Here is a 57671-nt window from a genome sequence, read left to right on the forward strand (position 1 = left end):
CCAGGTTTGTTTATGGGTGGTGCGGGTGGAAGGGTTACGGCGGTCATAGCGTGGGGGAAACGCCCGGTCCCATTCCGAACCCGGAAGCTAAGACCCACAGCGCCGATGGTACTGCATCCGGGAGGATGTGGGAGAGTAGGTCACCGCCGGACAATATTTCGGTAGAGAGAGTAAGGCCCCGCCATTGGCGGGGCCTTACTTGTTTAACACCGGACTTGTTTATCCCGGCGTCCTTGTTCGGTCCGCTTCAGGCCGGTTTCGCCGCTTTCGGGCCCTGGTTCTCTTTGCGCCGAGATGGCAGAAACGGCACGTTCCGGCCCCGGGAAGAGCACTTACTGCCATCTCGCGAGATCCCAGAGAGAGGGCGGCAACCGATGGTAGCCCGCCCCGATGGGACGTTACCGGTCCCGCGAGGTTCAAGAGGTGGGCAGTCTCACCTTATCCAGGCACGCCTGTGGGCATGGGGCGACGCCGACAAGACCAGCCTGCACTAGAATTGGCTTGTGCCCGTTTTGGGCCCCACTGACTTTAGAACTTTATATATCCATAGTGACGAGCGACTGCAGTAAATTCCGTTGGTCGGCTCACGACGAGAGGAACTCACCAGCATGTCAGAGCAAGATAACAGGGATCAGCGCGGCAGCGAGGGCAACAACGCCGCCCGCAACAGCAGCTCGTCAGGCCAGCGCGACGACCGCGGACGCCCGGCCACGAACGACCGCAACGCCCCCAAGCGCCACGAAGACCGTAAGCCCTCCTTCGGAGGCCGGCCGGCACGCGACGGCGAGCGGAAGTCCTTCGGCGACCGCGGCGCATCATCAGAGCGCAAGCCTTACTCGAAGGACCGTAAGCCGTCCTTCGGCGACCGGCCTGCCCGCGGCGACGACGATCGCCGTCCCGCACGCGACGGTGAGCGCAAGTCCTTCGGCGACCGCGGAGATCGCAAGCCGTCCTTCGGCGGCGATGACCGCCGTCCCGCACGCGACAGCGACCGCAAGCCATCCTTCGGCGACCGTTCCGAGCGCAACGACCGTGCCAGCCGCGGCAGCGACGATCGTCGTCCTCCCCGTGATGGTGAGCGGAAGTCCTTCGGTGACCGCGGAGATCGCAAGCCCTCCTTCGGCGGTGACGATCGTCGTCCTCCTCGTGATGGTGAGCGCAAGTCCTTCGGTGATCGTCCCGCCCGTGATGGTGAGCGCAAGTCCTTCGGTGACCGCGGAGATCGCAAGCCCTCCTTCGGTGATCGTGGCGATCGTAAGCCTTCGTTCGGTGATCGTCCCGCCCGTGATGGTGAGCGCAAGTCCTTCGGTGACCGCGGAGATCGCAAGCCCTCCTTCGGTGATCGTGGCGATCGTAAGCCTTCGTTCGGTGATCGTCCCGCCCGTGATGGTGAGCGCAAGTCCTTCGGTGACCGCGGAGATCGCAAGCCCTCCTTCGGTGATCGTGGCGATCGTAAGCCTTCGTTCGGTGATCGTCCCGCCCGTGATGGTGAGCGCAAGTCCTTCGGTGACCGCGGAGATCGCAAGCCCTCCTTCGGTGATCGTGGCGATCGTAAGCCGTCCTTCGGTGATCGTCCCGCCCGTGATGGTGAGCGCAAGTCCTTCGGAGATCGTGGCGATCGTAAGCCGTCCTTCGGTGGCGATGATCGTCGTCCTCCCCGCGACAATGACCGCAAGCCGTCCTTCGGCGATCGTGGCGACCGTAAGCCGTCCTTCGGCGATCGTCCGTCCCGTGGTGGCGATGACCGTCGTCCGGCGCGCGATAACGACCGCAAGCCGTCCTTCTCCAACGACCGTCCGGCCCGTGGCGAGGATGCACCGGTTGTTGAGCGCAAGCACAATGCCCGCGACCTGCGCAGCGCCAACCGCCCGGACCGTGAGCGTTCACCGGAAATCGATGACGACGTCACAGGCCAGGAGCTGGACAAGGTTACCCGCGCCCAGCTGCGCGTCCTGGAAGAGGTCAGCGGTGAGTGGGTCTCCAAGCACCTGGTCATGGCAGGCCGCCTGATCGACATCAACCCCGAGCTGGCCTTCCAGCACGCCCTGGCAGCAAGCCGCCGCGGCGGACGCATGGCAGCAGTGCGCGAAGCAGTGGCACTGACCGCCTACGCCTCCGAAAACTTCGCCGAGGCGCTGCGTGAATTCCGCACCTACCGCCGGATCAGCGGATCCAACGACTACCTGGCCATGATGGCCGACTGCGAACGCGGTCTGGGCCGCCCGGACCGTGCCCTGGACATCTCCCGTTCGGATGAAGCCAAGGAACTGGATGCCGCCGGACAGGTGGACATGGCCATTGTTACCTCCGGTGCCCGCATGGACATGGAGCAGTTCGACGCCGCCGTGACCGCGCTGGAAATCCCGCAGTTGGACAAGAACCGTGCGTTCTCCTTCAGCCCGCGCCTCTTCCGCGCCTACGCTGATGCCCTCGAGGCAGCCGGCCGCAACGAAGAAGCTGCACAGTGGAACGACCGCGCGCTGCTGGCTGAAAAGGCCCTGGGCGTCGGCGAGTTTGCTGAGCCGGACATTTTCGACCTGGGTGACGACGACGACGAAAAGCCGGAGCGTCCCCGCCGGGGCCGCGAAGACCGCGACGATCGTCCGGTTGCCGAGCGCTCCGAAACGCCGTTTGCCGCTCCCGTTGAGAAGGCAGTTGCCGATGACGAGCTGGAACTGAGCGACGACATCGACACCCTGCCCTCGGACGAGCAGGAAGGCGTCATCGGCGTCCTCGAAACCGAAGAGGACGACAACGACACCGCCGCTGCACAGCACGACGACGGCAACGACAACGCCGAGTTCTCCGCCGACGCGCCTGCCGGCGACGCTGACGAGGAACGCGCGTAGCACCATGGCCAACACACCGCTGATTGCCGGGTACGACGCAGTCCTGTCCGATCTGGACGGCGTCGTGTACGCCGGCCCGCACGCCATTGCAGGAGCCGTTGAGGCCCTGCAGCGCCTTGAAGGCGCCGGCGTGCAGCTGGCTTACGTCACCAACAACGCGTCGCGCTCCTCCGAAACGGTGGCAGCGCATCTGCGCGAGCTGGGGGCCCCGGCAACAGCGGAAACCGTGTTTGGCTCGGCCCAGGCCGGTGCTGAACTGCTGGCCGGCCAGGTGCCGGCCGGCGCCACGGTCCTGGTGATTGGCAGCGCCTGGCTGACCGAGCAGGTCCTGGAACAGGGGCTGGTACCGGTGCGCTCCGCCGATGACCGGCCCGACGCCGTGATCCAGGGTTTCGATCCCGGGCTCGGCTGGAAACACCTGGCCGAGGCGGCCTTCGCCGTGGAACGCGGTGCCAAATGGGTTGCCACGAACACCGACATGTCCATTCCACAGGCCCGGGGGATCGCCCCGGGAAACGGAACGCTGGTGGCCGCCGTTGCGGCGGCCACCGGCAGGACACCGTTGGTGGCGGGAAAGCCCGAGGCCCCGCTGTTCCTGACGGCGGCGAGCCATTTGGGCGCCTCAACACCGCTCGTGGTCGGTGACCGCCTGGATACCGACATCCTCGGCGGCAACAACGCCGGTTTCGCGACGGCACTGGTGCTCACCGGCGTCGACAGTCCGCAGACAGCGCTGGCCGCCCGCACCCGGGAACGGCCGACGTACCTCGTGGAAAACCTCGACGCCTTCTATGCTCCCTATCCGGAAATCGAAGCCCGCGACGGCGTTTTCGCCTGCGGGACCGCCACTGCCCGCGTCTTGGGCAACACGGTGGAGATTTCCGGAGACCGCAGTGATCTGGACAGCTGGCGCGCTGCCTGTGCGGCCTGGTGGAACGCCCGGCCGGTCGCCGAAACGGCCTCCGCACCCGAGCTCAGCTGGACTGTCACCCCCGGCGGATAAGCTGGGTTTCAAACGTCAGACAAGGATGGGGCAGCCGCCAGATGGAGAACACCAGCGGAAACACCGGCGAGGAGTCCCCGGGCACCGAACGCCCCTGGCCCCACCTGCGGGCGCAGACGGCGGATCCGGCAGTAAACGCCGCTTTGGCGTCCCTGGGAACACTTGCCGATACGCCCATCCCTGAACAGCATGCCGTTTACACCGCACTGCACGACGGCCTGTTGGCTGAACTGAACGCCGAACCGCCGGAGGAGCGCTAGATCGTGGCAAGACTAGACCAGGAACTGGTGGCCAGGGGACTGGCGCGCTCCCGGACCCACGCGGCCAAGCTCATCGCGGCGGGCCGGGTGGCCAGAGCGGGTGCCGTGCTGGGCAAGGCTTCGGCCTCGGTCAGCGCAGAAGATCCCCTCTCAGTGCTCGACGACGGCGTCCCCGACTATGTCAGCCGTGCCGGCCATAAGCTGGCCGGCGCCCTTGACGCGTTTCCGCAGGTTCAGCCCGAAGGGCTGCGCTGCCTCGATGCCGGAGCCTCCACCGGCGGTTTCACGGACGTCCTGCTGCGGCGCGGTGCCGAGCGCGTGGTGGCTGTCGACGTCGGCCACGACCAATTGGTGGACGCCCTGCGCGTTGACCCGCGGGTCGATGTGCACGAAGGCTTGAACGTCCGGTATCTGGTGCCCGAGGCGATCGGGGGACCGGTGGACCTGACCGTCGCCGACCTCTCGTTCATTTCCCTCACCTTGGTGCTTGCTCCGCTGGCCGCAGCGACGCGCCCGGGCGGCAGTCTGCTGCTCATGGTCAAGCCGCAGTTTGAAGTGGGCCGTGAGAAGCTGGAGAAGGCTGGCGTCGTCATGGATCCGCAAAAGCACCGGCTGGCAGTGACCCGCGTGGTCTCTGCCGCCATGGCGGAGAACCTTCGGGTGGCCGGCCTGGCCCGCAGTCCGCTGCCGGGGCAGAACGGCAACGTGGAGTTTTTCCTGTGGCTGCAGGTCGCGGCCGCTGACCAACAGCCGGCCGCGCTGCCCGCCGATGCACAGGCTGAGGCCCGCCGTTTGGTGGAAGAGGCCTTTGACGGGTTTGATGGAGCCGGACCGGACTCGGTTACTGATCGGTTTGCGGGCGAGACACGCACCGGAGAAACTGACCGCAGGAAACTGACGACAGAAGACTGACGACGGAGCTCCAAAGCAGCTCCCCCGGGAGCGGAACAGGATATGACAGACATGAGCAGACGGATACTTGTGCTGGCCCACACCGGCCGGCAGGCTGCCATGACTGCCGCCCAGGAAGCCTGCACGCAGCTGCACGCCTCCGGCCTGATCCCGGTCATGCGGCGGCGGGATTTGGAAGACATCCAGGCCGTCTACGGTGTCCTCACCGCACCCACCGAAATCCTCGATGAAGACGTTGACCTGGCCGGCGTCGACCTGGGCATGGTCCTGGGCGGCGACGGCACTATCCTGCGGGCCGCCGAGCTGGTCCGCGGCACCGACGTCCCGCTGCTCGGCGTGAATCTGGGACACGTTGGATTCCTGGCCGAAAGTGAGCGCGAAGACCTGGCCCAGACCGTGCACTGGGTCGTGGAGCGGGCCTACACGGTCGAAGAACGCATGACGATCGACGTCAAAGTCTGGTTTGAAAACCGGATGATCGCCAACACCTGGGCGCTGAATGAAGCGGCCATCGAAAAGTCGGACCGGCAGCGGATGCTCGAAGTCGTGGTGGAAGTGGACGCCCGGCCGATCAGTTCCTTCGGCTGCGACGGCGTTGTCCTGGCCACACCCACCGGCTCCACTGCCTATTCCTTCTCCGCCGGAGGCCCCGTGGTCTGGCCCGAGGTCGAGGCACTCCTGATCACCCCGATCAGCGCACACGCCCTCTTCGCCCGCCCCCTCGTGGTCGCACCCACCTCCATCCTGGCGGTCGAAATCCTGACCCGGACGGATGCCGCCGGCGTGCTCTGGTGCGACGGCCGGCGCAGCGTCGAACTGCCGCCGGGCGCCCGCATCGAGGTGACGCGCTCCACCATCCCCGTCCGCCTGGCCCGAACGCATGCCACGCCGTTCTCCGAACGCCTGGTCCGCAAATTCCAGCTCCCCACCCAGGGCTGGCGCGGACCCGTCGGCACCCCGGGGGAACACTCAGCGAGTGTGGAACTCACCCGCCGGACGGCAGACAGCGGAGGGCTGGCCACATGATCGAAGAGATCCGCATCCGCGACCTCGGCGTCATCACTGACGCCACGCTGGAACTCGGCCCCGGATTCACGGTGGTTACGGGTGAGACGGGCGCCGGAAAGACAATGGTGATCACCGCCCTGGGCATGCTTCTGGGCGCCCGGACCGACGCCGGAGCGGTGCGCACCGGCGCCAAAGCGGCCCTCGCCGAAGCTCTGGTGCGCCTGCCGCCGGACAACCCCGCAGTGACTCGGGCCGAAGACGCCGGCGCGGAACTGGAAACGTACGACGGCGTCACCGAGCTGATGCTCGCCCGCACCGTCAACGCCGCCGGGCGCAGCCGTGCCCACGTGGGCGGACGATCCGCTCCGGTGGGCGTGCTGGCCGAGGTCGGCCAGCATCTGGTGGCGGTGCACGGACAGTCGGATCAGCTCCGGCTCAAGAGCACGGCCGCGCAGCGTGAAGCCCTGGACAAGTACGCCGGCCCTGCCCTTGCCTCCGTCCTGTCCTCCTACCAGACGGACTTCGCCCGCTGGCGGTCCGCCGTCACCGAACTCTCCACCCTGCGCGACCAGGCCCGGGAACGCCTGCGCGAAGCCGAGTACCTCACGGCCTCGCTGGAGGAAATCGATGCCCTCGAGCTGCTGCCGGGGGAGGACGAGATCCTCAAGACCGAAGCCACCCGGCTGAACAACTTCGAGGAACTGCGCACCGCGGCCGTGGGCGCGCACTCGGCATTGATTGCCGGAGACTTCTCCGACGGTTCCGACGCCACCTCGCTGGTGGACAGCGCCAAGCGGCAGCTGGAACTGGCCGGAGAACACGACCCCGCCCTGGCCGATTCCGCCAAGCGGCTGGCCGAAGTCGGCTACATCCTTGCGGACATTGCCACCGAACTGGCCAGCTACAGCGCCTCCCTGGACGGCGAAGGCCCGGAACGGCTCGCCGAAGTCGAGTCCCGGCGGGCTGAGATCTCCGCCCTGACCCGCAAGTTCGCCCCCTCCGTGGACGAGGTCCTGGAATGGGCGGAAACGAGCCGCGTCCGGCTGGCGGAGCTGGGGGATGACGGCACCCGCATCGAGGCACTCGAAACGGAAATCTCGGAGCTGCAGGCCACACTGACCGCGGCCGCAGCGGACCTGACCAAACTGCGGACCGAAGCGGCGGCGGAACTCGCCCGGCGGGTGAGCGACGAGCTGTCGGCACTGGCGATGGCCGATGCTCACCTGCTCATCGAGGTCACTCCCGTCGAGGAGCTCAGCGTGCACGGAGCGGACGCCATTTCGTTCCTCCTCCAGCCGCACCCCGGCGCGCCGGCCCGCCCGCTGGGCAAGGGCGCCTCCGGCGGCGAGCTGTCCCGGGTGATGCTGGCAATCGAGGTGGTGCTGGCCGCGGTGGACCCCGTGCCGACGTTCATCTTCGACGAAGTGGACTCCGGCGTCGGCGGAAAGGCCGCCGTCGAAATCGGCCGCCGCCTGGCCATGCTGGCCAAGCACGTCCAGGTGATAGTGGTCACCCACCTTCCGCAGGTGGCATCTTTTGCCGACCATCACATCCGGGTTATCAAGATGTCCGCAACGGGGGAAAATGGAACCGGCGTCACCGCCAGCGACGTCACCGTCCTGGACGACGCGGAGCGGATCAAGGAACTTGCCAGGATGCTCGCGGGCCAGGAAGACTCCGAGTCCGCCCGGGCACACGCCGTTGAACTCCTGGCCGCGGCGGGACACCCGCCGCATGAATAACCCCAACGCATTTAAACCAGAACTACAAAAGGTGATAGGCTCGAACTCCGTGGTGCAGCGATCAAATTCCAGGTTTCCCAAGTCGTCTTCTACGACAAAACACATCTTCGTCACCGGTGGCGTGGCGTCCTCACTCGGTAAGGGACTGACAGCGTCAAGTCTCGGCCATCTGTTGAGGTCGCGCGGCATAGCGGTGACCATGCAGAAGCTCGATCCCTATCTCAACGTGGATCCGGGCACGATGAACCCCTTCCAGCACGGCGAAGTCTTCGTTACCGACGACGGCGCCGAGACTGACCTCGACATCGGCCATTACGAGCGGTTCCTTGACGAGAGCCTCGACGGCTCCGCCAACGTCACCACCGGCCAGGTCTATTCCACGGTCATCGCCAAGGAACGCCGCGGCGAATACCTCGGCGACACCGTCCAGGTCATTCCGCACATCACCGACGAGATCAAGCGCCGGATGCGCCTGCCCTCCGAGGCGAAGAAGACCCCCGATGTCATCATCACCGAGATCGGCGGCACGGTTGGCGACATCGAGTCCCAGCCCTTCCTGGAAGCCGCACGCCAGGTGCGCCAGGACATTGGCCGCAACAACGTCTTCTTCCTGCACGTCTCGCTGGTTCCGTACATCGGCCCGTCCCAGGAACTGAAGACCAAGCCGACGCAGCACTCAGTGGCCGCCCTGCGGTCCATCGGCATCCAGCCCGACGCCATCGTCATCCGCTCGGACCGCCCGGTGCCGGATGCCATGCGCGCCAAGATCGGCCGCATGTGCGACGTCGATGTGGACGCCGTCGTGGGCTGCCCGGACGCCCCGAGCATTTACGACATCCCCAAGACGCTTCACTCCCAGGGCCTGGACGCGTACATCGTCCAGCACCTGGACCTGAAGTTCAAGGACGTCAACTGGACCAAGTGGGACAAGCTCCTCGAAGTTGTCCACAACCCCAAGCACCATGTCGACATTGCCCTGGTGGGCAAGTACGTGGACCTGCCCGACGCCTACCTTTCCGTCACGGAAGCACTGCGCGCCGGCGGTTTCGCCAACAAGACCAAGGTCAACATCCGCTGGGTGCCCTCGGACGAGTGCGCCACGCCGGAAGGTGCCGCAGCGGCACTGGCCGGCGCCGACGCCATCTGCGTTCCCGGCGGCTTCGGCATCCGCGGCCTGGAAGGCAAGCTTGGCGCCCTGACGTACGCCCGGGAAAACATGGTGCCCACCCTGGGCCTGTGCCTCGGACTGCAGTGCATGGTCATCGAGTACGCCCGCAACGTGGTGGGTCTGGAAGGTGCGTCCTCCTCGGAGTTCGAGCCGGACACCAAGTACCCGGTCATCGCCACCATGTCTGAGCAGAAGCAGATTGTCTCCGGCGAAGGCGACATGGGCGGCACCATGCGCCTGGGCCTGTGGGACGCCAAGCTCGAAGAGGGCTCCGTGGTGGCCAAGACGTACGGCAAGACGGCTGTGGCCGAACGCCACCGTCACCGCTACGAGGTCAACAACGAGTACCGCGACCAGATCGCCGAGGCGGGCCTGTCCTTCTCCGGCACCACGGTCGACGGCGGACTGGTGGAGTTCGTTGAGCTTCCGGCCGACGTACACCCGTACTACGTCTCCACGCAGGCGCACCCGGAGCTCAGCTCCCGCCCGACGCGCCCGCACCCGCTCTTCGCCGGTTTGGTGAAGGCCGCCCTGGCACGCCAGAACGGCAAGGGCTAACAACCCATGAGCGAGGCCAGAGGGTTCGCCGACGAACAGAGTCCCCGCCGCCTGTTGAGTTCCTCCGTGGAATACACCGGGCGGGTCTGGGACGTGGTCAGTGAGAAGTTCTCCCTGACCGACGACGGCGAACCCCTGGTCCGCGACTTCGTCCGCCACCCCGGGGCGGTCGCCATCCTGGCCCTGAACGACGCCGGCCAGGTGCTGCTGATCAACCAGTACCGGCATCCGGTGCGGATGACCCTCTGGGAAATCCCCGCCGGACTGCTGGACATCGACGGCGAGGACTTCCAGGTCGGCGCCGCCCGGGAGCTGGCCGAGGAGGCCGACATCCAGGCCGCCGAGTGGAACGTCCTCACCGACCTGTTCCTCTCGCCCGGCTCGTCCCGGGAGGCTCTGCGCATCTACCTCGCACGCGGTATTACCTGGATCCCCGAGGCCGACCGGCACGAACGCACCCATGAGGAAGCGGAAATCCGCACCATGTGGGTAGATCTCGACGACGCAGTGGCAGCCGCCCTTGAGGGCCGGATGCACAGCCCCTCGGCCGTGGCCGGAGTCCTGGCCGCAGCAGCGGCCCGCCCGTCCGGCTATGCCAACCTGCGCCCGGCGGACGCACCCTGGCCCGAACACCACTCCCAGCACTCCACTTGGCCGCAGGGCCCCGTTCTTTAGGACTGAAGACTGCTATGGCCGCCTCCGATCTACCCGCCGGCGGACACACTCCTGCGCCGGGGTCCCCGTCGCTGAACGACACCATCCGGTTCGATTACCGTCCGGGCAACGCCACCCTCCGGCTGGATTCCCCCGCCGAGCTGCTGCGCGCCGCGCTGGCGGAGGACAAGGCAGCCAGCAGGTCCACAGCCACGTCCACAGACAAGTCCACAGGCAAGGCAGAGGATTCCGCTCCGGCGTCCGGCGCCGATTCGGCAGCGACTTCCACGCCGGCGGAGCCCGCTGATCCCGAGGCGCCGGGAAACGCCAAAACCCCCAAGCCTCCGAAGGTTCCCGCACCCAAGGGCCCCTCCGCCGCCGATGAGCTGCGCGCCACCGCCGTCGGCCGTGCCATCGGCGGCTACCTGCAGCACATGGCAGTGGAACGGGGCCTGGCCGTCAACACGCTGGATGCCTACCGCCGCGACCTGCTGCGGTACGCCCGGTTCCTGACCTCCCGCGGCGTCGACGACGTCGGCCGCATCTCCCGGCACGATGTGACAGCCTTCGCCCAGTCGATCGTGGAGGGCTCAGACGGCGCCTCCGCGCTGAGCGTGCGCTCGGCAGCCCGCACCGTGGTTGCCGTCCGCGGGCTGCACAAGTTCTGGGCGCTGGAGGGCCTGGCCACCGCCGACCCGGCCGCCGACGTCCATCCGCCGCTGCCGGGCAAACGGCTGCCCAAGGCGATCAGCGTCAATGAGGTCACCCGGATCCTGGAGGCGATCTCCACTGAGACCCCCACCGGGCTGCGGGACCGGGCACTGCTGGAATTCCTCTACTCCACCGGGGCCCGCATCAGCGAGGCCGTCGGCCTGGACATCGATGACCTGTCCCTGGAACGGATCCCCGCCAACGGCCCCGACGTGGTGCGGCTCTTCGGCAAGGGCTCCAAGGAACGCCTGGTGCCGCTGGGCTCCTACGCCGCCCGCGCACTGGACGAGTACCTGGTCCGCGGCCGGCCGGCAGCCTCCGTGAAGGGCAAGGGAACGCCCGCACTGTTCCTGAACGCCCGCGGCGGCCGGCTCAGCCGGCAAAGCGCTTGGACCATCCTGAAAAACGCCGCGGAAAAGGCACAGATCGGCCGGGACGTGTCCCCGCACACGCTGCGGCACTCCTTCGCCACGCACCTGCTGGAGGGCGGGGCCGACGTCCGCGTGGTGCAGGAGCTGCTCGGCCACGCCTCGGTGACCACCACCCAGGTCTACACCCTGGTGACCGCCGAAACCCTGCGCGAGGTCTACGCCGCCGCGCATCCGCGGGCACTGTGACGCCGGGCGCCTTCGGGCCCGGCGAACCGGCCGGCGAACACGCGCCGCCTCGCGCCGTGCCCGTGGTCCTGTGCTTCCTGCTGCGTGAAACCCAGCAGCGCGGCGCGGAAGTCCTGATGGGGCTGAAGCAGACCGGCTTCGGAATTGGCCGGATCGTCACCCTCGGCGGGCATGTGGAGCCGGGGGAGACCCCGGAGCAGGCGGCCGTGCGCGAAGTCTTCGAGGAATCCGGGGTCACCGTGGCTGAAGCCGACCTGGAGCAGGCCGGAACCATCGAGTTCATCTTTCCGGCCCGCCCGGAGTGGGACATGTCCACGGTGGTCTACCGGGCGCGCACCTGGATGGGCGAGCCGGCGCCGTCGTCGGAAATCGTTCCGGTCTGGTACCCGGTAAACGAGGTGCCGTATCCGCAGATGTGGCCGGATTCGGCGCACTGGATGCCGGAGGTGCTCGCCGGGCGGGCCTTTGACGTTGTCGTCACCCTGGCCGACGACAACGAAAGCGTCGCCGGCATCGTCTTTTCCTGACGTTCCGTCCGGGCCGCGAGCCACCCGGACAGCGGGCCACCCGGACAGCAAAACGCCCGCCGCAGAATATCCTGCGGCGGGCGTCTTGCTGTTCGGAACCGGCTGCTTAGCCCAGGTGCCGTTCCTCCGGGCCGTCGTAGGCGCTGAGGGGGCGGATCAGGGAGTTGGCTTCCAGCTGCTCCATGATGTGCGCGGTCCAGCCGGTGATCCGGGCGGCCACGAACAGCGGAGTGAAGGTGGGCGTGTCAAAGCCCATCAGGTGGTAGGCCGGACCGGCGGGGTAGTCCAGGTTGGGCAGAATGTTCTTCCGCTCACCCATGGCCGACTCCAGCGCGGTGTAGAGCTCGCCCAGGTCCGGACGGTCGTAGTGCTTGACCATCTTGTCCAGGGAGGCCTTCATGGTCGGCACCCGCGAGTCGCCGTTCTTGTACACGCGGTGGCCGAAGCCCATGATCTTCTTCTTGTCCGCCAGTGCGGCGTCCAGCCACCCCGCGGCGTGCTCGGCGACGTCGCCCTCGCCGGCGCTTGAGGTGATCTCCGCAAACGTGTGCATGACCGCCTCATTGGCGCCGCCGTGGAGCGGCCCCTTGAGTGCGCCGATGGCGCCGGTCACCGCCGAGTGCAGGTCCGCGAGCGTGGAAGTGATCACGCGGGCCGTGAACGTGGAGGCGTTGAAGGAGTGCTCCGCGTACAGGATCATCGAGACGTTGAACGCCTCCACGACCTCGGGGGCTGCTTCCTCGCCGAACGTCATCCAGAGGAAGTTCGCGGAGTAGCCCAGATCATCGCGGGGCTCCACCACGTCCTCGCCGCGCCGGCGGCGCTGGTCGTAGGCGACGACGGCGGGCATGGCGGCGAACAGGCTGACCGACTTTTCCATGTTCGCCTGCCGGGAGGAGTCATCCGCCTGGGCATGCTCCGCACCCAGCACCGACGCTGCCGTGCGGCAGACATCCATCGGGTGGCAGGTCAGCGGCAGGGCGTCGATGACGGCCTTCAGCTCGGGGGAGAGCGCACGCTGGTTCCGCTCGCCGTCGGTGAACTCCGCCAGCTCGTCGGCGGTGGGCAGCTCGCCGTTCCACAGCAGGTAGGCCACCTCTTCGAAGCTGCAGTGTGCCGCCAGCTCCTGGACCGGGTAACCGCGGTAGAGCAGCGAGTTGGTGTCCGGATTGACCTTGGAGACCTTGGTCGTGTCAACAAGGACACCGGCCAGTCCCTTGTGGATCTGCTCATCTGTCATTACGAAAGACTCCTTTGTCGCGATGATGTAGCTGCGGTGATTCCGGGGCAGTGCTAGTGCTGGCCCGGGATCTGGAAGTTGAATACCGACGTGTCGAAGCGGTTATAGGCTTCATAATCCACCAGATCGTACAAACGTGCACGCGTGAGCATATTCGGGACATCCTCCTGCTGGGTGCCCTTGGCCTTGATCGTGTCCAGGGTGCGCTCGGCGGCGCCCATCGCGCTGCGCAGCAGGGTGACCGGGTAGATCACCATGTTCACGCCCACTGACGCCAGCTCGTCGTAGCTGAAGAGGTCGCTCTTGCCGAACTCGGTCATGTTGGCCAGGATCGGCACGTCGACGGCGGCACGCATCGCGGCGAATTCCTCCAGCGACTTCATGGCCTCGGGGAAGATCGCGTCCGCCCCGGCGTCGACCAGTGCCCGGGCCCGGTCCTGGGCGGCTTCGAGGCCGTCCACGGCGCGGATGTCGGTGCGGGCCATGATCAGGAAGTTCGAGTCGCGGCGGGCGTCGGCGGCGGCGCGGATCCGCTTGGTGGCCGTGTCCAGGTCCACCACGTTCTTGCCGTCGAGGTGGCCGCAGCGCTTGGGATTGAACTGGTCCTCGATGTGGCAGCCGGCCAGGCCGGCGTTTTCGAGTTCCTGGATGGAGCGCGCGACGTTCATCGGCTCGCCGAAGCCGGTGTCGGCGTCGACGATGGCCGGCAGGTCGGTCATCCGGGCGATCTGCCCGGCGCGGGTGGCGACCTCGGTCAGGGTGGTCAGGCCGATGTCCGGCAGGCCGAGGTCATTGGCGAGGACCGCGCCGGAGATGTACACGCCGTCGAACCCTTTTTCCTCGATCAGGCGGGCCGAAAGCGGGTTGAACGCACCCGGGTACTGCTGGAGCGTGCCGGAGGCCAGGCCCTTGCGGAAGGCGATGCGCTTGGCCTCGGGGGTTACGGAGGAGTACAGCATTTAGAAGAGTCCCTTCGGGGCGTTGGCCGGGTCGATGACGCCCTCGGCGGCGGTGATGTTCAGCTGGTCCAGCTCGCCGGCGGCCAGTTCGGGCAGGCGCTGGACGGTGCTCAGGAAGCGTTCGATCTCCTCGTCGGAGACCAGCCCGGCGGCCAGGGTGCGGAATTTGTTGATGTACTGCTCGCGGGCAAACGGCTTGGCGCCCAGCGGATGGGCGTCGGCGACGGCGATCTCATCGGTGATCTCGGTGCCGTCGGTCAGGACGATGGTCACCTTGCCGCCGAAGGCCTTCTCGTTGATGTCCAGCGAGTGGTAGCGGCGGGTCCATTCCGGATCCTCCACGGTGGTGACCTTGTGCCACAGCTCCACGGTGTCGGCACGGCCGGCGCGCTCCGGGGCGTAGGAGTCCACATGGTGCCAGGCGCCGTCCTGCAGGGCGACGGTGAAGATGTACGGGATGGAGTGGTCCAGGGTCTCGCGCGAAGCCGTGGGATCGTACTTCTGCGGATCGTTGGCGCCGGAGCCGATCACGTAGTGGGTGTGGTGCGAGGTGGCGATCAGGACGCTGGCGACCTTGGAGGCGTCGGCGGCCTCGGGGTGCTCGCGGTGGATCTTGCGGGCCAGGTCGATCCAGGCCTGGGCCTGGTACTCGGCGGAGTGTTCCTTGGTGTAGGTGTCCAGGATGGCGCGCTTGGCTTCGCCGGCCTCGGGCAGCGGCACTTCGTAGGCCGCGCCGGGGCCGTCCAGCATCCAGGCAATGACGCCGTCTTCACCCTCATAGATGGGGGTGGGGGAGGTCTGGCCGCGCATGGCGCGGTCCACGGCTTCCACGGCCATCTTGCCGGCGAATGCGGGAGCGTGCGCCTTCCAGGTGGAGATTTCGCCCTTGCGGGACTGGCGGGTGGCCGTGGTGGTGTGCAGCGCCTGGCCGACCGCCTGGAAGATGGTGTCGACGTCGAGGCCCAGCAGGGTGCCGATGCCGGCGGCGGCGGACGGGCCGAGGTGGGCCACGTGGTCGATCTTGTGCTTGTGCAGGCAGATGGCCTTGACCAGGTCGACCTGGATTTCGTAGCCGGTCGCGATGCCGCGGATCAGGTCGGCGCCGGAGGCGCCGGTGTGCTGGGCGACGGCGAGCAGCGGCGGGATGTTGTCGCCCGGATGGGAGTACTCGGCGGCGAGGAACGTGTCGTGGTAGTCCAGTTCGCGCACAGCCACGCCGTTGGCCCAGGCGGCCCACTCCGGGGAGGTCTTCTGCTCGACGCCGAACACTGCCGAGCCGTTGCCGTGCGCGGAGGGGGAGAATGACAGGGCCTGGGCGCGGGCGGCGACGATGGGACCGCGATTCAGGGAGGCAATGGCCACCGAGGCGTTGTCGATGACGCGGTTGATGACCATGTCAGTGACCTCGTCGGTCACGGCGACGGGGTCGGCAGCGACCTCGGCGATCTTGTAGGCCAGCTGGTCTTCGCGGGCCAGGTTCTCGTCGCTGCGGTGGACCCGCACCTTGTGGAGATTCATGTTGTGTCCTTTCGGGACGTTTTCGGGATTTCGGAAGGGAAGTTTTCAGGGTTGCCAGCCGGTTGCCCGGTGGCAGGGGAGCGGGGTGTCAGTCCGGCGGGCCGGTGGCTGCCAGGAAGTGTTCCAGGCTCTTGTGCAGATGGACCGAGGTGGCGGAGGCGGCCAGCGCCGGATCCCGGGCGGCGATGGCCGCGGCGATGGTGGCGTGTTCGCCGGCCGTAGCCAGCAGCCGTTCCGGGTTGTCCTTGGCCAGGCGGCGGACGCGGGCCAGATGCAGCCGCACGTTCGCCAGAGCCTGGGTGAGGTATGTGTTGGCGGCGGCCGTGTCGATGGCTTCATCCAGGCGGGCCACCAGCGCGTAGTAGCCGGCGCGGGACGGATCGGTTCCGGCGTCCTGCAGGATGAGGTCCGCGGCCTCCTCGAATTCCCGCCGCAGCCCGGTGAAGACCTCGGGGTTTCCGCGCGAGGCCGCCAGCGAGGCGGCCTTGCATTCCAGGGCCTGGCGGAGCTCAAACAGTTCGGTCACGGTGTTCGGTGAGATTGCCGTGACGACGACGCCGCGTCCGGTGTGCGGGGCGGCCAGCCCGTCGGCGGTGAGCCGGCTGATGGCTTCGCGCAGCGGTGTGCGGGAAATGCCCAGGCGCTGGGACTGCTCCACTTCGGCGAGCACGGTTCCCGGCGGCAGGCGTCCCGAGACGATGTCCTCGCGGAGCGCCCGGTAGGCGCGGTCACTTGCCCTCATGGGACGCTCCTCTCTGCTGCTGCGGCCAGCCCGTGCTGCAGACTGGTCCATGTGTGATGTATCTCATCAGTGTATACACAAACCTGCCTAGCGGAAACAAATTTGCCTAAATCCCAGAGTTCGCGGGAGGTCATGTATACACAGTCCGGTTTGTGGCGAACGGCCGGACAGGCCTAGGGTGATGGGTATCACATGCGAATCGAGGAGGATTCATGAGCTCTGGCCTGGATGCAGGAAATGAAGCACCGGAGACCGTCGGGATCGAGCCCGCAGCCGTCGGCATCGAGCCCGCAACCGCCGGAGGGGTGGAAGCCGGGCCCGGCGAGGGGTATGCGCAGGCCTATGCCCGCAGTCTCGACGACCCCGAGGGCTTTTGGCTTGAGGCCGCCGCCCTGGTGGACTGGGACACCGCGCCCCGGCGTGCCCTGGATGACTCCGCCGCCCCGCTGTACCGCTGGTTCCCCGACGGGACACTCAACACCAGCTACAACGCGCTGGACCGGCATGTCGCCGCGGGCCGAGGGGACGCGGATGCCCTGATCTACGACTCCGCGATGCTCGGCGTCAAGCGCACGTACTCCTACAGCGAGCTGCTCGCCGAGGTCGAAACCTTCGCCGGGGTGCTCCGCGGACTGGGCGTTGAAGCCGGGGACCGGGTCATCATCTATCTGCCGATGATTCCGCAGGCCGTGATCGCGATGCTCGCGGCGGCCCGGCTCGGCGCGGTGCATTCGGTGGTGTTCGGCGGCTTCGCCCCGAAGGAGCTGGCGGCGCGGATCGACGATGCCCGCCCCGCCGTCGTCGTCACCGCCAGCGGCGGGCTGGAGCCCCGGCGCACCGTGGAGTACCTGCCCAATGTGGCCGCCGCGCTCGCGGCCGCCACGCATCGGGTGAACCATGTGGTAGTTGCGGCCCGGGACGGCTTTGACCACTCCTTCGAGGAGTACGACGGCGCGGACGGCGCCGCCTGGCACGACTGGGACGCGCTCGCGGCCGTTGCGTCACCGGCCGGTCCGGTGCCGGTGGCCGCCACCGATCCGCTCTACATCCTCTACACCTCCGGCACCACCGGCGCACCCAAGGGCGTGGTCCGGGACAACGGTTCGCACGCCGTCGCGCTGGCCTGGTCGATGCGCAACATTTACGACGTCGGCCCCGGCCAAGTGATGTGGACCGCCTCCGACGTCGGCTGGGTGGTGGGGCACTCCTACATTGTGTACGCGCCGCTGCTCGCCGGGGCGGCCACCGTGCTGTACGAGGGCAAGCCGGTGGGCACGCCCGACGCCGGAGCGTTCTGGCGCGTGGCCGGGGAGCACGGGGTGGATGTCCTTTTCACCGCGCCCACCGCGCTGCGGGCGATCCGCAAGGCCGATCCGGACGCCGCGCTGATGGCGGATTACGACCTGTCGGCGCTGCGGACGCTGTTTGTGGCGGGGGAGCGGCTGGACCCGGAGACCTTTGCCTGGGCCGGCCGGGCGCTGGACATTCCGGTGGTGGATCACTGGTGGCAGACCGAGACCGGCTGGGCGATCTGCGCCAATCCGCTGGGCCTGGAGCAGCTGCCGATCAAGGCCGGCTCCGCGACCGTTCCAGTGCCCGGGTTCTCGCTGGCCATCGTGGACGGCGAGGGGGCGGAGGTTCCCGCCGGCGAAGAGGGCAACATTGTGCTGCGGCTGCCGCTGCCGCCGGGCACCCTGACCACGCTGTGGGGCAGCGATGACCGGTTCCGGTCTTCCTACCTGGAGATTTTCGAGGGCTGCTACACCACCGGTGATTCCGGCTATGTGGATGAGGACGGCTATGTGTTTGTCATGGGCCGCACCGATGACGTCATCAACGTTTCCGGGCACCGGCTCTCCACCGGCGCGATGGAGCAGATTGTTGCCACGCATCCCGCGGTGGCCGAGTGTGCCGTGATCGGGGTGGCGGATTCGCTCAAGGGGCAGCGGCCGTGCGGCTACGTGGTGCTGAAGGCCGGCTCGGTCCTGGGTGTGGAGGAGCTGCGGGCCGATCTGGTGAAGCTGGTGCGCGAGTCGATCGGGCCGGTGGCGGACTTCAAGGACGTGCAGGTGGTGGACGCGCTGCCCAAGACCCGCTCCGGCAAGATCCTGCGCAAGACGATGCGGCAGATTGCCGACGGCGATGCCTATACGGTGCCCTCGACCATTGAGGATCCGCTGGTCATCGACGCGTTGCTGCCGCTGCTGCGGCCGGGGGCCTAGTCGGCCGGGGGTCGTCTGCGCTGCGATTTCGTTGCCGATCGCTGTTTCTTGGCATCGAGGCGCCGGCGGTTCGACCCCCGGGTGGGTTTGGTCGCGCGGCGGCGGGCCGCTTCCGGAGCCAGGCCCGCTGCCACGAGCTCCGCGAGCTTGGCCAGGGCGAGTTCGCGGTTGCGCAGCTGGGAGCGCTGTTCGGAGGCGGTCACCGTGATGGTCCCGGACACGAGGCGCCGCTCGAGCCGCGTGAGCAGCAACAGCCGTTGGTTCTCGGAAAGGACGGCCGATTGAGAGACGTTCCACGAGAGCTCCACGCGGCTGTCCGAGGTGTTAACGTGCTGGCCGCCGGGCCCGGAGGAGCGCGAGAATCGCCAATTCAGTTCCGCTGCGGGAATCGTGAGCGCGGGCGATATCTCCAGATCCATGCAACCAGCGTCGCACGTAACCGGGCGTCACCGGAAAACATGTAGCCGCCGCCGCGGGCGTCACCGGGTCGCCGGGAATTAGCTGGACGCGATCAGCTCGTGCTGATCCAGTAGCGGCGTTTGCCCCGCCGGATGTCTTCGAGGACGCCGCCGCTCTTTTCGATGGTTGCCCGGGAACCGGTGTTGTCCTCATCGCAGGTGAGCAGAAGCGGGGATATCGCCAGCGCCCGTGCCACCGGCACCGCGTTGTTCAACGCCTGCGCGGCGTGGCCCCGGCGCCGCGCCGACGGGCGCACGCTGTAGCCGATGTGCCCTCCTTCGTTGAGAAGGAAATCGTTCAGTTCATGCCGGATCGCCAGCGACCCGATGATCGAGCTCCCCTCGGAAATCCAGGGTAGGTGCAGGGAACGTATCCCGGTTTCCGCGGGGTTTCGGGCAACGCCTCGGAATGACGGCGCGGCGCACCTCCTTCGTGAGGATCCAAGCACGGCAGCCGGTGCTCAATCCCCGGGCACGCGGAGCGGCCCGCCGCTAGGTCTGCGGAAGCGGAACTGCATGGCTGAACCGGAACAGGTTTTGCGGATCGTAGGCCGCCTTGGCCGCCTGCAGCCGTCCGAACACCCCCGGTTCCCACACCGGGGCCACGTCCCCTTTGCGGCCAACAGGGCCCCGGAAATTGACCAGTGAGCCGGCAGCGTAGGGCTCGACGGCGGCGCCGAAGCGTTCCAGCGCCGCCGCCGTGGCGTCGGCCGCCGGCGGAAGATTAATGCCGGCCGAGAAGATGTGGAAGGCCGCGTTCCGGCCGGAGACTGCATCTTCGACCGCCGGCTCGGTGGCCAGGGCGCCGCCCATGAGGCGTATTTCCGTCAGCGCCAGCGGAGTGTCTGAACCCGGACCGATCTGGCGCAGCAGTTCATCGGCCAGATCCTCCGGCAGCGACGTCAGCAGGGTGGCGCGGTCCATGCTGGGAACCGGTTCATCCGGATCCATGTGGATGCTTCCTACGTCCAGGTAGTTCATCGGCCCGACAGTATCCAGGAGGGGATTTGCGGCGTGCCGCATCGGCCCGATCAGTGTGTCTCCCTCTTCCTGGCTGCCGAACAGCGCGAACCGAAGATGCACCGGCGACGTGCCGCGCCGGTCCTCCGGCAGGAAGGGGACGTCTGGAAAGTGAAGGAAGGCCAGGGAAGCCGAGGCATCCGAGGGCAGCTGAACCGTCCATTCACGGAAGGTCTCCAAGACTTCCGGGCCGGCGTCCTCCGGGTACAGGATCGCGCCGCCGTAGAACTCCTGATAGGGAATCAAGCCGAGAGTCATCGACGTGATGACGCCGAAATTGCCTTTCCCTCCCCTCAGCGCCGCGAACAGATCGGCGTTCTCGCCGCCGGCTTCCACATGCCGCAGCCGGCCGTCGGGAGTAACAACATCGATGGAGCGCACATGGTCGGCGGCAAACCCCAGTGCCCGGCCCATCAGCGGCAACCCGCCTCCCGACGCGTAGCCGACCGTTCCGACGTGGCCGGAGGACCCATGCGGGGCAGTCAGGCCCTCTGGCACTGCCTGCTCCAGCACCTGGCCCCAGCGAACCCCGGCACCGACTGTGACCGTTTGGGCGTCGGGATCCACCGTCAGGTCCTGCAACCGGGACGTATTGATCATTAGGCCCTCGTCCATCTCCGTCACAGCCCCGTGGCCGGTGGCCTGGATCCCGATGGGAATGCCGAGTTGCGCTGCCCAACGGACGGCGAGCTGGATGTCCTCGACGCCGGACGCTCCCAGCGCGGCGTCGGGGCGCTGGACCAAGGAAGGGTTGAACCCTGCGGTGGCGACGGCGTAGCCGGCGTCGCCCGGGCCGCTCAACGTGCCCTGGACAACACTGCGGAGGGCTTCAAGGTCTGATTCCTGAATCATGGGACACACTCCGGGTAGGCGGGCAGGCCTAATGGGAGGGCATTTCGGCCTGCTGTTGGCTTGGCTTAAATGCACCTAAAGGGTAGGCACCAGCAGGCTGCTTCGGAACCCCGGAGCGATAATCCGCTGTGTCGGGCTGAGAATCTGTCCGTCCTGGAGGAGTCGGGCGCCAAGATCCGGTGTGCGGACCTTACCGCCGCCAGTGATACTCCAGCTCCGGCCGGCCGCGGGTGCCGTAGCGGGGAGTGCGCAGCACCGCGCGCTGGTCACCCAGGTGCTCCAGGTACCGCCGGACGGTAATGCGCGACATGGCCAGCGCCGCCGACACCTCGCTGGCCGACATCGGCGCGGCCGCAGCCTTCAGCAGCTCCGAGACCGCTTCGAGGGTGTCGGGGGAGAGCCCCTTGGGCAGCACCGCCGGCACATTCGGCCGCAGCGCGGCCAGGGCGCGGTCCACCTCGGACTGGGTGGCCGAGACACCCTGCCCGGCCAGGTTCAGATGGTATTCCCGGTAGGAGGCGAGCTTGGCGCTGAATGCCGAGTAGGTAAAGGGCTTGATCAGGTACTGCGCGATGCCGGCTGACATCGCGCTGCGCACGACGGCGAGATCCCGCACCGCGGTGATGGCGATGACGTCGGCAGGAACTCCCGCCCCGCGGATCCGGCGCAGCACGTCCAGCCCGTGCAGGTCCGGCAGGTTCATGTCCAGGAGAATCAGGTCGACGGCGGGCTCCGTGCCCTGTCCCGGCCCGCTGTGCCCCGGCAGGCCGCCGTCGGACGCCGTGCCGCTGCGGCCGGTGGCTGAGGCGTTCAGGAAGGTGATGGCGTCGGTGCCGGTGTGCACGACGCCGGCCAGGGCGAAGCCGGGACTGCGCCGCACATATTCGGCGTGGGCCTCGGCGACGATGCCGTCGTCCTCAACCACCAGGACGGTGATGTTCCGTTCGGCATTCACCGCTGGACCGCCGCAGCATTGGAAAGAGGAGCGGCGGAAGGAGACAGGCCATCCGGCCCCGGGAGGGGAAGCAACACGGTGAAGGCCGCACCGCACCCGGGCTGTCCGCCCGGATCAAGGCGCAGGGTTCCGCCCAGCCGCAGCACCGCCTGGCGCACCAGCGGCAGACCGATGCCGCGGCCGGTCGCACCGGTGCCCGACGGCAGCAGCACCAACGGATCCTTGGTGCTGAAGCCTTGGTCAAAGACCCGCCCGGACACCAGCTCCGGAATGCCCGGCCCGTTGTCCTGCACCGTGATCTCGAACCAGTCCCGGGAGTGGTCTCCGGCCAGCGCGAACCGGGTATCCACCGCGGCGTCCGGAAGGCCCTGGACCGCGTCGAAGGCGTTATCGATCAGGTTTCCCACAATCGTCACCAGCTCACCCGGGTCCAGCTCCAGCGGAACATCGGAGCCGGCGTGCGTCAGATCCACGGCCAGGCGGATGCCGCGCTCGCGGGCCTGCGCCGACTTGCCCGTCAGCAGCGCGGCCAGGGCGGGCTCACCGACGGCGGCGACGACGTCGTCGGCCAACTGCTGCGACCGCTCCAGGTCGCGGGTGGCGAAGTCCAGGGCGTCGCCGTGGCGGTTGAGCTCAATCAACGAGACCAGCGTGTGCAGCCGGTTGGCGTGTTCATGGGCCTGGGCCTGAAGGGCATCGGTCAGCGTGCGCATGGACTGCAGTTCTCCGGTCAGGGCTTCAATGTCGGTGTGGTCACGCAGGGTGGTCACGGTGCCGAAGCGCCTTGCCGCCGGAGCGGCCCGCTTCGCGCTGCGGCTGAGCGGGCGGAGCCGGCCGACGCCGTCGGGACCCGGCGGAGCGAGGGCGGGGGACTGGTTCACCACGAGGATGCGGTCCCGAGCAAAGTGGAACTCATCTTCGGCAGTCCGACCCTCGTGCAGCAGGGCCGCGAGCGGACCCGGCAGCCCCAGGGCCCTGGTATCCCGAGGCCTGCCGCTTCCGCCGGGTTCCAAGCCCAGCAGTTCGGCGGCCTGGTCGTTGTAGAGGACGAGTTCGCCGTCGTTGTTCAGCAGCAGCAAACCTTCGCGCAGTGAATGCAGGGCGGAGTCGTAGAACGTGAACATGCTCTGCAGCTCATCCGGCCGGCGGTCCTGAGTGGTGCGCCGCAGGTAGCGGCTGAGCAGGTAGGAGGCGAGGGTGCCGCAGACCAGTGCCCCCAGCGATGTCAGGACCACCGCGGGCAGCTGGGCGTTCCGTGCGACGGCGACACGGTCCACGGTGATGCCCGCCGCGACGAGGGCGGTGACTTCCCCGTCCGGCCCGAGGACCGGAACAATGGCCCGGACCGACGGCCCCAGGGTTCCGGCGTAGGTCTCGGTGAAGGACTGTCCGTCGAGCGCCTGGTCCACGGAGCCGAGGTAGGCCTTGCCGATCTCATCTTCGCTGCGGTGGGTGAACCGGGTGCGGTCCGGCGCCATGATGGTCAGGAAATCGATGTGGGCGGCGTCCATGACGGCCCGGGCGAAGGGCTGCAGGGAGCTGCTCGGATCCGCGGCGGCTGCCGACTCCAGCACAAACGGATCTGCGGCAACGGTGCCGGCCACGGCAAGCATCCGGTCGCCGGTCTCCTCGTAGCTGTCCCGCTCGGCCTGGAGATAGAGCGCCAGCGAAAGCCCGAGCGACAGGCACACGAGAAAAGCCAGCTGCCCGATAAGCAGCCGGCTGGCCAGGCTCCATTTCCGCAATTAATTTCCTTTTGCTCAAAACAATTGAGAACAGTATGAACACAATGGTGACAGCCGTCACAGCTCCGGATGACGATGAATGCGAATGACTTACGTTCCCGGCGATTCCCGTACGGCTCCGCGCATAGCGAGAACCGCAGTCTCGGTGCCGCCCAGGGAGAGATCAGCAACCAAGCCTAGGAGCAGCACACATGGCATCTGCCACTATTCCCAAAGGCGTCGACTCACCGAAGAGTCCGCGCAAGAAGGACAGAACACACTTTTTGTACATCGCAGTAATTCTCGCGGTGGTGCTCGGCGCCACCCTGGGCCTGGTAGTGCCTGACTTCGCCAAGGAGCTGAAGCCGGTCGGCACCGCCTTCATCGGCCTCATCAAGATGATGATCGCCCCCGTCATCTTCTGCACAATTGTCCTCGGCATCGGCTCGATCGCCAAAGCAGCCACAGTGGGCAAGGTCGGCGGTCTGGCCCTGGGCTACTTCATCGTCATGTCCACCTTCGCGCTGGCCATCGGCCTGGTCGTCGGCAACCTGATTGACCCGGGCGAGGGCCTGAACATTGCGGGCAGCGCCGCCGACGCCCCGAAGGTCGCCGAAGACGCCGAAGGCATGGCCGGCTTCCTCCTGAGCATCATCCCCACCACCCTGCTGGCCTCGCTGACCGGCGAGAGCATCCTGCAGACCCTCTTCGTGGCGCTGCTGGTCGGGTTCGCCCTGCAGAAGATGGGCTCCACCGGAGCTCCCATCCTCACCCTGATCGGACAGATCCAGAAGCTGGTTTTCCGCATTCTGGGCATGATCATGTGGCTGGCGCCCATCGGCGCCTTCGGTGCGATCGCCGCCGTCGTCGGCGAAACCGGCATCGAAGCGATCAAGAGCATGGCAGTGCTGATGATCGCCTTCTACGTCACCTGCGCACTGTTCATCGCCATCGTCCTCGGCGGCGTGCTCAAGCTCTGCACCGGCGTGAATATCTTCAAGCTCATGCGCTACCTCGGCCGTGAATACCTGCTGATCTTCTCCACCTCATCCTCCGAGGTTGCACTGCCCCGCCTGATCGCCAAGATGGAACACCTTGGCATCTCCAAGCCGGTGGTGGGCGTGACCGTACCCACCGGTTACTCCTTCAACCTGGATGGCACTGCCATCTACCTCACGATGGCCTCACTGTTCGTGGCCTCGGCCATGAACATGCCGCTGGAAATCGGCGAGCAGATCTCCCTGCTGGTCTTTATGATCATTGCCTCCAAGGGTGCTGCCGGCGTCACCGGCGCCGGCTTGGCAACACTGGCCGGCGGACTGCAGTCGCACCGTCCGGACCTGGTGGAGGGCGTCGGCCTGATCGTCGGCATCGACCGCTTCATGTCCGAAGCCCGCGCGCTGACCAACTTCACCGGCAACGCCGTCGCCACCGTCCTGATCGGCACCTGGACCAAGGAAATCAACAAGGAACAGGTCAACGCCGTGCTGAACCGCGAACGCCCGTTCGACGAGTCCACCATGGATGACGGCCACGCCGAGCCCGCTGCTCCCGCAGCCGAGCCGGAACTGACAACTGCGGCCACCCGCTAGGGTTCCCGTGCAGTAACACCCGTGCCGGGACCGGAGCTGAAGCTCCGGTCCCGTGCCGCAGGGCGCTCCCGCAGTATTTGGGGGGGGGCGCCCTGCGGCGTTTCGGTGCCGTTTGCGGGTGGGCGGAATGAGTTGCCGAGAAGTCTGTCGAGGGCTCCGCGCGGCGCTCATAATTGCAGTATCACCCTGTGCAGCCCCTTCCACGGGTTTCACAGGTACCCGCCGAAGAGCCCGGGACTTGGGGGATGCACGGCGGATTGCGCGGCGGAAAAAGTGGACATCCGGCCTTGAGGACCACGCCCGGGGGAGGCGCAACCCCGGGACTGCAACTTAGGAGTGATCAAATTGCTGAAGGACCTCAACACTATGGCCGTCCTCCCTGCGGCGGATATGACCAGGGCCAGTAATTTCTACCGGAACGTGCTTCAACTGGATCCGCCGGACAGCATGGACGAGGAAAACCTCCTTTTCCACTGCGGGGACGGAACAACCTTCCTGCTCTACAAGACCGACAATGCTGGCAGCGCCAAGAACACTGCGATGGGGTGGGAAACCAGTGACATCGAGGGCGATATGGCCAACCTGCGGAGCCGCGGCGTCGAATTCGAGGACTACGACTTCCCTGGACTGACGACGGAAAACGGCCTTGTGGTCATGCCCGTGGGAAAGGCTGCCTGGTTCACCGACACCGAGGGCAATATTCTCAACCTCTTCCAGCGCGGATAGCGTCAGCCTGGAGGCAAGGCTCGGGCCGGCAAGGCGTGGCCCCGGCCGGAAATCCCTCCGGTTTGGTAGATCCCTCCGGCACGCGGCATCCCTCCGGCACGCGGCTCCCTCCGGTTTGGAAGATCCCTCCGGTTTGGAATAATTCGACCGGTTCGGTGGATCCCTGCCACTGCGGATCGGCAGGGATCTTCCAGAGTGGCAGGATTTCCCAGAGTGGCAGCAGAAATTAGCTGGCCCCGGAAGATATGGCGGCTTTCGGGGCCGCGAAGTCACCATGCCTGCCCGTTCGGCGCACGGGTCCCTCGCCAAGTCACCAAATCTGCACCCTGGGAGCTACTTTTCGCCCATCGAACCATCCAGGGCGCACGGGTTCCCACTGTTTGTGCACTTATGAGGCTGGTGTGAGCGCAGGGGCAACACCAATGCTCAAAGAGTGGGAACCAGTGCGGAAGGGAATCCCGATCATCAGTTGTGGCTAATCGCTCAGTGCCTAACCCCAGGCATCCGCCCTAGAGCTCCTTGCCCGCCGGCTGAATCCCCGCGGTTGACTGGTCCCTCCGGCCGGCTGAATCCCTCCAGACGACTGTCCGTCCCGCCGGCTGAATCCCTCCGGCCGACTAAAACCCTCCGGTTTGGTATAAATCGACCGGTTTGGAAGATCCCTGCCACTGCGGATCGGCAGGGATCTTCCAAAGTGGCAGCAAACCGGAACGCGACGAGACCCCGATCGGAGCCAGTGACAGGGACGGGTTCAGAAGCTGGATTCGCAGGTCTGGCGAAAACGAAGCCCGGGTCCATGCGGATCAGGGAAAGCTTCGGGTCCATGCGGATTCGGGAAACTCCGGGAAAGTTCCGGGAAAGCTCGGGGAACCGGCTCGAGGAACCGGCGCGGGCAGCCAGCTTGGACGGCCCCCGCGAGCCGTCCGGGGGAGGACATGCTGCGAACGGCGCACCCCGTCTGCACCCGTCTCCACCCCGCCTGCACCCAAGGTTCGACCTCTAGCTGAGAGTCAAGGCTCGCGGCGCTCCGCGGCGCCGATTCGCCGTATAGGTGTTGCACGGTTGTAATCTTGACAAGGACAGCCCGCATGAAAGCTAGAGACGGAAGCGTGGATTATTACGTGAGCAGCGATCAGAGTTCAACAACTCTGCAGGACGCAACACAGGACGCAGTCGATTCCGTTATGGGACCGACCGGACGCCCGCTGACGGAATTCCCCGAAGCTCCGGTACTCAGCTCCCACGGTCCGGCCCGGATCATCGCCATGGTCAACCAGAAGGGCGGCGTGGGTAAGACCACGTCCACCATCAACCTCGGTGCCGCACTGGCCGAAGCCGGCCGCAAGGTTCTCCTTGTGGACTTCGATCCGCAGGGCGCGCTTTCCGCCGGACTGGGCACCAATCCGCACGAACTGGACCTCACGGTCTACAACGTGCTGATGGACCGCAAGGTGGATATCCGCGAGGCGATCCACCAAACGGGCATCGAGAACATCGACCTGCTTCCCGCCAACATCGACCTCTCCGCCGCCGAAGTGCAGCTGGTCAACGAGGTTGCCCGCGAGCAGGTCCTGGAACGCGCTCTCCGCAAGGTCGCCGACGACTACGACGTCATCCTCATCGACTGCCAGCCCTCCCTGGGCCTGCTGACGGTCAACGCCCTCACCGCGGCGCACGGCGTCATCATCCCGCTGATCTGCGAGTTCTTCGCCCTGCGTGCCGTTGCCCTGCTGGTGGAAACCATCGAGAAGGTCCAGGATCGGCTGAATCCGGGGCTGCAGATCGACGGTGTCCTCGCCACCATGTACGACGCGCGTACCCTGCACAGCCGCGAAGTCATCTCCCGCCTGGTGGAAGCGTTTGGCGACAAGGTCTTCGAAACAGTCATCAAGCGGACCATCAAGTTTGCAGACGCCACCGTGGCCGCCGAGCCGATCACCACCTACGCGGGCAACCATCCCGGCGCTGATTCCTACCGCCGCCTCGCCAAGGAACTGATCTCCCGCGGCGGCGCCCCCTAACGCTCGTGGAACCCAGTTCCGCCCCGGCCGGCACCGCAGCATCACCGGCGGGGCCGGCAGATCCGACAGTCCCGGCCGGCACAGCACCCGGCACAGCACCCGGCACAGCACCCGACCAGGAATCCGCCCCGGCTGTCCGCGGCGGATTCCGGGTCCGGCTGCAGAACTTCACCGGACCGTTCGATGTCCTGCTGGGGCTGATTTCCAAGCACGAGCTGGACATCACCGAAATTGCCCTGGCTGCCGTCACCGACGATTTCATCGGCTACATTCGGGACCTCAACGCTGACGGTCAGTCCTGGGCCCTGGATGAGGCCAGCGAATTCCTGGTGATTGCTGCCACACTCCTGGACCTGAAGGCGGCCCGGTTATTGCCGGCCGGAGACATTGACGACGCCGAAGATGTCGCCTTGCTCGAAGCGCGCGACCTGCTGTTCGCCCGGCTCCTGCAATACCGGGCATTCAAGCAGATCGCGGCCATCCTGGATGCCCGGCTGGTCGATGAAGCCGAGCGCTTCCCCCGGCAGGTTGCCCTCGAGCCGCACTTCGCCGCCATGCTTCCGGACCTCATCTGGCGCACCGGCCCGGAGGACTTCGCTGCCCTGGCAACCAAGGCGCTCACTCCGCGGGAACCGCCGCCCACCACCGTGGGGCTGGCCCACCTGCACGCCCCCAAAGTGAGCGTGCGGGAACAGGCAGACATCGTGGCACATCGGCTGATGGCCGCGGGATCGCTCACCTTTACGGCATTGGTGGACGACGCCGCCAGCTCGGTTGCGGTGGCCCGTTTCCTGGCGCTCCTGGAATTGTTCCGGGACGGTGCCGTGTCCTTCGACCAGCCCGATCCGCTGGGCGAGCTGCTCATCGCCTGGGCAGCGGCACCCGGCGCCTGGCCGGTGAAACCCGGAAGGAATCCCGGGCACGAGCCGGCCGACATTCCCGAGTCCTTGGAGGAGCATGCAGCAGAACCCAGCAGGTGAGGCCGAAGCGCCTCATTCCGCACCCGAAGAGCTCAGGGCCGCGGTCGAAGCGGTGCTGATGGTGGTCGACGAGCCGGTCACGGCAGCGGAGCTCGCCGTCGTCCTGGATGTCCCCGCCGCCGCCGTCCAGGACACCCTGACGGAATTGCGGCGTGAGTATGACGGTTATACTGGGGGAGGACCCGGTGGCACAGTACGTGGTTTTACTTCAAAGCGAGGTTTTGAACTGCGGGATGTGGCCGGCGGCTGGCGGATCTACTCCCGCGCCGAGTTTGCACCCGCGGTCTCGAAGTTCGTCCTGGGCAGCCAGAGTTCACGTTTGACTCAGGCAGCCCTGGAAACCCTGGCAGTGATTGCCTACCGGCAACCTGTATCCAGGGCGCGGGTATCAGCCATCCGGGGCGTCAACGTTGACTCCGTTGCCCGGACCCTGGTCCAGCGCGGACTCATCGACGAAGCCGGTGTGGAAGCCGAGACAGGCTCAATGATGTACCGGACCACGCCGTACTTCTTGGAACGGCTCGGACTGGGCGACCTCAATGAACTTCCGCGGCTCGCACCGCACCTGCCCGGGCTGGAAAACCTGGCTGAATTTGAAGACACTACTTACTAACCGCTACACCCGAAGGACTTTTGATGACACAGGCACCCCGCTCCGGATCCGGATCAGGCCGCAACAACCCGCGCAGCGGGGGAGCAGCCGGCGGCAAGTCCTTCGGCAAGGGCTCCAAGCCTGCCGGCTCCCGCACCGGTGCTCCGCGCGCCGGCGGCCGCTCCGGCGGACCCCGCGATTCCGAAATGAGCGCCGGTGAGTTCCGCGCCAACGGCTACCGTGCCCGCGAAGAAACTCCGGAAAACCGTCCCGCGAAGTTCCGCTCCGCTGCCTCGAAGGCCTTTGACGGCAAGGGCTCCGGCGCCTCCAAGCCCGCCGGCTCCGGCCAGTTCAAGCCCGAGGGCTACAAGGCCGGCGCGCCCAAATCCGCCAAGCCGTACGGCACCAAGGGCGGCGGTTCCTCCCGCACCGGCGGGCCCCAGGCCGGTCAGCGCAAGGCCGGAGACCGCGCGTTCCGCAACGAACGCTTCGGGCAGAACCTGGGAGCGGTCAAGAAGACCAACACCCGCCGCCCGGCCAAGCCCACCATCTCCGAGCACCACGACCCCGAGGGCATCCGCCTGCAGAAGGTCATGGCCCAGGCCGGCGTCGCCTCCCGCCGCGTCTGCGAAGACATGATCCGCGAAGGCCGCGTAGAGGTCGACGGCGAAGTCGTCACCGAGGTCGGCGTCCGCGTGGATCCGCAGAACGTCACCGTCCACGTCGACGGCATGCGCCTGCAGCTGGACGAGAACCTGAAGTACTACGTCTTCAACAAGCCCAACGGCGTGGTCTGCACCATGGACGACCCCGAGGGCCGCCCGTGCATCAGCGACTTCCTGAAGAACACCAACAAGCACGAGCGCCTGTTCCATGTGGGACGCCTGGACACCAACACCGAGGGTCTGCTGCTCCTGACCAACGACGGCGAGCTGGCTAACCGCCTCACGCACCCGTCTTACGAGGTTCCCAAGACCTACCTGGTGCAGGTCCGCGGGCCGATGGCCCACGGCGTCGGCGCCCAGATGCGTGAAGGCCTGGACCTGGAGGACGGCTTCGCCAACGTTGACTCCTTCAAACTGGTGGACTCCACACCGGGTCACCTGCTCGTTGAGGTTGTCCTGCACTCGGGCCGCAACCGCATCGTGCGCCGCCTGTTCGACGCCGTCGGCCACCCGGTCGAGCGTCTGGTCCGCACCCAGGTGGGACCGATCCGCGTGAACGACCAGCGCCAAGGCAGCATCCGCGTGCTGGGCCGCACGGAAGTTGGCCACCTGCTGGCCTCCGTAGGCCTTTAGGCAGTGGGCGCGGCACAGGGTTCCGCCACGCACCTGACCGGTCCCGTCCTGGTGATCGGCACCGGCCTGCTCGGCACCAGCATTGGGCTGGGGCTGCGCGCGCAGGATGTCGACGTCGCGTTGTCGGACATCTCGCCGTCGACGGCGGCGGTGGCCCGGGACATCGGTGCCGGCCGGCTGCTCGAAACGGTGGAGGAGGGCTTTGCGCCTGAACTCGTTGTTGTCGCCGCGCCCCCGGATGTCACCGCCTCGCTGGTTCGGCAGGCGCTCAAGGACTGGCCCGACGCCGTCGTCGTGGACATTGCCAGCGTCAAGGGCGCGGTCCTCGCGGACTTGCGCGCCTCCGGTGCGGACCTGAGCCGCTACGTGGGCACCCATCCCATGGCGGGGCGGGAAAAGTCCGGGCCGGTTGCCGCGCTCGGCGAGCTGTTCACCTCCATGCCCTGGGTCATCTGCGCCAGCGTTGAAAGCTCGCCGCAGGCGGTCAAATGCGCGGAGGCGCTGGCCATTGATCTCGGTGCGGTGGTTTCGCGCATGAGTGCCGAGGACCACGACCAGTCGGTGGCCTTGGTCTCGCATTTGCCGCAGATCATGTCCTCGCTGGTGGCCAGCCGGCTGCAGGAGACACCCGCGCAGGCGATGGCGCTGGCCGGCAACGGCCTGCGCGATGTCACGCGGATCGCGGCGAGCGATCCCAAGCTGTGGGTGCAGATCCTCACCGGGAACGCTCCACGGCTGGTGGAAATCCTCTACGGCGTGCGCGATGACCTGAACCGGCTCATCTCCACCCTGGAGGACCCGGTGGCCGACGGCGCCCGGCTGGACATGGCCCAGCTGATTTCGGAAGGCAACACCGGGCAGGCCCGGATTCCGGGCAAGCACGGCGCGCCGCCGCAGTCTTTCGTCAGCTTCACCGTCCTGGTGGATGACACTCCGGGGCAGATCGCCCGGCTCCTCACGGAGATCGGCGAGATCGGCGTGAACCTGGAAGATCTTCGGCTGGAGCATTCCTCCGGCCAGCAGGTGGGGCGGGCGGAAATATCCGTGCTGCCCAGCCGCGTGCACAACTTGGTGCATGAATTAAGCGCCCGCGGGTGGAAGGTAGTGGAGTGAGCACAGAACGTAATCCGGCCCTGTTCCGGCTGGGAAAGCCCCTGGTGGTGGCCATCGACGGTCCCTCGGGATCGGGGAAATCCAGCATCAGCCGGGAAGCCGCGCGCCGGCTTCATGCGGCGTACCTCGACACCGGCGCCATGTACCGGGCGGTAACGCTCTACTGCATGGAGGCCGGCATCGATCTCACGGATGCCGTGGCTGTTGAAGCCGCCACCCGCAACGCCGACATTGACCTCAGCACCTCCCCGGATGCCGAGTGGGTCCGCGTCAGCGGCCGCGACGTGACGGACGCCATCCGCGAGCCGTCGGTGTCCTCCTCGGTGAGTGCCGTCGCGACCACGCTGGGCGCGCGCGCCGAGCTGGTCCGCCGCCAGCAGCAGCTGATCGCCGACTCCGGCCTGCGGATTGTGGCCGAGGGCCGGGACATCACCACCGTCGTCGCGCCCCACGCCGAAGTGCGCATCCTGCTCACCGCCTCCGAGGAAGCCCGGCTTCGCCGCCGCGGCGTACAGCTGGGCGGCACGCAGAGCGCCGCGGCGCTGAAGGAACAGGTGCTCACGCGTGACGCCAAGGATTCCACAGTGGTGAATTTCCAGCAGGCGGCCGACGGCGTGGTCACCATCGATTCCTCCGACCTGGACTTTGAAGAAACCGTCCAGGCCGTGCTGGACGTGGTGTACGCCAGCACACACTAAGCCCCCACGGGGGATACACGGAGGATAACCTCGCGGACGTGCACCGGAAGGGCCAAATGCCCTGCCGGTGCCGTACGTGTTTCAATGGACAGGTGGAACTGCGGTGTTAGCACCCGCGGAACCCCTCAAAACACTTACCGGGCTGAACTGTCCGGCGACGGCCTGCTTGCAGTGCTGCAGACCTCAACGGAAAGAAAGCAAAAATGACTAACTCCTCATATTCCGGCACCGCCGGCGACGAGACGGGCCAGGAAGAGTACATTCCGGCCGGAGAGGACCAGGTTAACGAACGCCTGGCCAACATGGACGACGCCGAAGCCGAGCTGCGCGCCTCAACGCTGCGCTCCGGTCTGGACGACTACGAACTCGACGAAGACGACGCTGCCCTGCTGGCCGGCGGCTTCGACGAATACGACGAAGACGCGCCGCTGCGCCAGGATCCCGTCGTTGCGATCGTGGGACGGCCGAACGTCGGCAAGTCCACCCTGGTGAACCGTATCCTGGGCCGCCGCGAAGCCGTCGTCGAGGACACCCCCGGTGTTACCCGTGACCGCGTGGCCTACCCGGCCACCTGGAACGGCGTGAACTTCACGCTTGTCGACACCGGCGGCTGGGAGCACGACGCCCGCGGCATCCATGCCCGCGTGGCCGGCCAGGCCGAAGTTGCCGTCGACGTCGCTGACGCCGTGCTGCTCGTGGTTGACGCCACGGTCGGCATCACCGCCACCGACGAAGCCGTGGTGCGGATGCTCCGCGGCAAGGGCAAGCCCGTTGTCGTCGTCGCCAACAAGGTCGATGACATCCAGAACGAGGCCGACGCCTCACAGCTCTGGGGCCTCGGCTTCGGCGAGCCGTACCCCGTTTCGGCCCTGCACGGCCGCGGCACCGCCGACATGCTTGACGCCATGATGGACGTGCTGCCCGAGTACTCCGCCTACGGCGGACTGGACAAGACCGGCGGCCCGCGCCGCATTGCCCTGATCGGCCGCCCGAACGTGGGCAAGTCCTCGCTGCTGAACAAGCTGGCCGGTACCGAGCGCGTGGTCGTTGACGACACCGCCGGCACCACCCGCGATCCGGTTGATGAGCTCATCGAGCTCGGCGGCCGCACCTGGCGCTTCGTGGATACCGCCGGTATCCGCCGCCGCCAGCACATGGCCCAGGGCGCCGATTTCTACGCCTCGCTGCGTACCCAGTCCGCCCTGGAGAAGGCCGAGGTCGCCGTCGTGCTCCTGGCCGTGGACGAAGTCCTCAGCGAGCAGGATGTCCGCATCCTGCAGCTCGCCATCGAGTCCGGCCGCGCCCTGGTGCTGGCCTTCAACAAGTGGGACCTGCTCGACGACGAACGCCGCCGCTACCTGCAGATCGAGATCGAGCGCGACCTGGCCCACGTTGAGTGGGCCCCGCACGTGAACATCTCAGCCATGACCGGCTGGCACAAGGACAAGCTCGTTCCCGCTCTGGACACCGCTCTGGAGAGCTGGGACAAGCGCATCCCCACCGGCAAGCTCAACGCCTTCCTGGGCGAGCTTGTCGCGGCCCATCCGCACCCGGTGCGCGGCGGCAAGCAGCCCCGCATCCTCTTCGGCACCCAGGCGTCCTCCCGCCCGCCGAAGTTCGTGCTCTTCACCACCGGCTTCCTGGACCCGGGCTACCGCCGGTTCATCACCCGCCGCCTGCGTGAGACGTTCGGCTTCGAAGGCACTCCCATCGAGGTCAACATGCGTGTCCGTGAAAAGCGCGGCAAGATGAGCCGCTAGTCCCCGTGGTGCCCCGGAGGCCGGTGTGGCCTCCGGGGCGTTCCCGATTCGGGAAAGCGGCAGCAATGATGTAGAGTATTCGAGTTGGTTCGGCCGGAAACAAACCGGTCGGGTAACGGGTTGTGGCGCAGCTTGGTAGCGCACCTGACTGGGGGTCAGGGGGTCGCAGGTTCAAATCCTGTCAACCCGACAAATAGCCCGGCGGAACGAAAGTTCTGCCGGGCTTTTGTCGTTTAAAGTGCCGTAAAGCAACCTAGTCATCGCCTCCGAAAAAGCCGCCGTCAAGGATGCGGTTATATCGCAGCCGGAGTGCCCGCTCCGTGCTCGCTGCGAGCGTTGCCAGGACAAGCCCGATGTTCGCTGTAGCCGGAAGGGTGAAGGGGCTGTAAAACGTGCCCACGTTCTCCGCGATGGGTGGGAACAGCGTGATCTGTTCGACGGCCTGGGGCACGCCCAGCACGAGTGCGAACAAAAGGACGATCACCGACGCGGCGCCCACACCACGGCTCAGCGCCGGGTTGGTTTGCTGCAGGCGGGCACGCCGGCCTTCGGCTGAGGCGGGATCAGGTACCAGCTGCTGTTCCGAGCCGTCATGCCTTACGTAGTGGCTGCGTTTGAGTCCGAAGCCGCTGACCTCAACCTCGATGGTTCCGCCCGGCACCGGGAATGATGCAGGGAGCGAAGATTGGGCTCTATTGATGCCGTTGCGGTAGAGCCGCACATATGCCTCCCCATCCTCATCACCGCCGTGCCGAACATCAACGGACCAGGTCTGCAGCTCCCCGTCTTCGCCGGAGAGGTGCAGGTGCAGCAGGGAACGGGTGAACAGCTGCCACCAGCGAAAGCGCGGCAGCGTATGGCCGTCTCCTGGCTTCAGTGTCTTATGCGGTGCCATGGTGTTCCTTTCAGAGGGCAGCCCGGACCCCGGGGAGGTCCGGGCTGCCACTGGTTTAGACCCCGACGACGAAGGTAAGGGCCGCCCAGAATGACACGGTGGCGACGGTCGTCCAAAGGACGATCGCCACCCCCTGCCAGAGCAGTACCCAGCCTCGGGAGGTTCCGCCGGCGACGAGAATCGCGGAGGTGAACTGGGTCGGGATCGCGAGCGGACCCAGGATGCTCGCGCCGGGGACGCCGAAGCGGACGAGCCACTTCATGAAGCGCTGCCGGCCCTTGGACTCGGGCTTGGCCGGAGCCGTCTCCTCGAGCACAGTGGCACCGCCGGAACCCGGGGAGGCCGGGACGCGCGCAGCGCCCAGAGGCATCTCGACTCGGCCCCTGTTGCGGTTCGTGACGGCCGTGCGGGCCCGCGACGTGAAGAGCACCACAAGGACCACGCTCAGGAAATTGCCGACGGCGGCGGCGATTCCGGCAACGATAGGGTTGAGGCCGCCGAGTAGGCCGATCACGGAGGCCCCCTCGGTCTCGATGAACGGAACGGCCCCGGCCAGCATCACGATGAAGGGCCGGACGATCTCGGGGACCTGAGCCGCAAGCTCCTGGAAGTTGATGACTAGTTCCTGAATAGGGTTCATGATTTGGGACCTCTTTCTGGTGCGGGTGGTGGATTAGTGCGATTTTGAACCTGCCCCAACAGAAACCGTGTCTTCAGATTCCCACCGGCGGAGGTGCCTTCGCGTCGGTGGAAGTTGCTGCGTTTCCGCCGGCTTCTGCCTACCGGCTTGGGTCTGATCGACTTCGTTTGCGTGGGTGGGAATTGCCTAATGCGGGTGGGAATGGCCTAATAGGTGCCGACAAGCTGTGCGGCATGCTGTGAAGGGAGCGGCACTGGTGGAGTTCCTGGGTCGGCGCGCCGAGCGCGCAGCAGTCGATAACCTCCTCTCCCGGGCACGGGCCGGGCTAAGCGGGGCAATCGTGGTGCGCGGGGAAGCGGGTATCGGTAAAACGGTGCTGCTGGAGCACGTCAGCGGCGCGGCGGAGAGCTCGGGGTTCCGGGTGGTGTCCTCGGTCGGGGTGGAGTCCGAGACGCAGTTCGCTTTTGCCGGCCTGCATCAGTTGTGTGCACCTCTCCTGGACCACGTTGGTGCCCTGCCCGAGCCGCAGCGGACCGCTCTGGGCGTGGCGTTCGGGCAGCAAAGCGGTACGGTTCCGGACCGGTTCCTGGTGGGGCTGGCCATCCTCAATCTGTTGGCCGAGGTCGCCGAGGAAGGGCCACTGCTGTGCCTGGTCGACGATGCCCAGTGGCTGGACGAGGCATCCGCGCAGGTCCTCACGTTCGTGGCGCGGCGGGTGGCGGCCGAGCGGATGGCGCTGGTGTTCGCGCTGCGGGACCCCGTTGACCGCGACATGGGCATGTTCGACGGTATACCTGTCGTCTGCCTGGTTGGGCTCGACGAGACCGACGCGCGGGCATTGCTGGTCGCGGCCGTCCACGCACCGCTGGACAGCGGGGTGCGGGACCGTGTCATCGCCGAGGCCTGTGGCAACCCTCTGGCGCTAATGGAGTTGGCCCGAAGCGCGCCGGCGGCCTGGCTGGCCGGCGGGTTCGAGCTGCCCGAGCTGCCGGGCACCACGCACCGGATCGAGGACGCCTTTCGGCGCCGCTCAGAGAGCCTGCCGGCGCCGACGCAAGCGTTACTGCTGGTCGCCGCGGTCGATCCGACCGGCGAGGTGGCGCTGCTGCGCCGTGCGGCCGCGCACTTGGGGATCGACCTCGAAGCGGCCGGGTTCGCGGAAGCCGCCGGACTTCTGGCGATCGATACCCAGGTGCGGTTTCGTCATCCCCTGGTGCGTTCGGCGATTTATCGGGCGGCCACCCCGCTGGAGCGTCGCCGTGCGCACGGCGCGCTGGCTGCCGCCACGGATTCGGACGCAGACCCTGAGCGGCGCGCCTGGCACCGTGCACAGGCGGTGCTGGGCATGGATGAGGATGCCGCCGCTGAGCTGGTGCGCTCGGCCGGCCGGGCGCGGGCCCGCGGCGGGCTGGCCGCTTCAGCGGCGTTCATGGAGCAGGCGGCCAAGCTGACCCCTGATCCTGCCGTCCGTGCGGGCCGGGCGCTGGAGGCTGCGCATGCCAAGCAGGAGGCTGGTGCGTCCGAGGCTGCCTTGGAACTGCTGAGGGTCGCCGGGGCCGGTCCGCTCGATGCCTTACAGCAGGCACGCCTTGAACTGCTGCGCGCCCGGATCGCGTTTCATCTCGTGAGGGACGGCGACGGGCCTGGACTGTTGCTGGACGCCGCCCGGAGCCTCGCCCCGCTGGATCCGGCGCTGTCCCGCGAGACCTACCTGCACGCGCTCGAAGCGGCGATTGTCACCGGCAACTTCAGCCGCGGCCGTACCATCCCGGAGGTTACCGAGGCCGCCCGGACGGCGCCAGCCCCGTCATGGCCGCAGAGGCCGGTGGATCTGCTGCTTGATGGGCTGGTGGCGACGTTCACGCAGGGTTATACGGCCGGCGTGCCGGGACGGCGGAGGGCGTTGGAGGCCTTCGTTCACGAGCCGGATGCTGACGCGGTGGACGGCACCAACGGCTGCCGATGGGGGTGGCTCGCCAGCCGAACTGCGATGTCGGTGTTCGACGACGAGTCACTTCACTCGCTGGCAATCCGTAATGTCAGATTGACCCGGGAAGTCGGCGCCCTGGCCACACTCCCGGCCGCGCTTCTCGGCCAGTCCATCATGCTGGTGCTCTCCGGTGAGCTCGCCCGGGCTGCCGAGCAGAACGCATTCGCGGCAGCGACAGGGGCTGTGCCTTTGCTCCACGCGCAGCTCGCCCTCTCTGCCTGGCGCGGCCGTCCAACCGAGACCGCCGAGGTCCACGCGGCCATTGTCCGGAAGGCCGGACCTGCGCACGACACCGAGGGATCCTTGGCGCAGTACGCCATGGCCGTGCTGCACAACGGCTTGGGTGATTACCCTGCGGCTTATGCCGCGGCGAAACGGGCCTTTGAATCCGAAGCGTGGAGGTTCAACAACCTCGCCCATTCTGAATTTATTGAAGCGGCCTGCCGTTCCGGCCGGCCGGAGAGTGCGGCCGAAGCGCTGGAGCAGCTCACCTCCCGGGCCCTCGCCAGCGGCACCCCGTGGGGGCTCGGTCTGGCGGCGCGTTCACAAGCACTGAGCAGCACCGGGCCGGCCGCCGAAGAGCAGTACCGCGAGGCGATCGAGCAGCTCGCCCGCTGCCGGATGGCCTCCCATCTGGCCCGCACCCACCTCGTCTACGGCGAGTGGCTTCGCCGTGAGGGTCGTCGGCAGGACGCCCGCGAACAGCTCCGCACCGCGCACGGGCTGCTGTTGGACATGGGCGCGGAGGCGTTCGCCGCCCGCGCGGCCCGCGAACTGCGCGCCACCGGCGAGCACCCGCGCAAGCGGACCGCTCAGCCGGCCGATGCGCTCACTGCCCAGGAGGTGCACATCGCGCGTTTGGTGGCCACCGGCGCAACCTCCCGCGAAGTGGCTACAGAGCTCTTTCTCAGCCCCCGCACGATTGACGCCCATCTGCGCAGCATCTTCCGCAAGGTCGGTATTACCTCCCGCCGGCAACTCCGGGAGCTGCCCCTTCCCCGATGACCCGTGGCTCTTTGCAGCACAAGGGATCCAGTGGGCTGCCGCTTAGTCGATCCGGCGCCGCGATCGAGGACGGGGATCCTCGTCTGCCGGTTCACTGTCCCCGTGGCGGGCGGCGTAGCGTTCTCCGATGGGTCCCGCCGAGATGCCGTGCGCGAGCACGCTGAGCAGCACGGTGAAGGTGACGGCTGAAATTGCGGTGCCCACCACCTCCGACCCGCCGAGCTCCTCGATTGCCAGGAGCGCGAAGACGATCGAGGCGAGGCCGCGAGGCCCGAACCATCCGCCCGTGGAATTGGTGGCCCCCACGCCCGCGACTGGTCCGGGCGAATCAGCTCAGCATCAGCCGCATCAGCCAGCGCGTCCTGCCGCCGGATTTCGACGTCGTCTCCAGCACGCGCTCGAAACCTGCCGCTTCAAACAGTCCGGTCGTGCCCGTGTAGGCGAGGGCGGCGCTGATCCGGCGGCCGCCGGGGTCGATGGGATAGCCCTCCAGTGCCGGAGCGCCGCGGGACCGGGCGTACTCGATGGCGCCGTCGAGCAGATGACGTGAGATGCCCCGGCGGCGGAACGGGGGCCGGACAACGAAGCACACCACACTCCACACCGGGACCTCGTCCACGGTCGGAATGGTCCGTGAGCGTGTCAGCCTGTGGTGGCTGGCGCGGGGGTTGACCGAGCACCAGCCCGCCGGCTCACCGTCGTCGTAGGCAATGACTCCGGGCGGTGTGCCCTCCTCCGCGCAGCGGCGAAGCCGGGCCGGACGTTCCGGACCGGTCAGGGCGTGGAACTCCGCGCTGGGAATCCGGTAGCTCAGGCACCAGCACGCGTCGGATTCCGGACTTCCCGGTGACAGGATGGCTGAAACGTGTTCGAACCGGTCGGCCGTGGCCGGATGCACCTCAATCATCACCGCTCCCGGGACCCTGGCGGGAGTGCGGTCACGGCGTCGAAGCCCCGAAGTGCCCGGGCGACAACGTCACGGGGACTGTCGGCGGCGTCGTGCAGCGCCCACCAGGCCAGGGCCTCGGAGACCGTCGTCTGCACAGCCGCCCCCATCACCCGGGGCGTGAGGCTGCCGGCCGGCGAGCCCAGCCTGGCGCCAATGAATTCGGAAATTTCCTCCCTCCACAGCTCGTAGGTCTCCGTGCGGGCGGCCCGCAGCTCGGGCGTCGTGGCGATCAGCCGGAGGCGGGCCCGATCGACCGGGATTTCCTCCTCGTTCTGGTCAAAGACAGCCACAACGACGGCGGTGATCGCCTCGATGAGGGGCAGCTGGCGGTCGGCGTGACGCAGTCCCCGGCCGAGGGCCTCCAGCGAAGTCTCGATGCCGCCCCAGACGATGTCCGCCTTCGCCGGGAAATAGCGGTGCAGCGTCCGCACGCTGACTCCCAGCTCGTTGGCGATGCGGCTCATGGAGGACTGCTGGTATCCCAGGCGCAGGATGACGCCGAACGCCTTGGCGCGCAGATCCGCGGTGTCGGCCAGCGGGGGCCGGCCCCGCCGCGGTGGATCTTCCATCGGATGCACGCTACCTGTTCCTCTCCGCCGCTCTTTAAGGCATACTCTGTCACAATCTTGTTCCCGGTGGCAGCCAGAGCGCTGAACCGCACATCTCAATGAGGAGAAGCAGTGAACGCAGCAGGCAGCAACACTGACCGGTTCGACGTCGTCGTGGTGGGATTCGGCGGTGCCGGCGCAGCGGCGACGATCGAGGCCGCTGACAACGGGGCGCGGGTCCTGGTTCTGGACCGTGCCTACGGCGGCGGCGCGAGTGCGCTGTCCGGCGGTGTGGTGTACGCCGGCGGCGGCACGGCACAGCAGCGCGAAGCCGGCTACGACGACGACCCGGAGAACCTGTACGCCTACCTCAGGCAGGAGGCACGCGACGCCGTCGACGAGTCCACCCTGCGCCGGTTCTGCGAACAGAGCCCGGGGATGATCACCTGGCTCGAGAAGCAGGGCGCATCCTTCGCGGGAAGCGTTCCTTCCTACAAAACGTCCTACCCCACCGACCGGCACTACCTGTACTACTCCGGCAACGAAAAGGCCTACCCGTACAACGAGTCCGCCCGGCCGGCACCGCGCGGCCACCGAACGGTCGCGAAGGGTCTGGCCTCCGGCAAAGTGCTGTGGACAAAACTTGCCGAGTCAGCGGTGCGCAAGGGGGTCACTTTCATTCCGCTGGCCCAGGTGACCGATCTGATCATCGAGGACGGCGCCGTCGTCGGCTTGAAGTACCGAGTGCTGGACGAGTCCCATCCGAACGCTGCGGAGCATCGCAAGCTGACCAGGCGCTCCGGGAAGATCGGCAACTTTGCCCCCGACCTGGTCAAGAAGACGGTGACAAAAATAGAGCGGCTGTGGGACGGCGGGGCGGAGGCGCGGGAGGTGCGGGCCCCCGCCGTCATCCTGGCCGCCGGAGGGTTCATTTACAACAAGGAGTGGGTGGCGAAGTACGCTCCGCAGTTCACGAAAATCTCGCCGCTGGGCACGCCCGCCGACGACGGCGCCGGCATCACCCTCGGTGTGACCGCCGGGGGAGACGTGGCACGGATGGGCAACGTCACCGCGTGGCGGTTCCTGTCACCGCCCAGTGCCTTTATCGAGGGCATCACCGTGGGCCTGGACGGACAGCGGATCCAGAACGAGGACCTGTACGGCGCAACGCACGGGGATGTGATGATGCGGAACTTTGGCGGCAAGGGCTGGGCGGTGTACGACGCCGTGAGCTGGGACAAAGCGCGGCGCCAGTTCTGGTCGCAGACCCAGATCTTCCAGAAGCTGCAGGTGATCTACCTGTTTGCGCTCGGGCACAAAACGGCCAGGACCGTCAGCGCGCTCGCGGCGAAGATCGGCGTGGACCCGGACGGGCTGCAGAAAAGCGTCGATGTGTACAACGCCGGCATAGCCTCCGGCCAGGGCGACCCCGCGCACAAGGCCCCGGAGCTCTGCCAGCCGATCCTGAAGCCGCCCTTCCGCGCCTTCAACATCTCGGACGACTCCTCACCCTTCCTGCCCATCCCGGGCCTGACGCTCGGGGGCCTTATTGTCGACGGAGCATCAGGGCTTGTAAAACGGGAGGACGGGACACCGATTCACGGCCTGTATGCCGCCGGACGCAACGCGGTGGGCGTGTGCTCGAACAGCTACATCAGCGGTCTTTCGCTGGCCGATTGCTTCTTCAGCGGCCGGCGGGCGGGCGCCCACGCAGCTCTGCAGGCAACCAAACCGGGAGCATCAGCGGCCTAGGAGACGGAGGTCCGGCACATGGGCCCCAGAAGGAAACGACGACGCCGGATGGCGGGCTTGGCGGCCGCGGCCCTCGCCTTCACGGCGCTGCCCGGCTGCACCGCCGAACCTGACGGCCCCGGGGAGCGGACCTCCGCGTCCGCTTCGCCGGGGTCGTCCCTCGGCGCCGCGGAACTCGGCGAACCCGAGGTCCTCGCCGCCGGCCTCGACGCACCCTGGGCGATCGCCTTCCACGAGGGAGTTCCGCTGCTCAGCGAACGCGACTCCGGCCGGATCCTGGAACTCGACCATGCGGGAGCGGCCCGCGAGGTGGCGGTGATCGATGATGCCGCCGGGCGTGGAGAAGGCGGGCTCCTTGGCATAACCGTGCGGGACGGGTTTCTCTACGCCTACTTCACCGCGGGCGGCGAGAACCGCATTGAGCGCCGCGAGCTGACCGGCGGATCCGGCTCGCTGGCACTGGGTCCCGCCGAGACCGTTTTGGACGGCATTCCGTCCGGCCCCATCCACAACGGCGGCCGGATAGCGTTCGGGCCCGACGGCATGCTGTACGCCGCCACCGGAGACGCCGGCGGACGCGGCAGCGCACAGGACCTTGACGCGCTTTCGGGCAAGATTCTGCGAATGACCCCGGATGGCGATGCTCCGGAAGACAACCCGTTCCCCGGGTCCCTTGTCTACAGTTATGGACACCGCAACCCGCAGGGCATCGCCTGGGACAGCGCCGGCACCCTTTACGCCAGTGAATTCGGGCAGAACACCTGGGATGAATTGAATGTGATTCGGCCCGGCGGGAACTACGGCTGGCCCGAGGTCGAAGGGATGGCCGGCGAGGACGGATTCACCGACCCGGTGCAGCAGTGGGAGCCGGGGGAGGCCAGCCCCAGCGGCATAGCGGTTGCGGGCGGGGCAATCTTCATCACGAACCTCCGCGGGGAACGGCTGCGGGAGGTGCCCCTGGATGACCTCGGCAGCTCAGCCGAACACCTGACCGGCGAGTACGGGCGGCTCCGGGACGCCGTCACCGCCCCCGACGGCAGGCTCTGGATTCTCACCAACAACACCGACGGCCGCGGCACCCCGGGGGCCGGGGACGACCGCCTCCTGGTTCTCAGCGTCAAACAGGGCGGCTGAGCTCGGGGGAGGCACCCCGCGGAACGCCGTCGTGCCGGCAAAGAAGTTCTTCCGCCGCCCACCCGGCGCCCGTACGCTCGACTCCGGATCCCGCGTGCCGTACTGTCCCGGTCCAAGCAATGGAACGGAGCGCGGCCGGCATTCCCGGTGCGCGCGGTGGGAGGGCACCATGAACGGTGACGTGGGAGCATCCGGAAAACCGCTGAGGGGCGTCGCCCGCAAGGTATCGCTGATTGAGCCATCCTCCGCCGGGTTCGTGATTCTGGCGGTCTCCACCGGGGCCTGGAAAATTCCCCTGCCGAGGCGGGGTGCGGAACGCAAGCGGGCGCTGGCGAGGCTGTCCGGCCGGGCCGAGACTCTGCGGGGAGCACCTGAGGTCCGTTCAGCGACGGTGTTCGCGGGGCTCGTGCGTCCGCCGGGCCAACCGCGGGAGGGGCAGGGCGGCGCTGCGGCGTACGACGTCGTCCTCCTGGTGGAAACCGACTCGCCGGCCCGCGCCCGGGAGATCGCCGACGACATCACCGCGGAGAACCCCGCGGCTTCGAACTCGGTCCGGCTGGTCATCGCCGGTTCCAACGTCCGCAGGATGGGCCCGGTCGATCCCCGGTCCGGGGGCGTGTTCCTCTTCAACTTCTTTACCGGTCCCAGTGCGCACGCGACGCTCGACGCCTGGCAGTACACGGCTGGCTGGTTCGAACAGGAGACCGGCCTGGACAACTCGACGGTCATCCTTCCCGACGAGGCAAGCCACTCTCCGTTCCCCATCATCAATCACTGCCGCTGGGACACCCTGCGGCAGGTGCTGCCTGCGCTGATGTTCAAACGCTCCTTTCGGTACTTCGTGCTGGCGACCTTCAGCGCGGCCGGTGTAGTGCCGCACCCGATTCTCTACCGGGTGCACTCCTGAAGCAGGAACAGCTGGGACTGCCGCGCCCCGGAAAGGAAGCATCATGAACCAAATGCTGCGGATCGACGGATTTTCGATGTCACTCGACGGGTACGGTGCCGGCCCGGACCAGAGCCTGGCCAATCCCCTTGGCGTCGGGGCGGAACCGCTCCACGACTGGATATTCGCCACGCGCACGTTCGCTGACCGTTTCGGAATGGACGGCCGCGGCGAAGGCATTGACGATGGCTTCGTCCGCGCCCAGTTCACTGACATCGGCGCCTCCATTATGGGCAGGAACATGTTCGGACCGGTGCGCGGGCCGTGGGCCGGTGAGGAGACCTGGAACGGGTGGTGGGGAGAGGACCCTCCCTACCACCACCCCGTGTTCGTGCTGACGAACCACCCGCGGGAGCCAGTGGAAATGGACGGCGGCACCACGTTCCACTTTGTCACCGGCGGAATTGAGGAGGCCCGGCAGCGGGCGCTGGCCGCAGCAGAGGGCAAGGACGTATGGATTGGCGGGGGAATCAGCACGATCCGCCAGTACCTGCGGGCAGGGCTTATCGACAGGATCCACCTCGCCGTCATTCCGACCCTGCTCGGCAGCGGTGAACGGCTGCTGGACGACATTGCCGGCCCGGACGGCAGCATCCCGTACTACGAGCCCACCGGGATGACGGCCGGCGAGAACGCCGTGCACATCCAGCTGGCCAAGGCGGAACCGGAACACGGTCAGCAACCATCCGCTTGATGCCCCGGGGGACCGCTGAGAGATCCGGACGGCGGTTCGCACATCAGTTGCCTCCGCACGGGCAGCTGAAGCCCGTCGACCGCCGGTCGCGTGTGGGGTGCATCACGATATGTCGCGGCGCAGGCGGATCCACGGCGTAGTTGCGTAGGCTCGGAGGTCAAGGTGGTCGTCATGAGGGGTGAGTGTGTCCAAAGTTATCCGCACGGCACCGTTGCTTGGCCCCGATCCACTGCGGCGGGGGAAACGCCGGCGGAACAACACGGTGCTCATCGCGGCCCTGGCCGCCGCGCTCCTGGTCAGCATGGTCCTCGGCGTGGCCATCGGCCCGGTATGGATTGAACCGCGCGACGTGCTGCGGGTGGTGTGGAGCCACCTGACCGATGCCGGTGCGGCCGGGGCAGGCTCCGTTGCCGATGTCATCGTCTGGGATGTGCGCCTGCCCCGCGTACTCATGGGCGTGGCAGTAGGCGCCGGGCTGGCCGTCTGCGGCGCGGCCCTGCAGGCCATGGTCCGCAACATGCTCGCCGACCCCTATCTGCTCGGCATCAATTCAGGTGCTTCCGCCGGCGCCGCGGCAACCATCCTGTTCGGTTTCGGAGCCGGCCTGGGGCAGCATGCCCTGGCCGGCAGCGCCTTCATCGGTGCGCTCGCAGCGTCACTGCTGGTCTTTGTTGTGGCGCGCGCCGCCGGCCGGATTACTTCGGTCCGCCTGCTGCTGGCCGGAGTCGCGGCCGGATACGCACTGTCCGCCCTCACCAGCTTCCTGATCTTTACCTCCGGCTCGGCCGAGGGCGCCCGCTCGGTGATGTTTTGGCTGCTCGGTTCCCTCGCCCTGTCACAGTGGGGGACACCGCTGGCCGCCCTGGGGGCCGTCATTGCGTTCACGACTGCAATTCTGGTCCTGTGGGCGCGCCGGCTGGATGCCCTGGCCATCGGCGACGAAACAGCGTTGGCTCTGGGCGTGCGGCCGACACGGTTCCGAACCCAGCTGCTCGTCCTCGTATCCCTGTGTACGGGCTTCATCGTGGCAGCTGCCGGCAGCATCGGATTCGTCGGCCTCGTCATTCCCCATCTGGCCCGCCGCCTTGTGGGGGCCGCTCATGCCTGGTCCATTCCGGCCGCCGCCCTGCTGGGCTCGGTCTTCCTCCTTTGGGCCGATCTGCTCTCGCGCATGCTGCTGCAACCGCGCGAACTGCCCGTCGGCATCGTGACCGCAATGCTGGGGGCTCCGTTCCTGCTCTGGCTCGTTCGCCGAATGCGTCCCGCTGCATGACCCAGCAACCCACCAGCACCAGAAGAGGCACCATGTCCCGTTCCCTCAGCACCCGCGCCGGTACCCTCGTCACGGCGGTCGTAGTGACGATCGGCCTGTCCGGCTGCGCCGCGGAGGACCAAGGCGGAAACGTGCCTGCCGCCGCTGCCGGCGGAAATTACCCGGTCACTGTCGAGAACTGCGGCACGGAAGTCGTCTTCGAGCAGCGGCCGGAACGGGGAGTGCTGCTGAGGTCCGCCGCGGTGCCGTACCTGCACGAGCTTGGAGTGCTCGACGACGTCATCACTGCGCGCGCCGGCGCCTACCCCCGCGGCTACTACGACGACAAGACATGGGCTGAGCTGGAGCAGATCCCGATGCTCAGCGACGAATTGGATGCCTCCGGACATCTGCAGATTTCCAAGGAAGCCGTCCTGGCACAGCTGCCGCAGATCGTCCTGGGGGAGGCAGCCAACGTCAGCCGGGACTCCCTGGCGGCTGCCGGCATCCCGCTGATGGAGGAACCCGGACTGTGCCCCGTGCCGCCGGCAGACCCGTCCTTTGACGGCATCTTTGAGCAGATGCGCACCTACGGCAGCATCTTCGACGTCCCGGAGGAAGCCGAGGCCGCCGTGACGCGCCTTGAAACGCAGCTGTCCGAGGTGCTGGCGGACGTCGATCCCAATGAGAAACGCACAGCCGCCGTCCTGTATCCGACGATCGGCGGGGGCGTTCCGTACGCCTATGGAACGTCGTCCATGGCCCACCCGCAGCTCGAGGCGGCCGGATTCACCGACGTCTTTGCCGACGTCGAGGAACGCGTCTTCGAAGTGACCGCCGAGGAACTGGTCGGCCGCAATCCGGACGTCCTGGTTCTGCTCTATTCCGACGGGGATCCGGTGAAGGTGAAGGAATCGGTCACCGGACTGAACGGAGCCGGCGCGATCGGCGCCGTCCGAGAGGACCAGATCCTCGTGCAGCCCTTCAATTTCACTGAGCCGTCGAGTCCGTTGGTGATTGACGGCCTTGCCCGCATTGTGGAGCGGTTTCAGCAGTGATTTCCGCCAGCGGGGTGGGCTTCGCATTCGGCGACCGTGCAGTGCTGGAGGCTGTCGATTTTGACGCTCCGCACGGGCAGGTCCTTGGTCTCGTCGGGCCCAACGGGTCCGGCAAGACCACGCTGCTGCGCACCCTGTACGCCTCGCTCGCGGGCAATATCGGAACGGTGCTGATTGACGGGGCGGAACTTACGTCGCTGTCGGCGCGCGAAATCGCCCGGCGGGTCGCCGTCGTCGTGCAGGAGGTTTCGGCTGACCTGCCCCTGCTGGTGTCGGACATGGTGCTGCTCGGCCGGACCCCGCACCGCTCCGGGTTCGGTCGCAGGGGCCCCGCCGACGAGCAGATAGCGGCCTCGGCTCTGGCCCAGGTGGGTGCGCTCCAGCTGGCCGGTGAGGCGTTCGACAGCCTGTCGGGCGGTGAGCGCCAGCGGGTGCTCATCGCCCGTGCCCTGGCCCAGGAGACGACGCATCTTCTGCTGGATGAACCGACCAACCACCTGGACGTGCGTTACCAGCACGAGGTGCTCGACCTGGTCCGGTCCCTGGCCGTGCGGGAGGAGCGGACCGTCATCGTTGTCCTGCATGATCTGAACCTTGCGGCACGTTACTGCGACCGGATCCTGCTGCTGGAAGCGGGCCGGGTGGCAGCCGCGGGCACGCCGGATGAGGTCCTGGCGCCGGAGCACCTGGAACCGGTCTACGGCGTCTCCGTCCGCCGGCTTGAACTCGAGGACGGCTTCCAGCTGGTCTTCCGGCCCCTCAAATCGTTGACCCCGGCTCCAGGCTCAACGCCGGTTCCGACGCCGGTTCGGGTGCCCGGGCCGCGGGCCAGGAGCACCTGACTGCGAACCGCTGCGGCCGGCGCTACAGCAGTGACGATTCGTGCTTCGCATAGTCGTACTGGGGCAGCGGCCGCCCGTCGCGCAGGGTCTGCACGATGTCGGCGTCGGCCAGGTGCAGCCGCCCGATCGCGATGAGGTCGAACTCATCGGCGCCCAGACGCTGCGTGAGCTCCGCGCGGTTGTCCAGAATGGGGTTTCCGCTGCTGCGCCGGTCCTTGAGCGCCGACCCGATGCCGACGCTGCCCACTGCCATCGTGCGCGCGCCGGTGAGCTGCTTGGCCCAGCCGGCCAGGCTCAGGTCGCTTCCCTCGAAGGCCGGGGCCTGGAAGCGGCGTGCGCTGGCATCGAGGACGTCGACACCGGCTGCCACGAGCGGACGCAGCAGCGCGCCGAGCTCTTCCGGGGTGTCGGCCAGGCGTGCGCCGAAGTCCTGCTGCTTGTGCTGCGAAAAACGGAAGAAGATGGGCAGCTCCTCGCCGATCTCTTCGCGGATGGCGCGGACCACTGCGGCGGGGAAAGCGGCGCGGCGTTCGGGGTCGCCGCCCCACTCGTCATCGCGGCGGTTCGTATCGGCCCACAGGAATGCGTCCAGGAGATAGCCGTGACCGCCGTGCAGTGCGATCCCGTCAAACCCGGCGTCGACGGCGCTGCGTGCGGCGACGCGGAACGCGGCGATGACGCTCTCAATGTCGGCAGTGGTCATGGCACGGGTGACCGGTTCCGAGGCGCGCACGTACTCGGCGGAGTAGTTGGTGATTCCGGGGGTGCCCCAGAGGCCGGAGGGCCGCATCGGGGTGACTCCCGCGCTTCCGCCCATCGCACCCCACAGCGGGCCGACGTGCCAAAGCTGCGGGATGATGCGTCCGCCTGCCTCGTGCACGCCGTCCACCACGGAGCGCCAGCCGTCCAGCGCGCTGGAAGCGAACATGTTGGGCACCGATGCGTGGTCGACCGACGCTGAATGGTCGATGGCGACACCCTCGGTGATGATCAGTCCGGTGCCGCCCTCGGCGCGGCGGCGGTAATACCGAGCCACGTCCTCGCCCGGCACGCCGCCGGGAGAATACGTGCGGGTCATCGGAGACATGACGATCCGGTTGCGCAGGTGAAGGGAGCGGACGGTGAGTTCGCGGAACAGCGGGTCGGCCGCGGCGCTCAACTCGGTCTCTGCAGAGTCGTATTCGGTGGTCACTGGGCTGCGCTCCCTGCGTTGGCGAGCATTTCGCGGGAGGCGGTCCGGCCGTCCAGCAGCGAGTTGGTGCGCGTGGTGACCTTCCAGCCGGCTTCGGTTCGCGCCAGCTCCCAGCGGTTCGCGGAGAGGCGGTCCACGTAGTATCCGGGCTCCGCGCCGTCGCGGTGCCGCACGAGCATGGAGTATCCGGTGGCGACGGCGGTGTCAGCCTCGATCCGGATGTCCGGGATGCCCATAAAATGGCTCGACCCGCCCGTAATAATCGCCTGGTGGGAGGGTCCGTGGACCATCCTGCGGAAATCGTCGGCGCCGGTGAGTGTCGCGTCGCCGTCGCCGAGGCTGTAGGTGTAGCTGCCGTCCTGCGTCCACAGCCCGGCCACCTCGTCCGCGCTGCCGGAGTCGACGGCGGGGCCGTAGGCGGCAAGCACCCCGAGGATCTCCCTGTGGTCTTCAAGATGCTGGATACGATCCCGCAGTGCGGCGATCTCGGTCAGTGGACTCATGAGTGTTTCCCCTTCGAATGCCCTTTAGCGTATCTAATATCACTAGTGGCTCAAGATGCAAACAAGCGCTTGACCGGCACGAAAGGAACGTGGGATGAGCGGATTCGAGAAGTACGGACCCTGGGCACTGATTGCCGGGGGCTCTGAGGGAGTCGGCGCCGCACTGGCGCACCAGCTGGCCGAGCGCGGCCTCAACGTGGCGCTTGTTGCGCGCAAGCCCGGTCCCCTCGCGGAGGTGGCGGAGTCGGTCCGCGCCGCTTACGACGTCGAAGTGCTCGCCATCGAGCAGGACCTGCTCGCGCCCGGAGCCGTGGAGTCAATCGCTGAGCAGCTCGGCGACCGTGAGGTCGGCCTGCTGGTGTCCAACGCGGGTGCCAACACTTACGGCGGCGAGATCGTGACGTCCGAAGCAGACCGCGCCCAGATGGTTATCGACCTGAACATCACCGTGACCCTCGCGCTCGTCCGGCACTTCGGCCTGCCGATGCAGGAACGGCGTCGGGGCGGCATTATGCTCACCGGCTCACTCAGCGGCTTTGCCGGCACCGCTGGAATGGGCTTCTACTCAGCGGCCAAGGCGTTTGTGCACAACTTCGCCGAGGCACTGTGGATGGAGATGCGCCCGTACAACGTTGACGTTCTGGAGCTCTGCCTGGGCCTCACCCGCACGCCCGCCATGGAGCGGCACGGATTCGAATTTGATGCCCCCGGCGTGCGTTCCTCCGATCCCGAGAGGGTTGCACGCGGAGCCCTGGAGCACATCACCGACGGACCGAGCTGGTACCCGGACGGCTTCGGCGAAGATGCCGAGCTCCGGTCGGCGCACCCCCGCCGCCCCGTCGTGGAGGCAGCAAACAAGCATTACCGGTCTCCCGCGGCCTGATCGCGCACCATTCCCCGCGAGATGGCAGTAAGTGCTTCTCTGAGCGCTGAGAAGAGCCTTTAGTGCCATCTCGCGGGGATTGCGCAGCCGGAGCCGGCCCGGAGCCGGCGGTGGTGCCTGCGCCCGCATCTGCCGGGTGGGGCGGCCCGCTGGTCCCGCCGCGGGGGAGGAGGTACGGTCACCCCTGTGACCACGATTCGCTATCAGGAATTTGAGCAGCTCAGCGCCCGTCTGGTGGGCACCCTGCACGGCCGGGTGCTGGAGATCGGCGCCGGCACGGGTGCCAATTTCGACAGCCTGGCCGCGGACGTGGACTGGATCGGGCTTGAGCCGGATGAGGCCTCCCGAGCCGAGCTTGATGCCAGAGCGGAAGCTCGCGGCTACCGTACTCCGGCACTTTCCTCGTTCGCCGAAGCCATTCCGCTGGGTTCGGCGAGCGTGGATGCCGTGCTGGGCACCGCCGTCCTCTGTTCGGTGCGTGACCCCGCGGCGGTGCTTGCCGAAGTTCGCCGCATCCTCCGGCCCGGCGGCCGGGCGGTCTTTGCCGAGCATGTCGCGGCCCCGCCCGGAACCCTGAAGCGCGCCCTGCAGTCAGCAGTCTCGCCGCTGGCGGCGAGACTGGACCGCGGCTGTCGCTGGAACCGGGACACTGCCGCACTGCTGGAGGCAGCCAACCTGCGCGGAGACCTGCAGCGCATGGAGATAAGCCAGGGAATGCTGCCTTCGGTGCCGGCCATACTCTTTTCCGGCACCGTGTCCGGGTAAGGCTCGGGCCGTCGGCTCGACCGGCGTGGCGGTTCCGCTGCTGACGCCTCGCCCCTGGTCCGCAGCAGCAAAAGCCCCAGCCACGGCAGCCAACCCTGATTTTAAAGTATTTTCCCGTAGCTCCTTCGGCCGCCTACCTGTTCTCCGCGGCCCGGCCGGCAAACGGCGTAAAACCCTCAGTGCCGGGATTGCCCTCCAACAGGTAGGCTAGGACAGCCGGTACGGCAAGATTTGTCAGCAGGAACTGTGCGGCCAGCCAAAATCACGAGTGGTTGGCCGCATCTTTTGGGGAGGATGTAACAGAATGGCGCGCGAGGACTACAACGCCGGACAGGCCGAACAGCGGCGTGAGTTGGGCGCGGAGGACACCACATCGATCAGCCTGCCGCCTCAGAGCGACGCAACGTCGATGGAGCCCAAGCTCAGTTCAGATGAGCGGGCTGCCGTGGCGGCGCTGCCCGCCGGGTCGGCGCTGTTGATCGCCCACTCCGGGCCCAACAGCGGTGCACGGTTCCTTCTGGACCAGGATGTGACCACTGCTGGGCGCCATCCGAATGCGGATGTGTTCCTGGATGATGTAACGGTGTCCCGCAAGCATGTGGAGTTCCGGCGGACCGCCGACGGCTTCCGTGTGGTGGACTCCATGAGTCTGAACGGCACGTACGTTAACAACGACCGCGTAGACACGCTGCTGCTGCGAACGGGCAATGAGGTCCGGATCGGCAAGTTCCGACTGACCTTCTACGCTGCGCGGCCGACAGCTGCCCGCGCGTAAGAAAATCTCCGGCCGGAGGCTCCTGCCGGATGTCCACGGGATTACTGAGGAATAGGTACTAGGTATGTCAGCATCACAGCCCGTCAGGCGGACCCTGGGTACGGGGAACGAGCGCCTGCGCGGCCGTGTGCTCAATATCGGTGAGGTCCTCAGTGAACTCAGCGCCGATTTCCCCGGGATCAGCGCCTCCAAAATCCGGTTCCTCGAGGAAAAGGGCCTGGTCACTCCGCAGCGGACCGCGGCAGGCTACCGGAAATACACCTCGGCCGACGTCGAGCGGTTGCGGTTCGTCCTGGCGCTGCAGCGGGACCAGTACCTGCCGCTGAAAATCATCAAGGACTACCTGGATGCCATCGACCGGGGCGAGCGTCCCGAATCGTTGCCCGGAGGAATGTCGCTGACGCCGCGGGCCGTGTCCGAGCAGCTGGCGGGGGAGTTGTCCGCCCGCACGTTCGCCCGCGCCCTGACATTCGCCGAGCTGGTCCGGGAATCCGGTGCCTCGGCCGATCTGGTGCGAAACCTCGCCGGTTACGGACTGATTGCCTCCGCCGACAACGGTGCGGAGCAGGGTGCCTTCGACGAACATGCACTCAAGATTGCGAAGGCGTGCGCCAAGCTCCAGGCCCACGGGATTGAACCCCGGCATCTGCGCCCGTTCCGAGCCGCGGCGGACCGGGAGCTGGGGCTGGTGGAGAGTGTGGTGGCACCGCTGGCTTCGCGGCGCGACGTCTCCTCCAAGGCGCGGGCAGCCGAGACGGCGCGAGAGATCAGTGATCTGTGCCTGAACCTGCACAGTGCCCTGGTCAACGGGCATATCGCACGAATGGAAGGCTGAGGAGCATGCGTGAAGTCGAAGTGGTCGGTGTCCGGATCGAGCTGCCGTCCAACCAGCCGCTGGTCCTGCTCAAGGAACTGAACGGCGAACGTCATCTGCCCATCTGGATCGGTGCTCCGGAAGCCAGCGCCATCGCCTTTGTCCAGCAGGGCATCGTGCCGCCCCGGCCCATGACACACGACCTGTTGGCTTCAGTGGTGGCTGCCCTGGGCCGCAGCGTCAGCGAGGTGCGGCTGGTGTCCGTCGAGGACACGGTCTTCTATGCCGAGCTGGTTTTCGACAATGGAGTCACCGTCAGCTCGCGCGCCTCGGATGCGATAGCGGTGGCCCTGAGGGCGCCGTGCCCCATCCTCTGTGCCGACGCAGTACTGGACGAAGCGGGCGTCCGGATTGCGGAAGCCGACGAGGACGAAGACGATGACGCAGACCAGGAGAATGCCGAACAGGAGCTGCGGCAGTTCCGCGAATTCCTGGCCGACGTCGAGCCCGAGGACTTTGAGCGCTGATTCGACACGCCTGCAGAAAAAGGCCCTGCGTCTTTGACCTTGGCCCGGGTCAGATCTAACGTCGAAGCATAGAGTTCCCACTGCACGGTTCTCCGCAAGTCCTTTCCAGGGCATGTCCTTTCCGGGGCCGGTCCTTACAGGATCAGTCCCTTCCCCTGGGAGGTTTTGCGGGGGAAACTGAAGGGAGTCGTTCCTGGCCCCTTGATTCCGTGCCGATCCCCCCTCGGGAACCGCTACTAGGAGGCACAAGTGAGTCCGAAAGGCGATGCCGGCGAGCACATCCACGCCGCTGCGCCGGGTAAGGTTCCCGGAGCCCAGGGCTTGCTGTTCACCGAGGATCTTCCCGTTCTCGACGAGGACGCCGGCTACCGCGGTCCAACAGCCTGCAAGGCGGCAGGAATCACTTACCGTCAGTTGGATTACTGGGCCCGCACCGGGCTGGTGGAGCCGGCCGTGCGCGGGGCCTCGGGTTCCGGCACGCAGCGGCTCTACGGCTTCCGCGACATCCTGGTCCTCAAGGTCGTCAAACGCCTCTTGGACACGGGGGTTTCGCTGCAGCAGATCCGCACGGCCGTTGAACACCTGCGCGAGCGTGGAGTCGAGGATCTGGCCCAGATCACGCTGATGAGCGACGGTGCCAGCGTGTACGAGTGCACCTCCGCGGACGAAGTGATAGATCTGGTCCAGGGCGGGCAGGGCGTTTTCGGGATCGCCGTCGGACGTGTCTGGCGCGAAGTTGAAGGGAGCCTCGCCCAGCTGCCGAGCGAGCGCGTAGGCGACCAGACCTTTCCCGGAGATGAACTGAGCCAGCGGCGGATTGCCCGCAAGATCAGCTAGGCACGCACCATGCTTCATCAGCCAGACACCATACTTCAACTGCAGGCAGCGGATTCCGGTGCCTGCAGTTTTTTATGGGCTGCTAGCTGGCGCGGGGGATGACCCGGTTGCGGACGCTGCCGCTTCCCACCAGGTTCTTCAGCAGGGAGTCGAAGGTGGCGGCGGCCTGCTTGGCCGACTCGCCGGGCCAGTGGTGCACCGAATGGGCCGCACCCTGAATCTGCTGCCAGTTGGCCTGCTCGGCAATCGTGGGGCTGAGCAACAGGTCGCCGAACATCTGATTCATCTCACCCAGCCGGAAGGCGTGCTCGTTGGAGCCGGAGCGGACCCGGTTGGCGATGATCCCGGCCGGGGCAAGATTGGGGGCAAATTCCTTGCGGAAAAGGTCCAGGGCGCGCATCGTCCGTTCGGTGCCGGCCACGGAAAACAGCGCGGGCTCGGCGACGAGAGCCACCCGGTTGCTGGCGGTCCAGGCAATGCGGGTGAGGCCGTTGAGTGAGGGCGGGCAGTCAATGAGGACCAGACCGTAGCCGCTGACACGGGAGAGAAGCGTGGAGAGCCGTTTGAGGTCGCGCCTGCCGAGGTCCGGGCGGTCATAGATGCCGGAAAAGGCGGAGCCCATGGCGACGTCGAGAACGGGCCGGCGCTTGGAATCGCCTGTCCGGGTGCGGCGGTCGTTGGCGACCCAGCCGCTGGAGACCACATTGTCCGCCAGCTGGGCGCGTCGGGAATTCTTGAGCATCTCGCCGATCCCGGGTTTGCCGGCTGCAGTCGCTCCCAGGCCCGTGGTGGCGTCGGCGTGCGGGTCCAGGTCCACAACGAGGGTGGGAATTCCTGCTGCCAGTGCAGCCGATGCCAGTCCAAGCGTTACGGAAGTCTTGCCCACGCCGCCCTTTAGACTGCTGATGCTCACTACTTGCACTTGTTGAACCAAAACCTAACGTGTCTAGGGATCACGAGCGGGGCCCTTGAGAGGCTGCAGGTTCATTCTATGTGACGCCCGGTGGTAACTCCTGCAGGGGCCGTTTTGCAGGGGTGGCGCGAAAGGGAGACTATAAAGAGCGTGACGTCCGACACTGGCGGTCCGCCGCAGTGAAATAATCTGGACTAGAACCCGATGAGGACGGCGGTACCCGGCTGTCCCTCAGCCCGCAACGATGCAGGAGAGTAATGTTCTCGAAGATACTGGTAGCCAACCGCGGAGAAATCGCAATCCGCGCCTTCAGGGCCGCCTACGAGCTGGGCGTGAAGACTGTTGCAGTGTTCCCGTATGAGGACCGCAACTCCATCCACCGCCAAAAGGCTGACGAGGCCTATCTGATCGGTGAGGAAGGGCACCCGGTCCGCGCGTACCTCGACGTTGACGAGATCATTCGGGTCGCCAAGGAATCCGGCTGCGACGCCATCTACCCCGGATACGGATTCCTTTCCGAAAACCCCCAGCTGGCCCGCGCCGCGAGGGAAGCCGGCATCACCTTTGTAGGTCCCGCCGCCGACATCCTCGAGTTGGCCGGCCACAAGGTCCATGCCCTGAACGCGGCACGCGAAGCCGGCATCCCGGTGCTGCGCTCCACCCAGCCGAGTTCGGATCCGGAAAAGCTCCTGGGCGAGGCCGAGGACATCGGATTCCCCATCTTCGTCAAGGCCGTGGCGGGCGGCGGCGGCCGCGGCATGCGCCGCGTGGACACGGCCAAAGACCTTCCCGAGGCGCTCAACGCAGCCATGCGCGAGGCCGATACGGCCTTCGGCGACTCCACGGTCTTCCTCGAGCAGGCGGTCATCCGTCCCCGGCACATTGAGGTGCAGATCCTCGCCGACGGCGAGGGCAACGTTATCCACCTCTTTGAACGTGACTGCTCACTGCAGCGCCGCCATCAGAAGGTCATCGAAATTGCTCCGGCCCCCAACCTGGACGAGAGCATCCGGCAGGCCCTGTACCGGGACGCCGTCAAGTTCGCCAAGGCCCTGAAGTACGAGAACGCCGGGACCGTGGAGTTCCTCGTTGACACCGTCGGAGAACGCGCCGGAGAACACGTGTTCATTGAAATGAATCCGCGCATCCAGGTGGAACACACGGTCACCGAGGAAATCACCGACGTCGACCTCGTGCAGTCCCAGCTGCGCATCGCTGCCGGCGAAACGCTGGAGGACCTGGGCCTGCGGCAGAACGAACTTCAGGTGCGCGGCGCGGCGCTGCAGTGCCGCATTACCACCGAGGACCCGGCCAACGGCTTCCGCCCCGACGTCGGCAAGATCAGCGGATACCGCTCCGCCGGCGGTGCCGGAGTGCGTCTCGACGGCGGCACTGTGTACGCCGGGGCCGACATCAGCCCGCACTTCGATTCCATGCTCGTGAAGCTGACCTGCCGCGGCCGCACCTACCCGGCTGCGGTGAACCGTGCCCGCCGGGCGCTGGCCGAGTTCCGCATCCGCGGCGTCTCCTCGAACATTTCGTTCCTGCAGGCCGTCCTCGACGATCCGGACTTCATCGCCGGCGACGTCGCCACCTCCTTCATCGAGGAGCGCCCCGAACTGCTCAGCGCCCGCGGGTCTGCTGACCGCGGCTCCCGGCTGCTGAACTGGCTGGCGGACACCACCGTCAACAAGCCGCACGGCGAACTGCCCGTGCACATCAACCCGGCAGACAAACTGCCGGCTGATCTTCCGGAGGTCCGCCCCGGGTCGCGCCAGCGGCTGCTGGAACTGGGCCCGGAGCGTTTCGCGGCGGAACTCCGCGCACAGCCGGCACTGGCCGTCACCGACACCACGTTCCGGGATGCGCACCAGTCCCTGCTGGCGACCCGCGTCCGCACCCGCGACCTGCTGCTGGCGGCCCCCGCGGTGGCCGCGCTGACGCCCGAACTGCTCTCGGTCGAAGCATGGGGCGGTGCGACTTACGACGTCGCCCTCCGGTTCCTGGGCGAGGACCCCTGGGAGCGGCTCGTCTCGCTGCGCAAGGCCCTGCCGAACATCTGCATCCAGATGCTCCTGCGCGGCCGCAACACCGTGGGCTACACGCCGTACCCCACTGAGGTGGCGGAAGCCTTTGTCCAGGAGGCAGCTGACGCCGGCGTTGACATCTTCCGGATCTTCGATGCCCTCAATGACGTCGAGCAGATGGAACCGGCTATCCGCGCGGTCCGGGCCACCGGCACGGCCGTCGCCGAAGTGGCCCTGTGCTACACCGCCGA

Annotated in this window: 53 protein-coding genes, 1 tRNA gene and 1 rRNA gene (1 of these 55 running past the window's edge); 37 read left to right on the forward strand and 18 right to left on the reverse strand. The window is 67.1% G+C overall.

Annotated features, from left to right (window positions below):
- Window positions 1–35 precede the first annotated feature (35 nt).
- Window positions 36–152 (forward strand): 5S ribosomal RNA (gene rrf / locus QNO00_RS11305).
- A gap of 666 nt (window positions 153–818) precedes the next feature.
- Here the strand turns inward: rrf and QNO00_RS11310 are convergent.
- Window positions 819–1838: a hypothetical protein gene (locus QNO00_RS11310; RefSeq protein ID WP_284024591.1), complete on the reverse strand. Its 1020-nt coding sequence runs from the start codon at window positions 1836–1838 to the stop codon at window positions 819–821.
- 156 nt (window positions 1839–1994) lie between these two features.
- On the opposite strand from QNO00_RS11310, the gene QNO00_RS11315 reads away from it, so the two are divergent.
- From QNO00_RS11315 to QNO00_RS11360, 10 genes are all read left to right on the forward strand, one after another.
- Entirely contained in the window at window positions 1995–2849 is an 855-nt protein-coding gene (locus tag QNO00_RS11315; RefSeq protein WP_284024592.1) for a tetratricopeptide repeat protein, read from the forward strand.
- 4 nt (window positions 2850–2853) lie between these two features.
- Window positions 2854–3852 carry an HAD-IIA family hydrolase gene (locus QNO00_RS11320; protein WP_284024593.1) on the forward strand — a complete coding sequence of 333 codons (999 nt, stop codon included), beginning with the start codon at window positions 2854–2856 and terminating at the stop codon, window positions 3850–3852.
- Window positions 3853–3893: 41 nt separating this feature from the next.
- Window positions 3894–4112, forward strand: coding sequence for a hypothetical protein (locus QNO00_RS11325; RefSeq protein ID WP_229967115.1), 219 nt, complete (start codon window positions 3894–3896; stop codon window positions 4110–4112).
- Window positions 4113–5024 (forward strand): TlyA family RNA methyltransferase, encoded by a 912-nt coding sequence (locus QNO00_RS11330; RefSeq protein ID WP_229967132.1) that lies wholly within the window; start codon window positions 4113–4115, stop codon window positions 5022–5024. It abuts the gene before it with no gap.
- Window positions 5025–5075: 51 nt separating this feature from the next.
- A complete protein-coding gene (locus QNO00_RS11335; protein WP_229967113.1) occupies window positions 5076–6050 on the forward strand; it encodes an NAD kinase in 975 nt (324 codons plus the stop codon).
- Window positions 6047–7774 (forward strand): DNA repair protein RecN, encoded by a 1728-nt coding sequence (recN, locus tag QNO00_RS11340; protein WP_284024594.1) that lies wholly within the window; start codon window positions 6047–6049, stop codon window positions 7772–7774. Before QNO00_RS11335 ends, recN begins: the two co-directional genes overlap by 4 nt.
- 31 nt (window positions 7775–7805) lie before the next feature.
- Window positions 7806–9500: a CTP synthase gene (pyrG, locus tag QNO00_RS11345; protein ID WP_229967109.1), complete on the forward strand. Its 1695-nt coding sequence runs from the start codon at window positions 7806–7808 to the stop codon at window positions 9498–9500.
- A gap of 6 nt (window positions 9501–9506) precedes the next feature.
- Window positions 9507–10175 (forward strand): NUDIX domain-containing protein, encoded by a 669-nt coding sequence (locus tag QNO00_RS11350; RefSeq protein WP_229967107.1) that lies wholly within the window; start codon window positions 9507–9509, stop codon window positions 10173–10175.
- Window positions 10176–10588: 413 nt separating this feature from the next.
- Window positions 10589–11482, forward strand: a complete 894-nt coding sequence (gene xerD / locus QNO00_RS11355; protein WP_229967130.1) for a site-specific tyrosine recombinase XerD — start codon at window positions 10589–10591, stop codon at window positions 11480–11482.
- 56 nt (window positions 11483–11538) lie between these two features.
- The gene (locus QNO00_RS11360) at window positions 11539–12009 is read left to right on the forward strand and encodes an 8-oxo-dGTP diphosphatase (protein WP_331461785.1); all 471 of its coding nucleotides are present in this window, start codon (window positions 11539–11541) and stop codon (window positions 12007–12009) included.
- Window positions 12010–12115: 106 nt separating this feature from the next.
- On the opposite strand, the gene QNO00_RS11365 is transcribed toward QNO00_RS11360, so the two are convergent.
- The 4 genes from QNO00_RS11365 to QNO00_RS11380 all read right to left on the reverse strand — a co-directional run bounded on the left by QNO00_RS11365 (window position 12116) and on the right by QNO00_RS11380 (window position 16468).
- A complete protein-coding gene (locus tag QNO00_RS11365) occupies window positions 12116–13249 on the reverse strand; it encodes a bifunctional 2-methylcitrate synthase/citrate synthase (protein WP_229967105.1) in 1134 nt (377 codons plus the stop codon).
- Window positions 13250–13302: 53 nt separating this feature from the next.
- Window positions 13303–14208 carry a methylisocitrate lyase gene (prpB, locus tag QNO00_RS11370; RefSeq protein ID WP_229967103.1) on the reverse strand — a complete coding sequence of 302 codons (906 nt, stop codon included), beginning with the start codon at window positions 14206–14208 and terminating at the stop codon, window positions 13303–13305.
- Window positions 14209–15726 carry an MmgE/PrpD family protein gene (locus QNO00_RS11375; RefSeq protein WP_229967101.1) on the reverse strand — a complete coding sequence of 506 codons (1518 nt, stop codon included), beginning with the start codon at window positions 15724–15726 and terminating at the stop codon, window positions 14209–14211.
- 88 nt (window positions 15727–15814) lie between these two features.
- Window positions 15815–16468 carry a GntR family transcriptional regulator gene (locus QNO00_RS11380; RefSeq protein WP_229967099.1) on the reverse strand — a complete coding sequence of 218 codons (654 nt, stop codon included), beginning with the start codon at window positions 16466–16468 and terminating at the stop codon, window positions 15815–15817.
- Window positions 16469–16680: 212 nt separating this feature from the next.
- On the opposite strand from QNO00_RS11380, the gene QNO00_RS11385 reads away from it, so the two are divergent.
- Window positions 16681–18690, forward strand: coding sequence for an AMP-binding protein (locus QNO00_RS11385; protein WP_284024595.1), 2010 nt, complete (start codon window positions 16681–16683; stop codon window positions 18688–18690).
- Here the strand turns inward: QNO00_RS11385 and arfB are convergent.
- The 5 genes from arfB to QNO00_RS11410 all read right to left on the reverse strand — a co-directional run bounded on the left by arfB (window position 18687) and on the right by QNO00_RS11410 (window position 23720).
- Window positions 18687–19109 (reverse strand): alternative ribosome rescue aminoacyl-tRNA hydrolase ArfB, encoded by a 423-nt coding sequence (arfB, locus tag QNO00_RS11390; RefSeq protein WP_229967095.1) that lies wholly within the window; start codon window positions 19107–19109, stop codon window positions 18687–18689. The two genes, QNO00_RS11385 and arfB, sit on opposite strands and share 4 nt — an antisense overlap.
- Before the next feature lie 92 nt (window positions 19110–19201).
- Window positions 19202–19597, reverse strand: coding sequence for a GNAT family N-acetyltransferase (locus QNO00_RS11395; RefSeq protein ID WP_229967093.1), 396 nt, complete (start codon window positions 19595–19597; stop codon window positions 19202–19204).
- 43 nt (window positions 19598–19640) lie between these two features.
- Window positions 19641–21020: an FAD-binding oxidoreductase gene (locus QNO00_RS11400; RefSeq protein WP_229967091.1), complete on the reverse strand. Its 1380-nt coding sequence runs from the start codon at window positions 21018–21020 to the stop codon at window positions 19641–19643.
- 190 nt (window positions 21021–21210) lie between these two features.
- Complete coding sequence (locus QNO00_RS11405) at window positions 21211–21975, reverse strand: response regulator (protein ID WP_229967089.1); 765 nt, start codon at window positions 21973–21975, stop codon at window positions 21211–21213.
- Window positions 21972–23720 (reverse strand): sensor histidine kinase, encoded by a 1749-nt coding sequence (locus tag QNO00_RS11410; RefSeq protein WP_229967088.1) that lies wholly within the window; start codon window positions 23718–23720, stop codon window positions 21972–21974. Before QNO00_RS11410 ends, QNO00_RS11405 begins: the two co-directional genes overlap by 4 nt.
- Window positions 23721–23911: 191 nt before the next feature.
- Here QNO00_RS11410 and QNO00_RS11415 point away from each other — a divergent pair, with 191 nt between their 5' ends.
- From QNO00_RS11415 to QNO00_RS11460, 10 genes are all read left to right on the forward strand, one after another.
- Window positions 23912–25291 (forward strand): cation:dicarboxylate symporter family transporter, encoded by a 1380-nt coding sequence (locus QNO00_RS11415; protein ID WP_229967086.1) that lies wholly within the window; start codon window positions 23912–23914, stop codon window positions 25289–25291.
- 345 nt (window positions 25292–25636) lie between these two features.
- Complete coding sequence (locus QNO00_RS11420; RefSeq protein ID WP_229967084.1) at window positions 25637–26017, forward strand: VOC family protein; 381 nt, start codon at window positions 25637–25639, stop codon at window positions 26015–26017.
- A gap of 1121 nt (window positions 26018–27138) precedes the next feature.
- Window positions 27139–28038 (forward strand): ParA family protein, encoded by a 900-nt coding sequence (locus tag QNO00_RS11425; RefSeq protein ID WP_229967083.1) that lies wholly within the window; start codon window positions 27139–27141, stop codon window positions 28036–28038.
- A gap of 5 nt (window positions 28039–28043) precedes the next feature.
- Window positions 28044–29018 (forward strand): segregation and condensation protein A, encoded by a 975-nt coding sequence (locus QNO00_RS11430; RefSeq protein WP_442860532.1) that lies wholly within the window; start codon window positions 28044–28046, stop codon window positions 29016–29018.
- Complete coding sequence (scpB, locus tag QNO00_RS11435; protein ID WP_229967081.1) at window positions 28996–29631, forward strand: SMC-Scp complex subunit ScpB; 636 nt, start codon at window positions 28996–28998, stop codon at window positions 29629–29631. Before QNO00_RS11430 ends, scpB begins: the two co-directional genes overlap by 23 nt.
- A 23-nt stretch (window positions 29632–29654) precedes the next feature.
- Window positions 29655–30908 carry a pseudouridine synthase gene (locus QNO00_RS11440; protein WP_229967079.1) on the forward strand — a complete coding sequence of 418 codons (1254 nt, stop codon included), beginning with the start codon at window positions 29655–29657 and terminating at the stop codon, window positions 30906–30908.
- A gap of 3 nt (window positions 30909–30911) precedes the next feature.
- Complete coding sequence (locus QNO00_RS11445) at window positions 30912–32021, forward strand: prephenate dehydrogenase (RefSeq protein WP_284024596.1); 1110 nt, start codon at window positions 30912–30914, stop codon at window positions 32019–32021.
- Entirely contained in the window at window positions 32018–32719 is a 702-nt protein-coding gene (cmk, locus tag QNO00_RS11450) for a (d)CMP kinase (RefSeq protein ID WP_229967075.1), read from the forward strand. Before QNO00_RS11445 ends, cmk begins: the two co-directional genes overlap by 4 nt.
- A 203-nt stretch (window positions 32720–32922) precedes the next feature.
- Window positions 32923–34479: a ribosome biogenesis GTPase Der gene (der, locus tag QNO00_RS11455; RefSeq protein ID WP_229967065.1), complete on the forward strand. Its 1557-nt coding sequence runs from the start codon at window positions 32923–32925 to the stop codon at window positions 34477–34479.
- A gap of 116 nt (window positions 34480–34595) precedes the next feature.
- Window positions 34596–34669: transfer RNA gene (locus tag QNO00_RS11460), tRNA-Pro, on the forward strand.
- Window positions 34670–34732: 63 nt separating this feature from the next.
- Here QNO00_RS11460 and QNO00_RS11465 read toward each other — a convergent pair.
- Entirely contained in the window at window positions 34733–35374 is a 642-nt protein-coding gene (locus QNO00_RS11465) for a hypothetical protein (RefSeq protein ID WP_229967063.1), read from the reverse strand.
- Window positions 35375–35429: 55 nt separating this feature from the next.
- Window positions 35430–36014, reverse strand: a complete 585-nt coding sequence (locus QNO00_RS11470; protein ID WP_284024597.1) for a small multidrug efflux protein — start codon at window positions 36012–36014, stop codon at window positions 35430–35432.
- A 226-nt stretch (window positions 36015–36240) separates the two neighbouring features.
- Here QNO00_RS11470 and QNO00_RS11475 point away from each other — a divergent pair, with 226 nt between their 5' ends.
- Window positions 36241–39009, forward strand: a complete 2769-nt coding sequence (locus tag QNO00_RS11475) for an ATP-binding protein (RefSeq protein ID WP_284024598.1) — start codon at window positions 36241–36243, stop codon at window positions 39007–39009.
- A gap of 42 nt (window positions 39010–39051) precedes the next feature.
- Here QNO00_RS11475 and QNO00_RS11480 read toward each other — a convergent pair whose 3' ends face one another.
- The 3 genes from QNO00_RS11480 to QNO00_RS11490 are packed head-to-tail and all read right to left on the reverse strand — an operon-like array spanning window position 39052 to window position 40527.
- Window positions 39052–39315, reverse strand: a complete 264-nt coding sequence (locus tag QNO00_RS11480; protein WP_284024599.1) for a hypothetical protein — start codon at window positions 39313–39315, stop codon at window positions 39052–39054.
- A gap of 22 nt (window positions 39316–39337) precedes the next feature.
- The gene (locus tag QNO00_RS11485; RefSeq protein ID WP_349643482.1) at window positions 39338–39916 is read right to left on the reverse strand and encodes a GNAT family N-acetyltransferase; all 579 of its coding nucleotides are present in this window, start codon (window positions 39914–39916) and stop codon (window positions 39338–39340) included.
- Window positions 39916–40527 carry an acyl-CoA-like ligand-binding transcription factor gene (locus QNO00_RS11490; protein ID WP_229967052.1) on the reverse strand — a complete coding sequence of 204 codons (612 nt, stop codon included), beginning with the start codon at window positions 40525–40527 and terminating at the stop codon, window positions 39916–39918. The genes QNO00_RS11485 and QNO00_RS11490 overlap by 1 nt, the downstream gene beginning before the upstream one ends.
- Before the next feature lie 111 nt (window positions 40528–40638).
- Between QNO00_RS11490 and QNO00_RS11495 the strand changes: the two genes are divergently transcribed.
- The 7 genes from QNO00_RS11495 to QNO00_RS11525 all read left to right on the forward strand — a co-directional run bounded on the left by QNO00_RS11495 (window position 40639) and on the right by QNO00_RS11525 (window position 48184).
- A complete protein-coding gene (locus QNO00_RS11495; protein WP_284024601.1) occupies window positions 40639–42258 on the forward strand; it encodes an FAD-binding protein in 1620 nt (539 codons plus the stop codon).
- A gap of 48 nt (window positions 42259–42306) precedes the next feature.
- Window positions 42307–43392, forward strand: coding sequence for a PQQ-dependent sugar dehydrogenase (locus QNO00_RS11500; RefSeq protein WP_284024602.1), 1086 nt, complete (start codon window positions 42307–42309; stop codon window positions 43390–43392).
- 169 nt (window positions 43393–43561) lie between these two features.
- Entirely contained in the window at window positions 43562–44299 is a 738-nt protein-coding gene (locus QNO00_RS11505) for a hypothetical protein (protein ID WP_284024603.1), read from the forward strand.
- A 43-nt stretch (window positions 44300–44342) separates the two neighbouring features.
- The gene (locus tag QNO00_RS11510) at window positions 44343–45032 is read left to right on the forward strand and encodes a dihydrofolate reductase family protein (protein ID WP_284024604.1); all 690 of its coding nucleotides are present in this window, start codon (window positions 44343–44345) and stop codon (window positions 45030–45032) included.
- Between the two features lie 178 nt (window positions 45033–45210).
- Window positions 45211–46305 carry a FecCD family ABC transporter permease gene (locus tag QNO00_RS11515; RefSeq protein WP_349643483.1) on the forward strand — a complete coding sequence of 365 codons (1095 nt, stop codon included), beginning with the start codon at window positions 45211–45213 and terminating at the stop codon, window positions 46303–46305.
- Between the two features lie 32 nt (window positions 46306–46337).
- Window positions 46338–47342, forward strand: a complete 1005-nt coding sequence (locus QNO00_RS11520) for an ABC transporter substrate-binding protein (protein ID WP_284024605.1) — start codon at window positions 46338–46340, stop codon at window positions 47340–47342.
- Window positions 47339–48184, forward strand: a complete 846-nt coding sequence (locus tag QNO00_RS11525; protein WP_284024606.1) for an ABC transporter ATP-binding protein — start codon at window positions 47339–47341, stop codon at window positions 48182–48184. The genes QNO00_RS11520 and QNO00_RS11525 overlap by 4 nt, the downstream gene beginning before the upstream one ends.
- A gap of 22 nt (window positions 48185–48206) precedes the next feature.
- Here QNO00_RS11525 and QNO00_RS11530 read toward each other — a convergent pair whose 3' ends face one another.
- Window positions 48207–49376 (reverse strand): oxidoreductase, encoded by a 1170-nt coding sequence (locus tag QNO00_RS11530; RefSeq protein WP_229967037.1) that lies wholly within the window; start codon window positions 49374–49376, stop codon window positions 48207–48209.
- Window positions 49373–49879 carry a nuclear transport factor 2 family protein gene (locus QNO00_RS11535; RefSeq protein WP_229967035.1) on the reverse strand — a complete coding sequence of 169 codons (507 nt, stop codon included), beginning with the start codon at window positions 49877–49879 and terminating at the stop codon, window positions 49373–49375. The genes QNO00_RS11530 and QNO00_RS11535 overlap by 4 nt, the downstream gene beginning before the upstream one ends.
- Window positions 49880–49973: 94 nt before the next feature.
- On the opposite strand from QNO00_RS11535, the gene QNO00_RS11540 reads away from it, so the two are divergent.
- The 6 genes from QNO00_RS11540 (at window position 49974) to QNO00_RS11565 (ending at window position 54480) form a co-directional block, all read left to right on the forward strand.
- Window positions 49974–50762 (forward strand): SDR family NAD(P)-dependent oxidoreductase, encoded by a 789-nt coding sequence (locus QNO00_RS11540; protein WP_284024607.1) that lies wholly within the window; start codon window positions 49974–49976, stop codon window positions 50760–50762.
- A 186-nt stretch (window positions 50763–50948) separates the two neighbouring features.
- Window positions 50949–51527, forward strand: a complete 579-nt coding sequence (locus QNO00_RS11545; RefSeq protein ID WP_229967031.1) for a class I SAM-dependent methyltransferase — start codon at window positions 50949–50951, stop codon at window positions 51525–51527.
- Between the two features lie 304 nt (window positions 51528–51831).
- Window positions 51832–52302, forward strand: coding sequence for an FHA domain-containing protein (locus QNO00_RS11550; protein WP_229967029.1), 471 nt, complete (start codon window positions 51832–51834; stop codon window positions 52300–52302).
- A 64-nt stretch (window positions 52303–52366) separates the two neighbouring features.
- Window positions 52367–53137: a transcriptional regulator FtsR gene (gene ftsR / locus QNO00_RS11555; protein WP_284024608.1), complete on the forward strand. Its 771-nt coding sequence runs from the start codon at window positions 52367–52369 to the stop codon at window positions 53135–53137.
- 5 nt (window positions 53138–53142) lie between these two features.
- Complete coding sequence (locus QNO00_RS11560; protein WP_229967025.1) at window positions 53143–53643, forward strand: bifunctional nuclease family protein; 501 nt, start codon at window positions 53143–53145, stop codon at window positions 53641–53643.
- A gap of 249 nt (window positions 53644–53892) precedes the next feature.
- A complete protein-coding gene (locus tag QNO00_RS11565; RefSeq protein WP_284015990.1) occupies window positions 53893–54480 on the forward strand; it encodes a MerR family transcriptional regulator in 588 nt (195 codons plus the stop codon).
- Window positions 54481–54562: 82 nt separating this feature from the next.
- On the opposite strand, the gene QNO00_RS11570 is transcribed toward QNO00_RS11565, so the two are convergent.
- Window positions 54563–55402, reverse strand: coding sequence for a ParA family protein (locus QNO00_RS11570; RefSeq protein WP_284024609.1), 840 nt, complete (start codon window positions 55400–55402; stop codon window positions 54563–54565).
- A 248-nt stretch (window positions 55403–55650) separates the two neighbouring features.
- Here QNO00_RS11570 and QNO00_RS11575 point away from each other — a divergent pair, with 248 nt between their 5' ends.
- Window positions 55651–57671, forward strand: the 5' portion of a protein-coding gene (locus tag QNO00_RS11575) for a pyruvate carboxylase (protein ID WP_284024610.1). It continues 1387 nt past the right edge of the window; 2021 of the gene's 3408 nt are visible here — the first part of the coding sequence; the start codon lies at window positions 55651–55653; its stop codon lies beyond the right edge, outside the window.

The organism is Arthrobacter sp. zg-Y1219 (assembly GCF_030125545.1).
Taxonomy (GTDB): domain Bacteria; phylum Actinomycetota; class Actinomycetes; order Actinomycetales; family Micrococcaceae; genus Arthrobacter_B.

What these genes read in the sequence shown, in the direction of transcription:
- recN (WP_284024594.1), top strand. Translation starts at nt 6,047, where the DNA reads ATGATCGAAGAGATCCGCATCCGCGACCTCGGCGTCATCACTGACGCC.
- QNO00_RS11375 (WP_229967101.1), bottom strand. Translation starts at nt 15,726, where the DNA reads ATGAATCTCCACAAGGTGCGGGTCCACCGCAGCGACGAGAACCTGGCC.
- QNO00_RS11335 (WP_229967113.1), top strand. Translation starts at nt 5,076, where the DNA reads ATGAGCAGACGGATACTTGTGCTGGCCCACACCGGCCGGCAGGCTGCC.
- arfB (WP_229967095.1), bottom strand. Translation starts at nt 19,109, where the DNA reads ATGGATCTGGAGATATCGCCCGCGCTCACGATTCCCGCAGCGGAACTG.
- QNO00_RS11510 (WP_284024604.1), top strand. Translation starts at nt 44,343, where the DNA reads ATGAACCAAATGCTGCGGATCGACGGATTTTCGATGTCACTCGACGGG.
- QNO00_RS11535 (WP_229967035.1), bottom strand. Translation starts at nt 49,879, where the DNA reads ATGAGTCCACTGACCGAGATCGCCGCACTGCGGGATCGTATCCAGCAT.
- ftsR (WP_284024608.1), top strand. Translation starts at nt 52,367, where the DNA reads ATGTCAGCATCACAGCCCGTCAGGCGGACCCTGGGTACGGGGAACGAG.
- QNO00_RS11500 (WP_284024602.1), top strand. Translation starts at nt 42,307, where the DNA reads ATGGCGGGCTTGGCGGCCGCGGCCCTCGCCTTCACGGCGCTGCCCGGC.
- scpB (WP_229967081.1), top strand. Translation starts at nt 28,996, where the DNA reads ATGCAGCAGAACCCAGCAGGTGAGGCCGAAGCGCCTCATTCCGCACCC.
- QNO00_RS11550 (WP_229967029.1), top strand. Translation starts at nt 51,832, where the DNA reads ATGGCGCGCGAGGACTACAACGCCGGACAGGCCGAACAGCGGCGTGAG.
- QNO00_RS11325 (WP_229967115.1), top strand. Translation starts at nt 3,894, where the DNA reads ATGGAGAACACCAGCGGAAACACCGGCGAGGAGTCCCCGGGCACCGAA.
- QNO00_RS11465 (WP_229967063.1), bottom strand. Translation starts at nt 35,374, where the DNA reads ATGGCACCGCATAAGACACTGAAGCCAGGAGACGGCCATACGCTGCCG.
- QNO00_RS11320 (WP_284024593.1), top strand. Translation starts at nt 2,854, where the DNA reads ATGGCCAACACACCGCTGATTGCCGGGTACGACGCAGTCCTGTCCGAT.
- QNO00_RS11380 (WP_229967099.1), bottom strand. Translation starts at nt 16,468, where the DNA reads ATGAGGGCAAGTGACCGCGCCTACCGGGCGCTCCGCGAGGACATCGTC.
- QNO00_RS11490 (WP_229967052.1), bottom strand. Translation starts at nt 40,527, where the DNA reads ATGGAAGATCCACCGCGGCGGGGCCGGCCCCCGCTGGCCGACACCGCG.
- QNO00_RS11505 (WP_284024603.1), top strand. Translation starts at nt 43,562, where the DNA reads ATGAACGGTGACGTGGGAGCATCCGGAAAACCGCTGAGGGGCGTCGCC.
- prpB (WP_229967103.1), bottom strand. Translation starts at nt 14,208, where the DNA reads ATGCTGTACTCCTCCGTAACCCCCGAGGCCAAGCGCATCGCCTTCCGC.
- QNO00_RS11560 (WP_229967025.1), top strand. Translation starts at nt 53,143, where the DNA reads ATGCGTGAAGTCGAAGTGGTCGGTGTCCGGATCGAGCTGCCGTCCAAC.
- xerD (WP_229967130.1), top strand. Translation starts at nt 10,589, where the DNA reads ATGGCAGTGGAACGGGGCCTGGCCGTCAACACGCTGGATGCCTACCGC.
- QNO00_RS11385 (WP_284024595.1), top strand. Translation starts at nt 16,681, where the DNA reads ATGAGCTCTGGCCTGGATGCAGGAAATGAAGCACCGGAGACCGTCGGG.
- QNO00_RS11350 (WP_229967107.1), top strand. Translation starts at nt 9,507, where the DNA reads ATGAGCGAGGCCAGAGGGTTCGCCGACGAACAGAGTCCCCGCCGCCTG.
- der (WP_229967065.1), top strand. Translation starts at nt 32,923, where the DNA reads ATGACTAACTCCTCATATTCCGGCACCGCCGGCGACGAGACGGGCCAG.
- QNO00_RS11540 (WP_284024607.1), top strand. Translation starts at nt 49,974, where the DNA reads ATGAGCGGATTCGAGAAGTACGGACCCTGGGCACTGATTGCCGGGGGC.
- QNO00_RS11365 (WP_229967105.1), bottom strand. Translation starts at nt 13,249, where the DNA reads ATGACAGATGAGCAGATCCACAAGGGACTGGCCGGTGTCCTTGTTGAC.
- QNO00_RS11520 (WP_284024605.1), top strand. Translation starts at nt 46,338, where the DNA reads ATGTCCCGTTCCCTCAGCACCCGCGCCGGTACCCTCGTCACGGCGGTC.
- QNO00_RS11485 (WP_349643482.1), bottom strand. Translation starts at nt 39,916, where the DNA reads ATGATTGAGGTGCATCCGGCCACGGCCGACCGGTTCGAACACGTTTCA.
- QNO00_RS11415 (WP_229967086.1), top strand. Translation starts at nt 23,912, where the DNA reads ATGGCATCTGCCACTATTCCCAAAGGCGTCGACTCACCGAAGAGTCCG.
- QNO00_RS11315 (WP_284024592.1), top strand. Translation starts at nt 1,995, where the DNA reads ATGGCAGGCCGCCTGATCGACATCAACCCCGAGCTGGCCTTCCAGCAC.
- QNO00_RS11440 (WP_229967079.1), top strand. Translation starts at nt 29,655, where the DNA reads ATGACACAGGCACCCCGCTCCGGATCCGGATCAGGCCGCAACAACCCG.
- QNO00_RS11400 (WP_229967091.1), bottom strand. Translation starts at nt 21,020, where the DNA reads ATGATTCAGGAATCAGACCTTGAAGCCCTCCGCAGTGTTGTCCAGGGC.
- QNO00_RS11470 (WP_284024597.1), bottom strand. Translation starts at nt 36,014, where the DNA reads ATGAACCCTATTCAGGAACTAGTCATCAACTTCCAGGAGCTTGCGGCT.